General features: G+C 59.9%; 58 protein-coding genes. 24 read left to right on the forward strand and 34 right to left on the reverse strand.

Features of this window, described 5'->3' with window-relative positions; all coding sequences use genetic code 11:
* Positions 1-96: 96 nt before the first annotated feature.
* From AC1Q6D_RS18875 to AC1Q6D_RS18900, 6 genes are all read right to left on the reverse strand, one after another.
* The gene (locus tag AC1Q6D_RS18875; protein ID WP_103402565.1) at positions 97-750 is read right to left on the reverse strand and encodes an HAD family hydrolase; all 654 of its coding nucleotides are present in this window, start codon (positions 748-750) and stop codon (positions 97-99) included.
* A 114-nt stretch (positions 751-864) separates the two neighbouring features.
* On the reverse strand, positions 865-1854 hold the full coding sequence (locus AC1Q6D_RS18880) for an ABC transporter ATP-binding protein (protein ID WP_047531715.1): 990 nt from the start codon (positions 1852-1854) through the stop codon (positions 865-867).
* The gene (locus AC1Q6D_RS18885) at positions 1851-2651 is read right to left on the reverse strand and encodes an ABC transporter permease (protein WP_047531714.1); all 801 of its coding nucleotides are present in this window, start codon (positions 2649-2651) and stop codon (positions 1851-1853) included. The genes AC1Q6D_RS18880 and AC1Q6D_RS18885 overlap by 4 nt, the downstream gene beginning before the upstream one ends.
* Positions 2638-3474 carry an ABC transporter permease gene (locus AC1Q6D_RS18890; RefSeq protein ID WP_161793951.1) on the reverse strand — a complete coding sequence of 279 codons (837 nt, stop codon included), beginning with the start codon at positions 3472-3474 and terminating at the stop codon, positions 2638-2640. The genes AC1Q6D_RS18885 and AC1Q6D_RS18890 overlap by 14 nt, the downstream gene beginning before the upstream one ends.
* 5 nt (positions 3475-3479) lie before the next feature.
* Positions 3480-4286, reverse strand: coding sequence for an alkaline phosphatase family protein (locus AC1Q6D_RS18895; RefSeq protein ID WP_103402566.1), 807 nt, complete (start codon positions 4284-4286; stop codon positions 3480-3482).
* Positions 4287-4396: 110 nt separating this feature from the next.
* Positions 4397-5461: an ABC transporter substrate-binding protein gene (locus AC1Q6D_RS18900; protein ID WP_103402567.1), complete on the reverse strand. Its 1065-nt coding sequence runs from the start codon at positions 5459-5461 to the stop codon at positions 4397-4399.
* Positions 5462-5833: 372 nt separating this feature from the next.
* On the opposite strand from AC1Q6D_RS18900, the gene AC1Q6D_RS18905 reads away from it, so the two are divergent.
* Positions 5834-6547: a UTRA domain-containing protein gene (locus AC1Q6D_RS18905; RefSeq protein ID WP_103402568.1), complete on the forward strand. Its 714-nt coding sequence runs from the start codon at positions 5834-5836 to the stop codon at positions 6545-6547.
* Between the two features lie 51 nt (positions 6548-6598).
* On the opposite strand, the gene AC1Q6D_RS18910 is transcribed toward AC1Q6D_RS18905, so the two are convergent.
* From AC1Q6D_RS18910 to minC, 7 genes are all read right to left on the reverse strand, one after another.
* Positions 6599-8752 (reverse strand): mechanosensitive ion channel family protein, encoded by a 2154-nt coding sequence (locus AC1Q6D_RS18910; RefSeq protein ID WP_103402569.1) that lies wholly within the window; start codon positions 8750-8752, stop codon positions 6599-6601.
* Positions 8753-8829: 77 nt separating this feature from the next.
* Positions 8830-9006, reverse strand: a complete 177-nt coding sequence (locus tag AC1Q6D_RS18915; protein ID WP_167361786.1) for a hypothetical protein — start codon at positions 9004-9006, stop codon at positions 8830-8832.
* Between the two features lie 193 nt (positions 9007-9199).
* Positions 9200-10489 carry a M18 family aminopeptidase gene (locus AC1Q6D_RS18920; RefSeq protein WP_047531698.1) on the reverse strand — a complete coding sequence of 430 codons (1290 nt, stop codon included), beginning with the start codon at positions 10487-10489 and terminating at the stop codon, positions 9200-9202.
* 147 nt (positions 10490-10636) lie between these two features.
* Complete coding sequence (locus tag AC1Q6D_RS18925; protein ID WP_047531695.1) at positions 10637-11272, reverse strand: RluA family pseudouridine synthase; 636 nt, start codon at positions 11270-11272, stop codon at positions 10637-10639.
* A gap of 192 nt (positions 11273-11464) precedes the next feature.
* Entirely contained in the window at positions 11465-11719 is a 255-nt protein-coding gene (minE, locus tag AC1Q6D_RS18930) for a cell division topological specificity factor MinE (protein ID WP_007974947.1), read from the reverse strand.
* Positions 11720-11722: 3 nt separating this feature from the next.
* Positions 11723-12535, reverse strand: coding sequence for a septum site-determining protein MinD (minD, locus tag AC1Q6D_RS18935; protein WP_047531687.1), 813 nt, complete (start codon positions 12533-12535; stop codon positions 11723-11725).
* 200 nt (positions 12536-12735) lie between these two features.
* Positions 12736-13473 (reverse strand): septum site-determining protein MinC, encoded by a 738-nt coding sequence (gene minC / locus AC1Q6D_RS18940; RefSeq protein WP_103402738.1) that lies wholly within the window; start codon positions 13471-13473, stop codon positions 12736-12738.
* A 118-nt stretch (positions 13474-13591) separates the two neighbouring features.
* Between minC and AC1Q6D_RS18945 the strand changes: the two genes are divergently transcribed.
* Both AC1Q6D_RS18945 and AC1Q6D_RS18950 read left to right on the forward strand, forming a co-directional pair.
* A complete protein-coding gene (locus tag AC1Q6D_RS18945; RefSeq protein ID WP_103402570.1) occupies positions 13592-14524 on the forward strand; it encodes a lipid A biosynthesis lauroyl acyltransferase in 933 nt (310 codons plus the stop codon).
* Between the two features lie 145 nt (positions 14525-14669).
* Positions 14670-15821: a patatin-like phospholipase family protein gene (locus AC1Q6D_RS18950; protein ID WP_103402571.1), complete on the forward strand. Its 1152-nt coding sequence runs from the start codon at positions 14670-14672 to the stop codon at positions 15819-15821.
* Between the two features lie 98 nt (positions 15822-15919).
* Here AC1Q6D_RS18950 and AC1Q6D_RS18955 read toward each other — a convergent pair whose 3' ends face one another.
* From AC1Q6D_RS18955 to puuE, 8 genes are all read right to left on the reverse strand, one after another.
* Positions 15920-16705 carry an outer membrane protein OmpK gene (locus AC1Q6D_RS18955; RefSeq protein ID WP_103402572.1) on the reverse strand — a complete coding sequence of 262 codons (786 nt, stop codon included), beginning with the start codon at positions 16703-16705 and terminating at the stop codon, positions 15920-15922.
* Positions 16706-17081: 376 nt separating this feature from the next.
* Positions 17082-17867: an outer membrane protein OmpK gene (locus tag AC1Q6D_RS18960; protein ID WP_103402573.1), complete on the reverse strand. Its 786-nt coding sequence runs from the start codon at positions 17865-17867 to the stop codon at positions 17082-17084.
* 167 nt (positions 17868-18034) lie between these two features.
* A complete protein-coding gene (locus AC1Q6D_RS18965; RefSeq protein ID WP_103402574.1) occupies positions 18035-19387 on the reverse strand; it encodes a nucleobase:cation symporter-2 family protein in 1353 nt (450 codons plus the stop codon).
* Between the two features lie 169 nt (positions 19388-19556).
* On the reverse strand, positions 19557-20858 hold the full coding sequence (locus AC1Q6D_RS18970; RefSeq protein ID WP_103402575.1) for a urate hydroxylase PuuD: 1302 nt from the start codon (positions 20856-20858) through the stop codon (positions 19557-19559).
* 50 nt (positions 20859-20908) lie between these two features.
* Positions 20909-21412, reverse strand: a complete 504-nt coding sequence (locus tag AC1Q6D_RS18975; RefSeq protein ID WP_085716886.1) for an ureidoglycolate lyase — start codon at positions 21410-21412, stop codon at positions 20909-20911.
* Between the two features lie 117 nt (positions 21413-21529).
* The gene (gene alc, locus AC1Q6D_RS18980; protein WP_047531665.1) at positions 21530-22525 is read right to left on the reverse strand and encodes an allantoicase; all 996 of its coding nucleotides are present in this window, start codon (positions 22523-22525) and stop codon (positions 21530-21532) included.
* 90 nt (positions 22526-22615) lie between these two features.
* On the reverse strand, positions 22616-23131 hold the full coding sequence (gene uraD, locus AC1Q6D_RS18985; RefSeq protein WP_103402576.1) for a 2-oxo-4-hydroxy-4-carboxy-5-ureidoimidazoline decarboxylase: 516 nt from the start codon (positions 23129-23131) through the stop codon (positions 22616-22618).
* Positions 23128-24054: an allantoinase PuuE gene (puuE, locus tag AC1Q6D_RS18990; RefSeq protein WP_103402577.1), complete on the reverse strand. Its 927-nt coding sequence runs from the start codon at positions 24052-24054 to the stop codon at positions 23128-23130. Before puuE ends, uraD begins: the two co-directional genes overlap by 4 nt.
* Positions 24055-24488: 434 nt before the next feature.
* Here puuE and uraH point away from each other — a divergent pair, with 434 nt between their 5' ends.
* Positions 24489-24842: a hydroxyisourate hydrolase gene (gene uraH / locus AC1Q6D_RS18995; protein ID WP_103402578.1), complete on the forward strand. Its 354-nt coding sequence runs from the start codon at positions 24489-24491 to the stop codon at positions 24840-24842.
* A 186-nt stretch (positions 24843-25028) separates the two neighbouring features.
* On the opposite strand, the gene AC1Q6D_RS19000 is transcribed toward uraH, so the two are convergent.
* The 3 genes from AC1Q6D_RS19000 to AC1Q6D_RS19010 form a co-directional block, all read right to left on the reverse strand.
* Positions 25029-25655, reverse strand: coding sequence for a LysE family translocator (locus AC1Q6D_RS19000; protein WP_047531655.1), 627 nt, complete (start codon positions 25653-25655; stop codon positions 25029-25031).
* 72 nt (positions 25656-25727) lie between these two features.
* Positions 25728-27077: an NCS2 family permease gene (locus tag AC1Q6D_RS19005; protein ID WP_047531652.1), complete on the reverse strand. Its 1350-nt coding sequence runs from the start codon at positions 27075-27077 to the stop codon at positions 25728-25730.
* Positions 27078-27374: 297 nt separating this feature from the next.
* Positions 27375-27821, reverse strand: a complete 447-nt coding sequence (locus AC1Q6D_RS19010; RefSeq protein WP_103402579.1) for a MarR family winged helix-turn-helix transcriptional regulator — start codon at positions 27819-27821, stop codon at positions 27375-27377.
* Between the two features lie 82 nt (positions 27822-27903).
* Between AC1Q6D_RS19010 and AC1Q6D_RS19015 the strand changes: the two genes are divergently transcribed.
* Entirely contained in the window at positions 27904-29070 is a 1167-nt protein-coding gene (locus AC1Q6D_RS19015; RefSeq protein ID WP_103402580.1) for an aminotransferase-like domain-containing protein, read from the forward strand.
* A gap of 76 nt (positions 29071-29146) precedes the next feature.
* Here the strand turns inward: AC1Q6D_RS19015 and AC1Q6D_RS19020 are convergent, their stop codons facing one another.
* From AC1Q6D_RS19020 to AC1Q6D_RS19040, 5 genes are all read right to left on the reverse strand, one after another.
* Entirely contained in the window at positions 29147-29518 is a 372-nt protein-coding gene (locus tag AC1Q6D_RS19020) for a glutathione S-transferase N-terminal domain-containing protein (RefSeq protein WP_103402581.1), read from the reverse strand.
* A gap of 103 nt (positions 29519-29621) precedes the next feature.
* Positions 29622-30167, reverse strand: coding sequence for a GTP cyclohydrolase I FolE (gene folE / locus AC1Q6D_RS19025; RefSeq protein WP_024076633.1), 546 nt, complete (start codon positions 30165-30167; stop codon positions 29622-29624).
* A 77-nt stretch (positions 30168-30244) separates the two neighbouring features.
* On the reverse strand, positions 30245-30802 hold the full coding sequence (locus tag AC1Q6D_RS19030) for a Smr/MutS family protein (protein ID WP_103402582.1): 558 nt from the start codon (positions 30800-30802) through the stop codon (positions 30245-30247).
* A gap of 87 nt (positions 30803-30889) precedes the next feature.
* Positions 30890-31210, reverse strand: coding sequence for a hypothetical protein (locus tag AC1Q6D_RS19035; protein ID WP_103402583.1), 321 nt, complete (start codon positions 31208-31210; stop codon positions 30890-30892).
* A gap of 131 nt (positions 31211-31341) precedes the next feature.
* A complete protein-coding gene (locus tag AC1Q6D_RS19040; protein WP_047531636.1) occupies positions 31342-31932 on the reverse strand; it encodes a cysteine hydrolase family protein in 591 nt (196 codons plus the stop codon).
* A gap of 239 nt (positions 31933-32171) precedes the next feature.
* On the opposite strand from AC1Q6D_RS19040, the gene prmB reads away from it, so the two are divergent.
* Positions 32172-33080, forward strand: a complete 909-nt coding sequence (prmB, locus tag AC1Q6D_RS19045; RefSeq protein ID WP_103402584.1) for a 50S ribosomal protein L3 N(5)-glutamine methyltransferase — start codon at positions 32172-32174, stop codon at positions 33078-33080.
* Between the two features lie 71 nt (positions 33081-33151).
* Here prmB and AC1Q6D_RS19050 read toward each other — a convergent pair whose 3' ends face one another.
* Both AC1Q6D_RS19050 and AC1Q6D_RS19055 read right to left on the reverse strand, forming a co-directional pair.
* Positions 33152-33943 carry a hypothetical protein gene (locus tag AC1Q6D_RS19050; protein WP_103402585.1) on the reverse strand — a complete coding sequence of 264 codons (792 nt, stop codon included), beginning with the start codon at positions 33941-33943 and terminating at the stop codon, positions 33152-33154.
* Positions 33944-34082: 139 nt separating this feature from the next.
* Entirely contained in the window at positions 34083-35036 is a 954-nt protein-coding gene (locus AC1Q6D_RS19055; protein ID WP_103402586.1) for an alpha/beta hydrolase, read from the reverse strand.
* 129 nt (positions 35037-35165) lie between these two features.
* Between AC1Q6D_RS19055 and aroC the strand changes: the two genes are divergently transcribed.
* From aroC to mtnC, 5 genes are read left to right on the forward strand one after another with little or no spacing between them, the layout of a single operon-like run.
* A complete protein-coding gene (gene aroC / locus AC1Q6D_RS19060) occupies positions 35166-36257 on the forward strand; it encodes a chorismate synthase (protein WP_103402587.1) in 1092 nt (363 codons plus the stop codon).
* 28 nt (positions 36258-36285) lie between these two features.
* Positions 36286-37437, forward strand: a complete 1152-nt coding sequence (locus AC1Q6D_RS19065; RefSeq protein ID WP_161793938.1) for an MFS transporter — start codon at positions 36286-36288, stop codon at positions 37435-37437.
* Positions 37434-38060: a methylthioribulose 1-phosphate dehydratase gene (locus AC1Q6D_RS19070; protein WP_103402588.1), complete on the forward strand. Its 627-nt coding sequence runs from the start codon at positions 37434-37436 to the stop codon at positions 38058-38060. Before AC1Q6D_RS19065 ends, AC1Q6D_RS19070 begins: the two co-directional genes overlap by 4 nt.
* A 19-nt stretch (positions 38061-38079) precedes the next feature.
* On the forward strand, positions 38080-38625 hold the full coding sequence (locus AC1Q6D_RS19075) for a 1,2-dihydroxy-3-keto-5-methylthiopentene dioxygenase (protein ID WP_103402589.1): 546 nt from the start codon (positions 38080-38082) through the stop codon (positions 38623-38625).
* Positions 38626-38629: 4 nt separating this feature from the next.
* Entirely contained in the window at positions 38630-39313 is a 684-nt protein-coding gene (gene mtnC / locus AC1Q6D_RS19080) for an acireductone synthase (RefSeq protein WP_103402590.1), read from the forward strand.
* A gap of 124 nt (positions 39314-39437) precedes the next feature.
* On the opposite strand, the gene AC1Q6D_RS19085 is transcribed toward mtnC, so the two are convergent.
* Positions 39438-39716, reverse strand: a complete 279-nt coding sequence (locus AC1Q6D_RS19085) for a DUF3509 domain-containing protein (protein ID WP_103402591.1) — start codon at positions 39714-39716, stop codon at positions 39438-39440.
* Positions 39717-40060: 344 nt separating this feature from the next.
* Here AC1Q6D_RS19085 and AC1Q6D_RS19090 point away from each other — a divergent pair, with 344 nt between their 5' ends.
* The 10 genes from AC1Q6D_RS19090 to AC1Q6D_RS19135 all read left to right on the forward strand — a co-directional run bounded on the left by AC1Q6D_RS19090 (position 40061) and on the right by AC1Q6D_RS19135 (position 49010).
* Complete coding sequence (locus AC1Q6D_RS19090; protein ID WP_103402592.1) at positions 40061-41899, forward strand: long-chain-acyl-CoA synthetase; 1839 nt, start codon at positions 40061-40063, stop codon at positions 41897-41899.
* Between the two features lie 96 nt (positions 41900-41995).
* Positions 41996-42514, forward strand: a complete 519-nt coding sequence (locus AC1Q6D_RS19095; protein ID WP_103402593.1) for an ankyrin repeat domain-containing protein — start codon at positions 41996-41998, stop codon at positions 42512-42514.
* A gap of 96 nt (positions 42515-42610) precedes the next feature.
* On the forward strand, positions 42611-43141 hold the full coding sequence (locus AC1Q6D_RS19100) for a hypothetical protein (protein ID WP_090463937.1): 531 nt from the start codon (positions 42611-42613) through the stop codon (positions 43139-43141).
* A gap of 82 nt (positions 43142-43223) precedes the next feature.
* Positions 43224-43415, forward strand: a complete 192-nt coding sequence (locus AC1Q6D_RS19105; protein ID WP_047531608.1) for a PLDc N-terminal domain-containing protein — start codon at positions 43224-43226, stop codon at positions 43413-43415.
* Between the two features lie 264 nt (positions 43416-43679).
* The gene (speE, locus tag AC1Q6D_RS19110; protein ID WP_047531607.1) at positions 43680-44555 is read left to right on the forward strand and encodes a polyamine aminopropyltransferase; all 876 of its coding nucleotides are present in this window, start codon (positions 43680-43682) and stop codon (positions 44553-44555) included.
* Positions 44556-44716: 161 nt separating this feature from the next.
* A complete protein-coding gene (locus AC1Q6D_RS19115) occupies positions 44717-44950 on the forward strand; it encodes a hypothetical protein (protein WP_103402739.1) in 234 nt (77 codons plus the stop codon).
* A 211-nt stretch (positions 44951-45161) separates the two neighbouring features.
* Positions 45162-45503 (forward strand): ribonuclease E inhibitor RraB, encoded by a 342-nt coding sequence (locus AC1Q6D_RS19120; RefSeq protein WP_060541568.1) that lies wholly within the window; start codon positions 45162-45164, stop codon positions 45501-45503.
* Between the two features lie 328 nt (positions 45504-45831).
* Complete coding sequence (locus AC1Q6D_RS19125) at positions 45832-47241, forward strand: circularly permuted type 2 ATP-grasp protein (protein ID WP_103402594.1); 1410 nt, start codon at positions 45832-45834, stop codon at positions 47239-47241.
* 12 nt (positions 47242-47253) lie between these two features.
* Positions 47254-48204: an alpha-E domain-containing protein gene (locus AC1Q6D_RS19130; protein ID WP_047531601.1), complete on the forward strand. Its 951-nt coding sequence runs from the start codon at positions 47254-47256 to the stop codon at positions 48202-48204.
* On the forward strand, positions 48201-49010 hold the full coding sequence (locus tag AC1Q6D_RS19135; protein WP_103402595.1) for a transglutaminase family protein: 810 nt from the start codon (positions 48201-48203) through the stop codon (positions 49008-49010). The genes AC1Q6D_RS19130 and AC1Q6D_RS19135 overlap by 4 nt, the downstream gene beginning before the upstream one ends.
* Before the next feature lie 58 nt (positions 49011-49068).
* Here the strand turns inward: AC1Q6D_RS19135 and AC1Q6D_RS19140 are convergent, their stop codons facing one another.
* Positions 49069-49890 (reverse strand): c-type cytochrome, encoded by an 822-nt coding sequence (locus tag AC1Q6D_RS19140; RefSeq protein WP_047531597.1) that lies wholly within the window; start codon positions 49888-49890, stop codon positions 49069-49071.
* Positions 49891-50485: 595 nt separating this feature from the next.
* Between AC1Q6D_RS19140 and AC1Q6D_RS19145 the strand changes: the two genes are divergently transcribed.
* The 3 genes from AC1Q6D_RS19145 to AC1Q6D_RS19155 all read left to right on the forward strand — a co-directional run bounded on the left by AC1Q6D_RS19145 (position 50486) and on the right by AC1Q6D_RS19155 (position 54684).
* Complete coding sequence (locus AC1Q6D_RS19145) at positions 50486-51691, forward strand: acetyl-CoA C-acetyltransferase (protein WP_103402596.1); 1206 nt, start codon at positions 50486-50488, stop codon at positions 51689-51691.
* 24 nt (positions 51692-51715) lie between these two features.
* Positions 51716-53860, forward strand: coding sequence for a 3-hydroxyacyl-CoA dehydrogenase NAD-binding domain-containing protein (locus AC1Q6D_RS19150; RefSeq protein ID WP_103402597.1), 2145 nt, complete (start codon positions 51716-51718; stop codon positions 53858-53860).
* 95 nt (positions 53861-53955) lie between these two features.
* Entirely contained in the window at positions 53956-54684 is a 729-nt protein-coding gene (locus AC1Q6D_RS19155; RefSeq protein WP_103402598.1) for an amidotransferase, read from the forward strand.
* A 54-nt stretch (positions 54685-54738) separates the two neighbouring features.
* On the opposite strand, the gene AC1Q6D_RS19160 is transcribed toward AC1Q6D_RS19155, so the two are convergent.
* Positions 54739-55710 carry a magnesium and cobalt transport protein CorA gene (locus AC1Q6D_RS19160; protein ID WP_103402599.1) on the reverse strand — a complete coding sequence of 324 codons (972 nt, stop codon included), beginning with the start codon at positions 55708-55710 and terminating at the stop codon, positions 54739-54741.
* Between the last annotated feature and the right edge of the window lie 90 nt (positions 55711-55800).

Genomic DNA, 55800 nt, shown 5'->3' on the forward strand with positions numbered 1-55800 from the left:
CCCCCCCCCCCCCCCCCCCCCCCCCCCCCCCCCCCCCCCCCCCCCCCCCCCCCCCCCCCCCCCCCCCCCCCCCCCGCTCCCACAGGGGAGTCGTTGTCATTTCCAGAGATGGATCGGCCAGCCTGCTTTTTCGGCGTGCTCAAGGAGCACCGGATCGGGATTGACCGCATGCGGAAAATCCACCTTCAACAACAACGGCAAATCGTTGCGTGAGTCGGAATAGAAACTCGCGCCTTCGAGATTTTCCTCCTCAGCATCCAGCCATTCCAGCAGTCGGGTGATCTTGCCTTCTCGGTAGGTCAGGGTGCCCACGGTTTTGCCGGAGTAAACCCCGTGCGCCACATCCAGTTCGATGGCGAGTATTTCGTCGATGCCCAGGCGTTCGGCAATCGGTCGCACAAGGTGGGTGCCCGAGGCGGAAATCACCAGGATGCGATCGCCGAGCTTGCGGTGCTCGGCGATGACCCGGGTGGCGCCGCTGAAGATGATCGGTTCGATGACGTCTTCGACCCATGGACCGACCAGGTGCTCGATCTCCTCCGGCGTGCGGCCGATCAACGGTTCCAGGCTGAAGGCCATGTAGTCTTCCATCGCCAGGCGGCCGCGGCCGTAGGCGTCCATCAATTCCTTGTCTCGACGCAGGAAGGATTCACCGTCGACCCAGCCGAGGCGGACCATTTGTTCACTCCACAGCGTCGCGCAGTCACCGTGGATCAGGGTTTCGTCCAGATCAAAAATTGCCAGGGCCATCGGGTTCTCTCTGGGAACAGCTCAAGCTTAAAGCTACAAGCTGCAAGAAGTGGATTTTGGGGGTGGGCTTCAGTCTACAACTTGAAACTAGCAGCTTGAAGCTTGTCGCTGCCTTCAAGCTACCTCACACAGCGCCGTCGGATCGATGGAAAGCGCCAGGCGCTGACCATCGGGATGCAAATCGGACGCCGAACGGTTGAGCACATCCACCACCAACTCCACACCCCGGGCTTCGATCCTGTAGCGGATCACGTTGCCCAGCAAGCTGTGGCTGCGTACCTGTGCGTCCAGCTCGCCATTGAGGCTAAGCTCGATGGCCTCCGGGCGAATCGCGATGCGATGGCTGATTGGCCGCTGCAGCAGCTTCGAGGCCGCATCGGCGTCCAGCAGGTTGTAGTTGCCGATGAACCCGGCCGCGAATACATCCACCGGTGCGGTGTACAGGGTTTCGGCGTCGCCACTCTGTACGATTTTTCCCTGATTCATCAGGAAAATCCGGTCGGACATGGTCAGGGCTTCTTCCTGATCGTGTGTGACGAATATTGTGGTCAGGCCCAATTCACGCTGGATCTGACGGATCTGTTCGCGCAAGTGCTTGCGAATTCGCGCATCGAGGGCCGACAGCGGTTCATCCAGCAGCAACAGGCGTGGTCGCGTGACCAGCGAGCGGGCGAGGGCCACGCGCTGACATTGGCCACCCGACAGTTGATGCGGATAGCGCGAGGCAAAGTCGTTCAGCTCGACCAGTTTCAGCACTTCGGCGACGCGTTTCTGGCTATCGTCGGCGTTGACCTTTTGCATGCGCAGACCGAAGGCAACGTTCTGCTCGACGGTCATGTTGGGGAACAGGGCGTAGCTTTGGAACACCATGCCGATTCCACGCTTTTGCGGGCTCAATGGCACGATATCGACACCATCGAGCAGGATCTTGCCACCATCTACCGACGTCAGGCCAGCGATGCAGCGTAACAGGGTCGACTTGCCGCAACCGGAGGGGCCGAGCAGGGTGACGAACTCGCCTTTCTGGATTTCGCAGTTGATGTCGCTGAACACCGTGGTGCCCGCGTAGTTTTTCTGAAGGTGTTGGACGCTGACATAGCTCATTCGCTTTTGTCCTTGTTCAAGATATTGGCCGCCCAGGTCAGAACCAGTACGAAGAAGAAGTAGGAGATCACCAGCGCACTGGTGAAGTGGCCGCTGCTGTTACGCATGTTGTTGAGGTACACCTGCAGGGTTTCGTAGCGGGTACCGACGAGGATGTTGGCGAACACGAACTCACCGAACAGGAACGAGAACGACAGCAGCAACGCCACCATCAAGCCCTTGCGCAGGTTTGGCAGCACCACCAGGAACGCTGCTTGAAAGGTGCTGGCGCCGAGCAGTTGGGCGGCGTCCATCAGGTCGCGCAGGTTGATCGCTTGCAGGTTGTTGGTAATCGCCCGGTACATGAACGGCAACGCCACGGTGAAGTAGCAACCGATCAGAATCCAGGGCGTGCCGACCATCGCAAACGGCCCGGACCCGTAGAGCTGCAGCAGTCCGACCGATGACACCACCGGCGGCACCGCGAAGGGCAGCAGGATCAGGATGTTCATCAGCGCGTCGAGTTTCGGGAAGTGGTAATGCACCACGAACAGCAGCGGCAGAATCAGCACCACCGACAGGATCAGTGCGCCGACGCAGACCAGCAGCGACTGACCGAAGGCGTGCAGGAAACGTGGATCGCTCCACAACTGCACATACCATTTAAGGGTGAAACCGCTGGGCAAGATGGTCGCCGACCAACTGCTGGCGATCGAATAGACAAGCGTGCCGAGCAGCGGCAGCAGCAGGATGGCAAACAACAGGTAAACCACCACCCGATGGTAAATGCCGACGGGGCCCAATTCAGCGCGAGACATGGTAGCTCCTCTTCAACAGCAGCTGATGCACGATGGTCACCAGGGTCATCAAGGCCACCAACACCACGGCCAGGGCACTGGCCAGGTTCGGATCGAGGGAAATGTCCCCCGAGACCATCGCCGCGATACGGATCGGCAACACGTTGAAGTTGCCGGTGGTCAGGGCGTACACCGTGGCATAGGCGCCGAGGGCGTTGGCCAGCAGGATGACGAAGGTGCCGAGCAGTGCCGGGGTCAGCACTGGCAAGCCGATGTGGCGCCAGAACTGCCAGCCGTTCGCCCCGAGCAGCTCAGCGGACTCACGCCAGTCTTCGCGCAGGGCATCGAAGGCGGGGTAGAGCAGCAGCACGCCAAGGGGAATCTGGAAGTAGGTGTAGAGGATGATCAGCCCGGTTTTGGAATACAGGTTGAAATCCTGAATGATTCCCGCCTGCTTGAGCATGATGGTGAAGCTGCCGTTGAAGCCCAGCAGGATGATGAACGCGAAGGCCAATGGCACGCCGGCGAAGTTGCTGGTCATGTTGGCGAAGGCGTTGACGAAGTTGCGCAGTTTCGAATCGACCCTGCGCAGCGAATAAGCGCCGAGGACCGCGATGATGATGCCGAATACGCTGGACCAGAAACTGATCTCGAGGCTGTACTGAATCGCCTGCAGGTAAAACTTCGAGCTGAAGATCCGGGTGAAGTTGGCCAGGCCCCATCCGGACTCTTCCGATTCCAGGCTGTTGATCATCACCCACGCCAGCGGGGCGATTTCGAACACGATAAAGAACAGTGCGAAGGGCACCAGGCACAAGGCTGCCAGCCATTTGCCGCGAGTCATGGCGTTCACTTGAGCAACTCCCGGCACACAGGTTTGTCATGGGGCACGCCCAGCAGCTCGCAGACCGTGCCGCAAATGTCCGTCTGTTTCGGCGCCGCGTCGGCATTGAAGCTGAAGGCATCGCCAAGCACGAACAGCGGCACTTCGCGTTCTTCTGGCAACAGGCCGTTATGGGAACGGTCGTTGTTCATGCCGTGGTCCGCCGTCACCAGGACCTGATAACCGGCGTCGAGCCAGCCTTGCAGGTAGTCGGCGATGATGATGTCGGCCGAACGGGCGCTGTTGCGGTATTGCGGGGTGTCGAGACCGTGCTTGTGCCCGGCATCGTCGATGTTCATGGGGTGGATCAACAGAAAATTCGGTGCGTGGCGCAGGCGCAGGTTTTCCGCGTCGGCGAACAGGTGCGAGTCGGGGTAGTGATCGTTCCAGTAGAAGTGGCCGTGCTGGATCGGCAGGTCCGGATCATCGGTATGACGATCCCGGGCAGGTACGAACGGGGTACGGTTATAGAGTTCGCTGACCCAGTGATAGGCCGCCGCAGCGGTTTTCAGGCCGGCATCCCTGGCGTAGTGGTAGATGCTGCGCTGGCTGGACAGGCGCGAGACGTTGTTGTGAACGATGCCGCTGTCGATCGGCGTGACACCGGTCAGGATGCATTCGTAGAGCGGTCGGGACAGTGCCGGCAGCTCGCACTCCAGTTTGTAGAGCGCTGCGCGTCCTGCGCCGACATAGGCCTGCAGGTGCCCCATGGCATGCCGGGCAACCTCGTAGCTCAGGCCGTCGAGCACGACAAGGATGACGTTGTGCTTCATAGGGGCGATGACTCCGTGAAACGGGATATCGGAACTCACTCGGTCCACTGTGGGAGCAGGCTCGCTCCCACAGGGATTTCCATTGGCCCGTCGGTTGGCGGGCTACAGCATCACTTCATTTCGACAATGACTTCTTCGTTCCACTTCTGCGGCAGTGCCTTGGAAGCCTTCTCCCACGCATCCGCGTCCTTGATCGGCGTGACGTTTTTATACTGCTCGTTAGGCAGCAGCTTGGCCTGCACGTCTTCCGGCAGTTTCACGTGTTCGGCACGGATCGGACGGGCGTTGCCGCGCGCCAGGTTGGTTTGGCCGGCGTCGCTGAAGATGTATTCGCGGGTCAGCTTGGCGGCGTTCGGGTTCTTGGCGTATTTGTTGATGATGGTGGTGTAGCCGGAAATCACCGAGCCATCGGACGGGATCAGCACCACGTAGTCATCCGGATTGGCCATCTTCGCTTTGTAGCTCAGGCCGTTGAAGTCCCAGACCACGCCGACTTCGATTTCGCCTTTTTCCATGGTCGCGATGGTCGGGTTAGCCATCGACAGGCGACCCTGTTTGGCGATATCGGCAAACATCAGCAGGGCAGGTTGCAGGTTTTTCTCGTCACCACCATTGGCCAGTGCCGCAGACAGTACGCCGTTGGCGGCCTGGGCAGCGGTGCTCACGTCACCAATGGAAACCTTGTATTTGCCATCCTTGAGGTCGGACCACTTGGTCGGTACATCGGAGCCGTGCAGCAGCTTCTTGTTGACGATAAAGGCGATGGAACCGGTGTAGGCCAGTGCCCAGTTGCCGTCCTTGTCCTTGGCCCAGGCCGGAACCTGGTCCCAGGTCGTCGGTTTGTAAGGTTGTACCACGCCTTGCTTGACCGCGATCGGGCCGAAGGCGGCACCGACGTCGCCGATGTCGGCGCTGGCGTTGTCTTTTTCAGCGGCGAACTTGGCGATTTCCTGCGCCGAGCTCATGTCGGTATCGATGTGCTTGAGGCCATAAGTCTTGGCCAGGTCGTCCCAGGTGCCTTTCCAGTTGGCCCAGTCATCGGGCATGCCGACGCTATTCACTGCGCCTTCTGCTTTCGCAGCGGCTTCAAGGGTTTTCAAATCATCAGCCGCCATGGCGGCGGTGCACATGGCAATGGTCGAGCCTAACAGTGATGCCAGGAAAAGCTGTTTCATTCCGAAGCTCCTATGGGCGTTTTCAACGCTGCGATTGCGATTGTTTTGGTCTAGGTCAGCAATACCTGAGCCAATTTAAGCGGGCTCGATGACACTTTGATGTCGTTCGTCGCCCTGCAAGTCTTTTATTCGCACGGTATTGGAGGGTGCCCGGTAAGCGTAGACCATGGGCAAAGGCCCGCTACACAGGGGACTTGGCCGGTGAATTGCAGGTTTCCAATCGATCGTTGGTTCACGTTTGAGATGACCGTTCGGTAGGTTGTCATCTCTCAGTCATCTGCACTGCCTACGCTTGCAGGGCGTTGATTGAACCGATTTGTCGTGCGGTTCCGCCCCGAAACAGTGCTGGTCTAGTCCAGATAGGTAACATTGATGCGCGACGAGGCAACAAAAGCGGTGACAGCCATTGGCCAGGTGCTTCAGGAGCAGCTCGACCACGGGCTATTGGCTCCCGGCAGCAAATTGCCGGCCGAGCGAAAACTCAGTGAGTTGTTCGGCACCACGCGGATCACCGTGCGTGAGGCCTTGTTGCAACTGGAAGCCCAGGGGCAGATCTACCGCGAAGAGCGACGGGGCTGGTTCGTCTCGCCGCCCCGTCTGGCCTACAACCTGATGCAGCGCAGTCACTTTCACGCGATGGTCAGCGCCCAGGGACGGGTGCCGTCTACCGAGGTGATTTCGGCGCGATTGCAGCCGGCATCAGCGGCGGTCTGCGCCTGGTTGCAACTGCCGGCATTGTCGAGCGTGATTCAGATTTGTCGCTCGCGGCGTATTGATGGGCGGCTGGTGTTGTACGTGGAGCACTACCTCAACCCGCAGTATTTTCCGGGGATTCTGGCGTTCGATCTGAATCAGTCGATCACCGAGCTGTACGCGCGGCAATACGATTTGCACTATGGCCGGGTGCGCTTCGAGATTGTGCCGACCGCGTTGTCGGCCGATGCGGCGGCGGCTTTGCGCGTTTCGGTGGGCAGCCCGGGCTTGCGCATCGCCCGGGTCAATTATGATCAGCATGAACGCTTGATCGACTGCGACCTGGAGTTCTGGCGACATGATGCGATTCATGTCGGGGTGGATGTGGTCTGAGGGTGGCCTCGAGCTGCAAGGTTAAAGCGACAAGTCCTCGACCGGCCGCGTTCATTCCTTTTGCGGTCCACCGCCGGCCGTGATGACCTGCACGCTCATCCGCGGGGTGGCCAGATCCATTCCGGCTTCATCCAGATGCCGTTTCAGCAACAGGTTGAACGCCCGGGACACTTCCCATTGTTTGATCGGCGCGGTCTTGAAGCGGGCGCGCAGAATCGCGTTGCCGGACTCGAAGCTTTCCACACCCTGAATCTCCAGCGGCGACCAGATGTCGCGCCGTTGCAGCGGATCGGTGCGCATTTTCTGGCCGACCTCGCGCATCAGTTTGATCGCGTTGTCGATATCCATGCTCGCAGGCACCGCGACCCGGAAGATCGCGTAGCCGAATTCCCGTGAATAGTTTTTGATGCTTTTGATTTCGCTGAACGGAATGGTGTGGACGATGCCGTCGATATCCCGCAGGCGCACGGTACGAATGGTCAGGCCTTCGACGGTCCCCATGTGGCCGCCGACGTCGACGTAGTCATCGATGGCCAGGGAGTCTTCAATGATGATGAACAGCCCGGTGATCAGGTCGGCCACCAGCGACTGGGCACCGAAACCGATCGCCAGGCCGATCACGCCGGCACCGGCCAGCAGCGGCGTGACATTCATGCCCATGTTCGCCAGGGCGACGATCAGCGCGATGATGAAGATTGCCACGAACAGCACGTTTCGAATCAGCGGCATCATCGTCTGCGCACGGGCGTTGGCCAGGCCTTTGCGCGAGCGGGTGAGGGCGTGATGCACGGCGGTATCGCTGAGAATCCAGATCAGCCAGGCAAAGATCAGCGTGCCACCGAGGCTGAACAGTTTGACGCTGACCTCATGGCCTTCGCCTTCGGTGAAGCGGATCAGCGACATGCCCCAGACCCGCAGGCCGAGTTCTATGAACGCCAGCCACACCAGCAGGTGGGCGAGGGTATAGAAAAAGCTGTTCAGGCGTTCCGAGTACAGTGCGTGGCGCTTCACGCCGCGTTGCGGCTTGAGGGCATGGCGGCGCACCAGACCGTTGATCACCATGCACAGCACCAGCAGCACGGTGCAGATCAGCGACTGACGCAGTGCGGTGCTGGTGTCTCCGGCCGAGACAAAGGTGGCGAACAGGGAAATCCCTACCAGCACCAGTGCCGGCACGTACCAGAAGGTGCCAAGAATTTCGATGGTATCGCTAAGGGCGCGGCGGGTCAGGCGCCGGGACAGCGGCTGATTGCGGATCAAGTGGGCAATCGGCCGACGGAATCGCAAGATGAACAAACCGGTGGACAGCGCAGCCAATACGTTGGCCGCCGTCGCGGCGGTGTGCGCCAAATGTCTGCCAAGGCTGTCAATCAGGCGTGGGTCGTTCAGCGCTTCACCGAACGCGGCGAAGCTGCCGATCAGCCACAACGGCCGGAAGGCCTGATGCCGAAGGATGTACAAGGCGCGGTGGCGGTGCGGACCTTCGAGCAAGGAAAAGGCGATCACGCAGATCGCGGAAAAACAGGTGCCGACTACCAGCGCATAGGCCAGCACCATGGCCAGGCTTTTGCCCAACGACGAGGGTAGCGCGTAGCTCATGTACACCGTGATGACCAAGGCAATCAGCCAGGGGCCGAGTTTTCGCAACGCGAAACGCAGCATGTCCAGGGCCTTGGGGTGTTGCGGCAGTTCTTCGGTGAGGCCGAAGCGCATGCGCACCCGATGGCTGATCCAGATCAGCGCTGCCGCCAGCAGGCTCCAGACCATCAGGATCATGGCGAAGGCGAAGGCGATGGGTAGCCATTCACTGGCCGGTAGCGCCAGTGCCATCAGTTCGTTGGTGGCCAGGTCGAACTCGTTGGACCAACGGGTGATCGGGCTGTCGGCTTCGGAAAACTGTTTTCCGAGACTGGCCAGGGTCCCGCCAATCAGGCCCAGCACGCCCTCTTCGGTGATGGGTTGGGCCTTTTTCGTGGCGTCGCGCAGCTTCTTCAGATCCGCCAGTAGCTGGGCTCGCTGCTGATCGTTCTCCAGTGATTTGATCACTTCGTCCAGGGATTGCCCCAAGGGTTCCTGTGCCTCGGGCTGGGTTTTTGCCGGGCTGAGCAGGCTTGGCAGACCGACCGCCTGGGCAGGCGCCATCGGCAGCAGCGTCATGAGGCAGAGCAGGAACAGGCACGGTAGGGCGAGCAGGCGAGCGAACACTAGGCGGTCAACCTCGGGGTGAGCGGGTCGATCGAGTGTACGAGCCTGCGAAAACCAATGCGAGTCGAGGGGAGGATTTATTCGTTGAGTTTGGCGAGGATCTTGAACACCACGGTGGCGAGGATGGTGAGCATACCGATCCACATGGCGAACACGCCGAGATTCTTGTCGCGAAAATTGAAGCCGACGGCCAGCAGAATCATCCCGGTCAGAATCGGGATCAGCATGGCGTGAAACGAGGAGAGTGAGATCATGGCGACTGCCTTGTCGAAAGCGATGGTTAAAGTTTAGGTGGCTTTTGGTGGGGCGGGATGATGTGTATCAGAAATGAACCACTGCAATCATGAACTTTGCATTGAGTGAGCTGGCGTCATCGCGGGCAAGCCCGCTCCCACAGGTGAATGCGAATCCTGTGGGAGCGGGCTTGCCCGCGACGTTTTCCAGGGGTTACGGCAGTTCGCGGCTGGCGTAGAAAGCGCTCAACACTTTGACCAGGTGTGCCAGGTCATGGCTGCCGCACAGTTCGCGAATCGAGTGCATGGCGAAGGTCGGCAGGCCGATGTCCACGGTGCGTACCCCCAGGTGGCTGGCGGTGATCGGGCCGATGGTCGAGCCGCAGCCCATGTCGCTGCGCACCACGAAGCTTTGCACCGGCACTTCTTCGGCCATGCACAGGTGGCGGAAGAACCCGGCGGTTTCGCTGTTGGTGGCGTAGCGCTGGTTGCTGTTGACCTTGATCACCGGGCCGGCGTTGAGTTTCGGGCCGTGGTTGGCGTCATGCTTGTCGGCGTAGTTCGGGTGCACGCCGTGAGCGTTGTCCGCCGAGACCAGCAGGGATTTCTGGATGGTCCGTACGAATTCATCACCTTCGGGCAGCAGGCGGCGCAGCGTCTGCTCCAGCATCGGGCCATCGGCGCCGCACGCCGAGCAGGAACCGACTTCTTCGTGGTCGTTGCAGACCAATACGCAGGTTTCTTCAGTGTCGGCGTTGAGCAGCGCTTGCAGGCCGGCGTAGCACGACAGCAGGTTGTCCAGGCGCGCGCCGGCGATGAAGTCGCCGTGCAGGCCGATGACGGCGGCGCTTTGGGTGTCGTAGAAACTCAACTCGTAATCGAGCACGACGTCGGCGTTCAGACCGTGTTCGCGGGCGAGCTGGTCGGTGAGCACGGCGCGGAAGTCCACGCGTTCGTCACCGGCAAACTGCGCAAGCACAGGCGGCAGCTCGGTCTGAGCGTTGATCGCCCAGCCCATGTTGGCTTCACGATTGAGGTGAATGGCCAGGTTCGGGATGATCGCAATCGGTGCTTTGAAGTCGATCAACTGGCTCTCGACCTTGCCGTCGCGACGGAAGGTCACGCGGCCAGCCAGGGACAGGTCACGGTCGAACCAGGGGGCCAGCAGTGCGCCGCCATAGACTTCGACACCCAGCTGCCAGAAACCCTGGCGCTGCAGTTCCGGCTGCGGCTTGACCCGCAGGCACGGGCTGTCCGTGTGGGCGCCCACCAGGCGAATACCGCCGTGCAGTGGCGAGTGGCGGCCCATCTTGATCGCGACGATCGAAGAGTCGTTACGGGTGACGTAGTAGCGGCCATTGGTCTCGGTATTCCATGGCTCGCGCTCGTCGAGGCGCTGATAGCCCGCCGCTTCCAGACGCTGAACAAGGCTGGCGGTGGCGTGGAACGGGGTGGGGGAGGCCTTGAGGAAGTCGATCAGGCCTTGGTTCAACTCTTCGCGCATGTACTAACTCCAGACAGCAATGGCGCCAGTTTAACGTATTGGCCTGGTAAATGGCGTCGCACTGATGGTGCGGCTGGTCACCGAAATTGAATCTGGACGAGATCCCTGTGGTAGCGAGCGTGCTCCCACAGGTTTTGCGCCCGTGGTTCAGAACGGTGCCGGGCACTCGAAACGCAGGCGTTCACCGGTTTGGGGATGGGTGAAGCTGAGCATGCTCGCATGCAGGCACAGTCGCGGCCAGGCGGCCAGTGCCTGCTCGTGGGCGTAGAGCCCGTCGCCCAGCAACGGATGGCCGATGGACAGCATGTGCACGCGCAGTTGGTGAGAGCGACCGGTGATGGGTGTCAGCTCGACGCGGCACCAGTCGCCGCAACGCTCCAGCACACGCCAGAACGTCAGGGCGTGTTTGCCGAATTCATGGTCAACCACGTGGCGTGGCTTGGTCGGTGGGTCGTAGCGCAGCGGCAAATCTATGCTGCCGCTGTCCAGTTCCGGCTGACCCCAGCACAGTGCGGTGTAGGCTTTTTCGGTTTCGCGGTCGTGAAACTGCCGGGACAGCTCGCGATGCGTGTCCGGGTCACGGGCCAGCAGAATGATGCCGGACGTTTCCCAATCCAGTCGGTGGACGATTCGCGCTTCCGGGTAGCCATTTTCTTGCAGACGGGTGATCAGACAGTCCTTGTTGTCATCGGCCCGGCCGGGGACGGAAAGCAACAGGGTCGGCTTGTTCACCACCAGCACGGCGGCGTCCTGGTGAAGGATGTGGATATTGGACAACGGCATTAAAACAGCCTCGTTACAAACGCCAACGGCGGCTCGATCATTCATACGCTCCTCTCTGTAGGAGCCGGCTTGCTGGCGATGCAGGCAACGCGGTCTGACTGTCACAACGCGTTGATGCTATCGCTGGCAAGCCAGCTCCCACAGGGAAGACGTTTCGAATGATCGAGCCGCCGTGGCTCCTGCCGGATCGACTCAGCGATCTGGCAGGGTGATGTTGAGTTCCAGAATCGAGCAGCTGCCCTGGCTTTCCAGTGCGACGTGCACGTCATCGGACCCGATATTGACGTACTTGCGGATAACCTCGACCAGTTCCTTCTGCAAGGCCGGCAGGTAGTCCGGGGTGCTGCGTTGGCCGCGTTCGTGCGCCACGATGATCTGTAGACGCTCTTTCGCTACCGACGCGGTGCTTTGCTTTTTGTTGGCACGAAAGAAGTCAAAAAGGTTCATTGCTTAGTTGCCTCCAAACAGGCGCTCGAAGAATCCCTTCTTCTGTACATCGAGGAATCGATGATTCACGGACTTGCCCAGCAGGCGATCAACGGTATCGCTGTAGGCCTGGCCGGCATCGCTCTGGTCGTCGAGAATCACCGGCACGCCCTGGTTGGATGCCTTGAGCACCGCCTGGGATTCCGGGATCACGCCGAGCAGGGTCACCGAGAGGATTTCCTTGACGTCTTCCACGCCGAGCATTTCGCCTTTGCTCACACGCTCCGGGTTGTAACGGGTAATCAGCAGGTGTTCCTTGATCGGATCCTGACCTTGTTCGGCACGACGGGACTTGCTGGCCAGCAGGCCGAGCATGCGGTCGGAGTCACGAACCGAGGACACTTCCGGGTTGGTCACGACAATCGCTTCGTCAGCGAAGTACATGGCCAGGTGGGCGCCTTTTTCGATGCCGGCCGGGGAGTCGCAGACGACGAACTCAAACTGTTCCTTGAGCTCCATCAGGACTTTTTCCACGCCTTCAACGGTCAGCGCGTCTTTATCGCGGGTCTGGCTGGCGGCCAGGACGTAGAGGTTTTCCAGGCGCTTGTCTTTGATCAGGGCCTGTTGCAGGTTGGCTTCGCCGTTGACGACGTTGACGAAGTCATACACCACGCGGCGCTCGCAACCCATGATCAAGTCGAGGTTACGCAGGCCGACGTCGAAGTCGACGATAACTGTTTTGTGACCGCGCAAAGCGAGGCCTGTACCGATAGCGGCGCTGGTGGTGGTCTTACCCACACCACCCTTGCCGGATGTAACCACGAGAATCTTGGCCAAGGTGTTTCACCCCTAAGGAAAAAGGACTTTTAGCCCCTGAAAAACATCTCTTGAAAACTACTGCAGTCGGACAGCCTTGGCTGGAACCCGGTCCCTGGCGGCGTTTACCTCCGGTAAACACTGCTTTCGACCTTTTTCCTACTTCGTTTGAGCCGTTTTCGCTACGTTTTAGAGATGCTTGGAAAATGCGGCAGTATCCGTTAAAGCCGAATGATGTTCAACACGTCGCCCGACAGGCTGACCTGTACGCCCGAACCCCATAGAGGGTCGCGACGCAAGTCCTCGGAAACCTTGTAATGACCGGCGATGGAGACCAGTTCAGCGCTCATTTGCTGACAGAAAATCCTGGCTTTCGTGTCGCCTTTGACCCCGGCCAACACACGGCCACGCATGGGGCCGTATACATGGATGTTGCCATCGGCGAGAAGTTCCGCGCCGGGGCTGACCGACGAGATCACCACCAGGTCACTGCCCTGAGCATAGATCTGCTGACCACCGCGCACTGGCGAGGTGATGATTTTCGTCGGCTTGATGGTCGGCTCCGGTGGTTTTTCCGGTTTTTTCACCACCGCGCCTTCGTTCAGGTCCAGCGGTCGCTCACGGGCGCCGGAGGGCGGCAACACGGGCAGATCGACGGCAATGGCGGCCGCAATGTCTTCGATGCGGTTGGCGCGGATCGCCAGGGTGCGCAGACCATGCTGGCGGCAGACGCGCATCAGCCCCGGCAAGTCGACGGAGCCTTCGTTGGCCGGCAGTTTGTCCAGGGCCAGTACCAACGGCGCGTTGCTGAAGAAGTTCGGCGCCTGGGCGACCTTGGCAGCCAGTTGCCGGTCAAGGCTTTCGAGGTCGTTACGGGCCAGTTCCAGCACCGTAATGGCGAGCATGCTGCCCTTCAGCTGGAACACGGGATCTTGGTCTAGCGGTTCGGTTTGGCTCATGGTCGGCATACAACGACTTGTCACTAAAAGTGCCGAGACTTATAACGAGAACGCCCGCAGGCCGCAAGCCGGGTCGAACGATGTAGAATGCGCGGCCATCGTCTTTTCGGAACCTTTAATGGATCGCCCGCGTTTTCGAACAACCTTTCTTTCTCCGCGCTTCTGGCCGCTGTGGTGCGGCCTGGGGCTGTTGTGGCTGATTGTGCAGTTGCCGTATCCGGCATTGTTGTGGATCGGTCGTGTGCTGGGCGCGCTCATGTATCGGGTGGCCGGCGACCGACGGCGCATCGCCAAGCGCAATCTTGAGCTGTGTTTCCCTGAAAAGAGCGCTGCCGAGCGCAAACGCCTGCTCAAGGAAAATTTTGCCTCCACCGGCATCGCCTTTTTCGAAATGGCCATGAGCTGGTGGTGGTCACGCAAGCGTCTGGCGAAGCTGGCCCATGTCGAAGGGCTGGAGCATTTGAAGCAGGTCCAGCGCGACGGCAAGGGCGTGATCCTGATGGCGCTGCATTTCACCACGCTGGAAATCGGCGCCGCTTTGCTGGGCCAGCAACACACCATCGACGGCATGTACCGCGAACACAAAAACCCGTTGTTCGACTTCATCCAGCGCCGTGGCCGTGAACGGCATAACCTTGATTCGCTGGCGGTTGAGCGTGAGGACGTGCGCGGCATGCTCAAGTTGCTGCGGGCAGGCCGGGCCATCTGGTATGCGCCGGATCAAGACTACGGCGCCAAGCAAAGTATCTTCGTGCCATTGTTTGGTATCCAGGCGGCCACTGTCACCGCCACCAGCAAGTTCGCACGGCTGGGCAAGGCATTGGTGGTGCCGTTCACCCAGGAGCGCCTGGCGGACGGCAGCGGATATCGCCTGGTGATTCACGCGCCGCTCGAAGGCTTTCCCGGTGAAACCGAAGAGGCCGATTGCCTGCGAATCAACCAGTGGATCGAAGGTGTCTTGCGCGAACGCCCGGAGCAATACCTCTGGGCCCATCGCCGCTTCAAGAGCCGTCCACCCGGCGAGCCCAAGCTGTACGCCAAACGCGGTTGAAGCACGATCTCCTGTAGGAGCGAGCCTGCTCGCGAAAAGCCTGAGAGCGCCGTGGGGTGTCAGCCCCCCGGCGTTATCGTTGATGACCTCGGCGAGCAGGCCGCTTCTGCAGTGACATCCCATAAAGCACCATGGAGCGTTGTGCATGAGTCCAAGGGAACCGGTTACAGGGTTGATTCTTTCCGGCGGTGGGGCGCGGGCGGCCTATCAGGTCGGCGTCCTGGCGGCGATTGCCGAGTTGTTGCCGTTGGGCGCGGACAATCCGTTTCCGGTGATCGTCGGCACTTCCGCCGGGGCGATCAACGCGGTCAGCCTGGCCAGCGGCGCGACGGATTTTCGCGCGGCCATCGAACGCCTGACGGCGTTCTGGCAAGGCTTTCGCAGCCATCTGGTGCTGCGCAGTGACTGGCCGGGGGTGATCCACCAGGCCAGCCGCTTCGTCAGTCACAGCTTGCTGGGGCTTGGCGCCCGGGTCCCGGTGGCCCTGGTTAATAGCTCGCCGTTGCGCAGGCTGCTCCACGACAGATTGCAGATGGACGGCATTGCCGAAGCCATCGCGCAAAAGCAGTTGCATGCGGTGGCCGTCACCGCCTTCGGATATGAGTCAGGCCAGGCTGTGACCTTCTATCAAGGGGGCGGCACCATCGACTCCTGGCTGCGCCATCGGCGGATCGGCATTCCCACCCGGTTGTCCGTTGATCATTTGTTGGCCAGTTCGGCCATTCCTCTTCTGTTCGCCCCGGTGAAAATCGGCGAGGAGTATTTCGGCGATGGTGCGGTGCGCCAATCGGCCCCCATCAGTCCGGCGCTGCACCTGGGCGCCAGTCGAGTACTGGTGGTGGGCGTCAGCGGCAACCCGCGCGGGGTCGACCCCGAGCAGCCGCTGCAACGTGCCTACACCGGTCAACAGCCAACCCTGGCGCAGATCGGCGGGCACATGCTCAACAGTACGTTCATTGACAGCCTGGAAAGCGACATCGAACTGCTGCAGCGATTGAATCAGTTCAGTCATTTGTTGCCCGACGGTGCGCCAACCCGGGCGCTGGGCGTGGCGCCGGTGGAGGTGCTGGTGATTTCTCCCAGCCAGCCCATCGACGAGATTGCCGCGCGCCATCGCCAGGAATTGCCTGCGGCGTTGCGCCTGTTCCTGCGCGGGCCGGGTGCGACAAAGACCAGTGGGGCGGGGGTCCTGAGTTATCTGCTGTTCGAGGCGGGGTATTGCAGCGAGCTGATTGATTTGGGGCGGCGGGACGCATTGGCCAAGAAGGAAGAGCTGCGCCGGTTTCTCGGGTTGTAGGAGCGAGCCTGCTCGCGATGGACGTTAACGATGACGCTGGGAGCCTGACACCCCGTGGCGCTCTCTGATCCATCGCGAGCAGGCTCGCTTCTATAGGATCAGAAGTGGAACTTCACCAGGAAGCTGGTCACGCTCTGGTCGGTCTTGAAGTACTGGCTGTCTTCAATGCCGTACTTGTCTTTCCAATAATCGTACTCAACCCCCACATACAACTGCTTCGCGCCGAAATTCAGCGCTTTGCCCAGGTCGTATTTGATCTGCGGATTGAAGTGCAGGTTGGCGTGGTAGGTGCCTTTGGCGTTCTTGTCGTTATCGACCACCCAGTCCATGTAGCCGTCGATCAGTACGTCCGAGTCGCCCACCCCAATGGTGTAGGACCAGACGGGCGTGATCTGCCAGACGTTGTCGCCCGCACGGCTGCCTTCGGTGTGGCGGTTGTAGAAGTTCAACTGGAAGTAGTCGAAACCGGGGATGGCCAGGTCGAAACCGGGACCGATCAGGTAGGACTCGGTATCGTTTTCACCGAACTCGTAAGTCATGGCGAGCAACACGTCTTTGATCGGACCCAACTCGAGTTTCTGATCGAAGATTTTGCCGAACGACAGCCGCGGGCTGATTTCACCGTAGTAGGTGTTCGAGCCGGCATAACTGTCGTCCTTGCCGTTGTAGAAAATCTTGTCGACGAACATGAAGTTGTCGCCGTATTTCCAGCCATCGGCGTGTTCGAAGGTCACTGTCTGCTGAATGCGCGGGTTGACCTGGAAGTCCTTGCCATACAGATAGGTCAGGCTGTTGTTCTGCCATTGCAGCAAATCGCCGGCCATGGCCTGGCCCCCTGCCAGCATCGATCCGGCCAGCATCAGGCTAGTGCACGTACGTTTCATTCGGTTGCTCCCAAAAATGTCAGTGGTTCCACGTTATTTTTTTAAGGTCGACGCTCTGGTGTGGCGCCTTTTTCTGTAGCGATAAAAATCATCCAATCGGTCAGCTTTAGTGCTGTTAGCAAAAGCTGCGCCAAGGCATTCGAAAAGCAAAAAAACTCCCGCTCGGCTGCTCAGGAACAGTCGATTGAGAGGGGATTGGGGATGCCTTGGTACCGTCCAGAGCCGGGATAAGTTGGCTTTCTGGTCAGGAATTAAATCCGGGCTTTTTTTTAAAGCGGATTCAGGCGGCCGCGGAGAATACTGACTCCTCGGCCAGGTCTCAAGTGCCCCGCAACAGCGCACCGACGGCAGGTCTGGGGCACGATTGCGGGCCATCTTAGAAATGCACCTTCACCAGCAGGCTGGTGGTGTTTTCATGGGTGTCGAGTCTGGAGCTGTTCTCGATGCCGTATTTGTCTTTCCAATAACTGTACTCGGCGCCGACATACACCTGTTTTTCGCGCCAACCCAAGGCTTTGCCCAGGTCGTATTTGATCTGCGGGTTGAAGTGCAGGTTGGCGTGGTAGGTGCCATGTGAGTTCTGGTCGTTGTCCACGACCCAGTCGATGTAGCCGTCGATCAACAGGCTCGAATTGCCCAATGGAAGGGTATAGGACCAGCCTGGTGTGATTTGCCAGACCCCATCGCCGGGCCGTGAACCTTCGGTGTGGCGGCGATAGAAGTTCAGGGTCACATAGTTGAAGCCGGGCACCTTGAGATCGAAACCGGGGCCGATCAAATAAGCTTCGGTATCGTCTTCGCCATTCTCGTAGGTCATGGCGAGCAATACGTCCTTGATCGGGCCGAGTTCGAAGCGGCGGTCGAGGATTTTGCCGAACGAGAGGCGCGGGCTGAACTCGCCGTAGTAGGCGTGAACGCCCTTGTTTCGGTCTTTTTCGCCGTTGTAGTAGGTGCTGTCGATGAACAGGAAGTTGTCGCCGTACTTCCAGCGATCGGCGTGCTCGAAGGTCACCGTCTGCTGAATCGGCGGGTTGACCGCGAAATCCTTGCCGTACAGATAGCTCAGGCTGTTGGTTTGCCACAGCAGTAAATCGCCGGCCATGGCCTGGCTGGCGGCCAGAAGGCCACCGCCCAACATCATGGTTTTCTGGGTACGAATCATCTGTTGCTCCTTCTTGTTTTTATTTTTCAGGCGCAGGCAACCCCTGCCCTGTAGGAGCGAGCCTGCTCGCGAAAACCTCAAGGACACCGCGCTCATCCTGGATGCACGCGTTATCGTTGATGACCATCGCGAGCGGGCTCGCTCCTACAGGGGGGGGTGGTTACCTGTCAGTGGGCGTGGCAGTCGTTGATGGCCGCGCGTTCGGCGCCGCCGAGGATGTTGAACAGCAGGTTCAAGGTCAGCGCGCTGAGCGTGGCCATGGCGATACCGCTGTGGGTGATCGGGCTCATCCACACCGGCAGGTGGGCAAAGAACTCAGGACGTACCACCGGGATCAGGCCCATACCGATGCTGACCGCTACCAGCAGCTGGTTGCGACGGTCAGCGATATCGGCTTCCTGAAGAATCTTGATCCCGGTGGCGGCGACCATGCCGAACATCGCAATGGCGGCACCGCCGAGCACCGCTGGCGGAATCGACGCCACCAGGAACGCGGCTTTGGGCAACAGGCTGAGGACGATCAGCAGGCCGCCGGCCACGATGGTCACCGAGCGGCAACGCACGCCGGTCATCTGCACCAGGCCGATGTTCTGGGCGAAGGAGGAGTGGGTGAAGGTGTTGAAGAAACCGGCGACAAACGAAGCACCGGCATCGCACAGCAAGCCGCGACGCAGCATGCGTGGGCAGACTTCCTGGCCGGTGATCTTGCCCAGGGCCAGGAACATCCCGGTGGACTCGACGAAGATGATCACCACCACCAGACACATCGACAGGATCGGCGCGAGTTCGAATTTCGGCATACCGAAATGCAGCGGGGTGACGAATTGCAGCCACGGGGCCTGGGCCATGCCACTGAGGTCGACCATGCCGAGCAGGCCGCAGAGTATGTAGCCCAGGCACATGCCGATCAGCACGGAAATGTTGACCCAGAAACCGCGCATGAAGCGATGTACCAGCAAAATGGTGCCCAGCACCAGCGCGGCGATGATCAGGTAAATCGGCGAGCCGAACTGGCTGGCCGCAGCACCGCCTCCGGCCCAGTTCACGGCCACGGGGAACAGCGACAAACCGATCGAGGTGATGACCGTACCGGTCACCAGCGGCGGAAAGAAGCGTACGACCTTGGACATGAACGGGGCGATGATCATGCCGAAGAACCCGGCGGCGATGGTCGCGCCGAAGATCCCTTGCAAGCCGATACCGGGCATGCCGGCCATGGCGACCATGCTGCCGACGGCGGCGAAACTGGCGCCCATCATCACGGGCATGCGAATGCCCACGGGACCGATGCCGAGCGACTGAACGATGGTGGCAATGCCGGCCACCAGCAGGTCGGCGTTAATCAGAAAGGCGATTTCTTCACGACTCAGACCAGCGGCCTGTCCGATGATCAGCGGCACCGCGATGGCGCCGCCGTACATCAGCAGAACATGTTGCAGACCGACCAGGATCAGTTGCAAAAGGGGCAAACGCTGAATGGCGGGTGCGTCGGGGATGCGCGCTTTGGAGAGCTCGGACATGCAACACCTCGGATCTTTTTTATTCTTGTGATTGAACGGCTGCCGGGTTGCTCACAGCTGTTTCTTTGCATCAGGTAAACCGCGTTGCGGCCAATCGCTGGCAAGCCAGCTCCCACACAGGCAGTGCAAAACCCTGTGGGAGCTGGCTTGCCAGCGATGCTTTTAACGATTAGTTGGTCTGTGCTCCCTGAACGATCCAGGCGCCGATCAGGTCACGTTCCTGCTGGGTCATCTTGGTGATGTTGCCCAGGGGCATGATCTGGCTGGCGACGGCTTGAGCCTGGATACGCGCAGCGTTCTGGCGGATCTGCTCAGGGGTGTCGAACATCACACCGGCCGGGGCCGCGCTGAACAGCGGGCTGGTCGGTTTGGCCGAGTGGCAAACCGCGCAACGTTCCTGAATCACGCTGTGCACCTTGTTGAAGCCAGGACCCGCATTCGACGCTTGCGCCGGTGCGGCGGCCGGTGCTTCTGCAGGTTTGGCTTCAGCGGGTTTCAAACCACCACCCAATGCTGTTTCCGGCAGCGGCTGATATTCGATCTTCGCAGGCGCCTTGGCCACGTCCGGGCTGGTCATCGGCGCAGGGCCGGTGACGTAGGCCAGGCTGATCATGCCGACCGCTGCCACAGGCAAGGTCCAGGCAAACTTGTGGCTGTCGTGACGGGTGTTGAAGTAATGACGCACCAACACCGCCAGCACCGCGATCCCGGCCAGGATCAGCCAGTTGTATTGGCTGCCGTAGGTGCTCGGGAAGTGGTTGCTGATCATGATGAACAGCACCGGCAAGGTGAAGTAGTTGTTGTGACGCGAACGCAGCAAGCCTTTGGCGGGCAGCGCCGGATCAGGCGTGCGGTTCTCGGCAATCGCCGCCACCAGTGCCCGCTGCGCCGGCATGATGATGCGGAACACGTTACCGACCATGATGGTGCCGATGATCGCGCCGATGTGCAGGTACGCACCACGACCGCTGAACACCTTGCTGAAGCCGTAAGCGGCGCCAATGATCAGTACGAACAGGATGAAGCCGAGCAGGGCAGGGCGTTTGCCCAGGGCCGAGTCGCACAGGAAGGAGTAGACGAACCAGCCGATGAACAGCGAGCCGATACCGATGGCCACGCCTTCAGGGCCGCTCAGGGTGCTGCCGGGAGCCAGCAGGTAGAGCGTCGGGTTGGAGTAGAACACCACGCACAGCAGCGCGATCCCCGACATCCAGGTGAAGTAGGCTTCCCATTTGAACCAGTGCAGGTTGTCCGGCATGGTCGGTGGGGCCAGTTTGTATTTTTCCAGGTGGTAGATACCGCCGCCGTGGATCGCCCACAAATCACCGGCCAGACCACTTTTCGGGTTGACCCGATTGAGGTTGTTTTCCAGCCAGACGAAGTAGAACGATGCGCCGATCCAGGCCACACCAGTAATCATATGAACCCAGCGCACGCTCAGGTTCAGCCATTCCAACAGATGTGCTTCCACAGTCTTTACCTCTCGCCTGTCACTCTGTTGTCGAGTGATCAGACCTTCTCTTATTGGTGGGGGGCGAGGATCAAACGCTCATCCTCTTTGAAAAAATGCTCATCGCAGTTATTGCCTGTGCCACTGCGATCAACCACCAGGAAGTCATCCCGCTTTTCGATCGTCAGCACCGGGTGGTGCCAGACGCCGCGATGGTAATTAATGCCCTGCCTGCCGTTGGTGACGAAGGCGCGGACCAAGCCTGATACAGGTACATCGCCAAGTGGCGCGACCACGATCAGAAAGGGGTTGCCGAGCAGCGGAATGAACGCCTGGCTGCCCAGCGGATGACGCTCCAGCATGCTGACGGTCAGCGGCATGTCCTGCGCGTCGGCGCGGAAGATGCTGATGATCGCCTTGTCCTCTGGCGTGGCGGTTTCCACCGTCGCCAGTTTGTGGAAGCGCATGGTCGAACCGTTGTTGATCATGAAGTGATCGCTGCCGTCGGTTTCGATCACGTCACCGAAAGGGGCGAAGGCTTCTTTGGTCAGCGGTTCAATCGTCAGTGTGCGCATGCTGTTCTTATCCGAATTCTGTGTTGTTGGTTCTGTCGTCATCGCTGGCAAGCCAGCTCCCCTATTTGGAATGCATTTCCGTGTGGGAGCCAGCCTGCTGGCGATTGGGTTCAATGCTTATTTAGCGACCTTGCCCAAGACACGCAGGCGGCTCACACCACCGTCCGGGAACACGTTCAGGCGGATGTGGGTGATCGGGCCCAGTGCCTTGATCTGCTCGGCGAAGGTGTGTTCGGCGTGCATTTCCAGCTTCTGGCTTGGCAGCAGTTCGCGCCAGAACAGCGACTGGGTTTCGATCTGGCTGTCGGTACCGCCCTTGACGAAGGCGCCCTGGATCGAGCAGCTGTCCGGGTAGTTGCCCTTGAAGTGCAGGGTATCGACGATGATTTTCTCGATTTCGCCCGGGTGGCCCAGTGCGACGATCACCCAGTCATTGCCCGGTGTACGGCGACGCGCGGTTTCCCAGCCGTCGCCCATGTTGATGCCACGGCCCGGGTTGAGGATGTTGCTCATGCGACCGAAGTGTTCGTCGGAGCAGGCGAGGGCGCGGCCACCGTTGAGGGCTGCAGCCAGGTCGACTTGCTCGTTGTCGCCAACAGCCGACCAGTCACGGAACGGAATGCCGTACACGCGCAGACGGGCTACACCGCCGTCCGGGTAGATGTTGAAACGCAGGTGGCTGAAGGCCTGGTCGTTGTTGATTTCGTGGTAGTGGTGGCTGTTGCCTTGCAGTTCGACGGCGGACAGCACTTCAGTCCACTGGGTGTTTTCGTCTGGCTCGCCTTCGGCCAGGAAGCAGGCTTCCAGGGAGGCCGACGGCGGGAAGTTGCCGGTGAAGAATGAAGTGTCGATGTCGACGCCTTTGATCGAGCCCGGCACGCCCAGGCGGATCACTGCGCTGTCATAGCCTTCGAAGCGCTTGCGGCGCGATTCCCAGCCGTCCATCCACTTGCCGTTGTCATCGAACACGCCCTCCTTCCAGACGGCCGGGGTCGGTTGGAACAGACGATTGGCGTCTGCGAACCAGTCATCGGTGACCGAGATGATTTTGGTGCCCAGGCGGGCGTCGGCCAGGTTGACGAACTTCTCGAAAGGTACGGCGTAAGCTTTCATTCTTCTTGTCTGCCTTTAATAAGTTGGCTTGGGATGCTCTCGGGGCCCTGGGAAACGCAAGCGTTCATGAGGTTTCTCGGGCCAGGATCGCTATAGGGTCAGTAATCGGAACAGGGCGATCTTGTTGATCTCCGCCAGCGCGCACTTGAATTCGGTGTCGACCGGGTTGTGAATGCGCGTTTCGAACGCCGCGAGGATCTGATGCCGGTTGCTGCCTTTTACCGCCATGATGAAGGGAAACTTGAACTTGGCTTTGTAGGCGTCGTTCAGCTCGGTGAAGCGCTGGAACTCTTCGGCCGTGCATTGGTGAATACCGGCGCCAGCCTGTTCATGGGTGCTGGCTTCGGTCAATTGGCCCTGGACGGCGGCTTTGCCGGCCAGGTCCGGGTGAGCGTTGATCAGGGCCAGCTGGCTTTGCTGATCAGCACTCAACAGGATGTCGCTCATGCGCTGGTGCAGGGTTTCGATCTCGTCGATCGAAGCGTCCTGGCCGAGCTCGAAGGCTTTTTCGGCCACCCATGGCGAATGTTCGTAGATATCGGCGAACACGCTGACGAACGCGTCGCGGCTCAGGGTCGATGGCTTGATGGATTGAAAGGTGCTCATTTGGCAGCCCCTTGGTACGGATGGGTTGCTTGCCAGTGGCGTGCAATGTCGACGCGACGGCTGAACCACACCTGTTCATGACTTTTAGCGTATTCGATAAAGCGCTTGAGCGAGGCCAGACGCGCCGGACGGCCAATCAGGCGGCAGTGCAGGCCGATCGACAGCATCTTCGGAGCGTCGGCGCCTTCGGCGTACAGCACGTCGAACGCATCTTTGAGGTATTCGAAGAAATCGTCGCCCTTGTTGAAGCCCTGGACCTGGGTGAAGCGCATGTCGTTGGTGTCCAGGGTGTACGGGATCACCAGGTGCGGCTTGCCGGTCGGGTTGTTCGGTTCCCAGTAGGGCAGGTCGTCGTCGTAGGTGTCGCAGTCGTAGAGGAAACCGCCTTCTTCCATCACCAGGCGACGGGTGTTCGGGCCGGTGCGGCCGGTGTACCAGCCCAGCGGGCGTTCGCCGGTGATTTCGGTGAGGATGCGGATCGCTTCGAGCATGTGCTCGCGTTCCTGGGTTTCATCCATGTACTGGTAGTCGATCCAGCGGTAGCCGTGGCTGCAGATCTCGTGGCCGGCTTCGACCATGGCGCGGATCACGTCCGGGTGGCGCTGGGCGGCCATGGCCACGGCGAAGATGGTCAGCGGAATGTCGAATTCCTTGAACAGTTTCAGAATCCGCCAGACACCGGTACGGCTGCCATACTCGTACAGTGATTCCATGCTCATGTTGCGCGCGCCTTGCAGTGGCTGCGCCGAGACCATTTCAGACAGGAAGGCTTCGGATTCTTTGTCGCCGTGCAGGATGTTGCGCTCGCCGCCTTCTTCGTAATTGAGCACGAAGGACAAGGCGATGCGGGCATTGCCCGGCCAGTGTGGATGAGGAGGGTTACTGCCGTAACCGATCAGGTCGCGTGGGTAGTCAGCGCTCACTGCAGTCTTCCTTCTTATTCGTGGCTGTCAGGGTGGTGTGGCGTGCCTGCAGTGGAAAGACAGGCTGGCGTCACAGCGATGGGCTGATTGTATACAACTTTATATTCACTTTGTAAGCCTGATTTTTTGCATTTTTCATTAACGGTCATCTTTCCGCGCGCTTGATCCCATCCTGCAAGAAACCTGCCTGATTGGTCAGCTAATGGCTGGAGAGATCAACCAGCCTGCGGTTTGCCAGTTAACCGCCGGGAAATCCATGGAGGGCGCTGCTTGCCGTAAAAATGTCGTTTTTGTTGTGTACAATTTTTTTGAAAAGTGTCTTAATCAATCGCTCGCCGCAGCTTTTCGTGCTCCGAAACGGTGCGGTCTCCTTTTCAACTGACTTCGGGAGGCGCGAGGTCTGACTGCTCCACGCAGCCAGGCGCGCAGAATCAATGGGACGTTTGACTACACATGTTTTGGACGCTGCACATGGCTGCCCGGGCAGCTCGATCAAGGTCGAGTTGTACCGTGTTGAAGGTTCGCAGCTGGAATGGGTCGCCAACGCGATAACCAACAGCGACGGCCGTGTCGATGCACCGTTGTTGCAAGGTGATGACTACCGCACCGGGGTCTACCAGATTCAGTTCCATGCGGGCGATTACTACCGCGCCCGTGGCGTTCAACTGCCGGAACCGGCGTTCCTGGATGTGGTGGTGCTGCGTTTTGGCATTTCTGCGGAGCAGGACCACTATCACGTGCCCTTGCTGATTTCGCCCTACAGCTATTCCACCTATCGCGGCAGCTGATCCCCCAAGCAGCTGCCTCAACCTGGAAGCGACTGCGCATATAGCTTCTTTGGTCTTTCGCCCGCTCACACTGCGGGCTTTTTTTCGCCTGGAGGAAAGTGGTGCCTGTGCTGGCGCTTTCGCCGGCGAGCCAGCTCCTACAAGTCATTCGCACGACCTGTGGGAGTTGGCTTGCCCGCGAAGCTCTTAACGGCTGAGTAGGGAAGCAGCCCCCGCGCCACTGAACAACCCGGCACTGATCCGGTTAAACCAGCTCTGTCCCTTGCCACTGCGCAGATACCGCGCCGCGCCATGGGCACCCAGCCCGTAAGCCAACTTGCACAGCAGGTCCAGCACGGTCCACGTGGCAATCATCACCAGCAACTGCGGGAGGAACGGCTGTTCGGCGCTCAAGAACTGCGGCAGGAAAGCGGCGAAGAACAGAATGTCTTTCGGATTGCTCGCACCCAGCATGAAGGCACGCCCGAACAGGGCACGAAAGCGTGGCACCGGGGCCGCTTGGGGCACTTCGGCACCATGGGACGGTTGACGCGATTGCTGCCAGCTCTGCCAGGCGAGGTAGAACAGGTACAGCGCTCCGACGATCTTCAGCGCGCTGAACAATTGCTCCGACGCCAACAGCAGCGCGCCCAGACCCAGCGCCGAAGCGCTCAGCAGGCCAATCGAGGCCATCACGCCACCGAGAAAGGCCGGGTAGGAACGCACCAGGCCGTAATTCAAACTGTTGCTGATCATCAGCAAAGACAGTGGCCCCGGTATCAGGATCACCACCAGCGCAGCGCCGCTGAACAGCAGCCAGGTTTCCAGACTCATCACTTTCCTCCATTTGCACAAAAGCCTCACCCGACGGGGTGAGGCTGGTTTGAAGCGCGTACCGCGTAAGGTCTACAAGAAGATGAACTTGGCGATGAAGATCGCGCAGAGCACCCACAGACTCGCGGAAATTTCCTTGTACTTGCCAGTGCCGGCCTTCAGGACCACGTAGGTGATGAAGCCCAGCGCGATACCGTCAGCGACCGAAAAGGTCAGGGGCATCATGATGGCGGTGACGATCGCCGGAATGCTGTCGGTCGCTTCGTCCCACTCAATGTGCTTCATGCCACCCATCATCAGCATGGCCACGTAAATCAGTGCGCCTGCGGTGGCGTAGGCGGGAATCATGCCGGCCAGCGGGGCGAAGAACATGGCTGCAATAAATAGCACACCTACGGTCACTGCGGTAAGACCAGTCCGACCACCAGCCGCTACACCCGCGGCACTTTCCACGTAGCTGGTGACAGGAGGAACACCGACGATCGCGCCGAATACGCTGGAGGCGCTGTCGGCTTTCATGGCGCGGGAGAGGTTTTCGATGCGGCCATCGGCATTGACCAGGTTGGCGCGCTGCGCTACGCCCATCAGGGTGCCGGCGGTGTCAAACATGTGCACGAAGAGGAAGGCCAGCACCACACTGATCATGCTGACGTTGAACACGCCGGCGAGGTTCATTGCCATCCAGGTCGGGGCCAGGCTCGGCGGTGCCGACATGATCCCTTCGTAATGCACCAGTCCCAGGCCCCAACCGGCCAAGGTCACGGTGATGATGCTGATGAGGATCGCGCCGAACACTTTGTGGTAGCTGAGCACGGCGATCATCAGAAAGCAGATGGCGGCCAGCAGCGGGCCAGGCTCGCGCAGGGAACCGAGCTTGATCAGCGTGGCTGGACTGTCGACGATGATGCCGGCGGTTTTCAAGCCGATCAGCCCCAGGAACAGACCCACGCCCGCACCCATGGCGAAGCGCAGGCTCACCGGGATGCTGTTGAGCAGCCATTCGCGCACGCGCGAGAAGGTCAGGATCATGAACAGCACACCGGACACGAACACCGCACCGAGGGCGGTTTCCCAGTTGTAGCCCATGGTGCCGACCACGGTGTAGGTGAAGAAGGCGTTCAGGCCCATGCCCGGCGCCAGGCCGACGGGCCAGTTGGCGTACAGGCCCATCAGCAGGCAACCCAGTGCGGCGGCGATGCAGGTGGCGACGAACGCCGCGCCGTGATCGATCCCGGCGTCGGCCATGATGTTGGGGTTGACGAAGATGATGTAAGCCATCGTGATGAAGGTAGTCAGACCGGCAATCAACTCGGTCTTCACCGTGGTGCCATGCAAGCTGAGTTTAAAGATGCGCTCCAGCCAGCCATTGCGTAAAGGCGGCGAGAGATCCAGCGTCGATGCTTCGGATTTGCGGCTTTCCACAGCGAATACTCCTCAAGAGTTTTATTGTTATTTCCAGGGCCGGACCCGAGAGGGGGGCAGCGGCCCTTTGAGGCACTTGCGAATTTGTTGACTGCTTGGTCAGGAACTCGCACGAGGTGGATTATGCTTTTGTGTACAAATAAAGCAAATATTGTTTTTTATTTTGTGGACGAAAAGTTTGGCAATAGGGATATATGGCCTTCGCGGGCCTCATCGCCAGCAGGCTGGCTCCCACAGGTTTTGTGCTCACCACAAATCACGGTGGGAGCCAGCCTGCTGGCGATAAGGGCAGAACAGTCAATCAACAACAGCCTGACTTTTCCCAAGAGCCATATTCACCGCCAACCACCCATTCACCGCCGCTTCCCCGGCCTCGGCAAACACCCGTTCCAGCAATTTCACCTGCTCGCGGCGCAGTGATTGTTCGAAACGCGCCCCATCGTCGGTCAATTCCAGCAGGCGTTTACGCTTGTCGGTCTCGGACGCGACGCTGTTCACCAGATGCATTTCCAGCAGTTGGCGCAATGGCATGTTCAGCGCCTGCTTGCTCACGCCCAGCAAGGCCAGCAACTGCGTCACACTCAAGTTCGGGTAGCGTGCGATGAAAAACACGATGCGTTGGTGCACACGGCTCAAGCCTCGACGCGCAAGCATTTCGTCGGCCTTGGCGGTGAAGGCCTGATAACCGAAGAAAAACGCTTCCATGGCTTGTTGCTGGGATGTCGGGTTTTTAAGGTCAAGCATATTGACGTATCCGCTCGGGCTGACGTAATTTTGGTCAACAAGTTTGACTCATTTTCCTCTGGCCTCGCTACCGGTGATCCCCATGGCTTTTTCCGAACGTGTTTCGCGCCTTAAAAGTTCTCTGATCCGTGAAATCCTCGCCGCCGCCCAGCGCCCGCAAGTGATGTCGTTCGCCGGCGGGTTACCGGCCGAAGCCATGTTGCCCAAGGTCGAATGGGATCAGATGCCGCTGAGCATGGGCCAATACGGCATGAGCGAAGGCGAACCGGCGTTGCGCGAGATGTTGGCCGCCGAGGCCCGGGCGCTGGGCGTGCCCTGCGAGGCGAGCCAAGTGTTGGTGGTCAGTGGCTCGCAGCAGACCCTCGACCTGGCGGCCAAGCTCTACATCGACAAGGGCACCGAGATCCTGCTCGAAGCGCCGACCTATCTCGCAGCGCTGCAAATCTTCCAACTGTTCGGTGCCGAGTGCCTGACCGTGCCGCTGCAAGCCGATGGTCCGGACCTGGCGCAATTGCGCACCCGTCTGGAAAAACACCGTCCGGCGTTCATCTACCTGATCCCGACGTTCCAGAATCCATCGGCTGTGCGCTATAGCGAAGCCAAGCGCAATGCCGTGGCGGCGTTGCTCGACGAGTTCGGCGTGACCCTGATCGAAGACGAGCCTTACCGCGAACTGACCTTCGACGGAGGCAGTGCCACGCCGATTGTCAGTCGCTTGAAGAAATCCAGTTGGATCTACACCGGCACCGTGTCGAAAACCTTGCTGCCCGGTTTGCGCGTCGGTTACCTGATTGCCAGTGCGGATCTGTTTCCGCATTTGTTGAAACTCAAGCAATCGGCGGATCTGCACACCAACCGCGTCGGCCAGTGGCAAGCCCAACAGTGGATTGGCAGCGAAAAATTCCGTGAGCATTTGAGTGAATTGCGCGACTTTTACCGGGAGCGTCGCGATGCGTTTCAGGCGGCCCTGGAAACCCATTTTGCCGACCTGGCGGACTGGAATGTGCCCCAGGGCGGGCTGTTTTTCTGGCTCACTCTCAAGCAGCCATTGGACACCCGAACCTTGCTCCATACGGCGTTGGCCAATGATGTGGCGTTCATGCCGGGCGAGCCGTTCTTCCCGGATCCCGACAACAACCCCGGGCATCTTCGGTTGAATTTCAGCCACATCGACCCGGCGCGGCTGGATGAAGGGCTCAAGCGGTTGGCGGCGGTGGTGCGTCAGGCGCAGGCGGCGCAAGCCGCCTGAAAACCAATAAACCGGCGCAAGGGCCGGTTTATGTTTGCCTGAAGATGTGTGGGGCCGTCAGCCCCGGTGAGATTTTTCAGGCCGCAGCGAAGCGCTTGTCCAGATAGTCAATGATCACCTTGGATTCATACATCCAGGTGGTCTGGCCATTCTCTTCGATGCGCAGGCACGGCACCTTGATCTTGCCGCCTTGCTCCAGCAGGGTCTGGCGATCCTGTTCGTTGTTCTTCGCATCGCGCAACGCCACCGGCACATTCAGGCGGCGCAGGGTACGACGGGTTTTCACACAGAACGGGCAGGCGTGGAATTGATACAGGGTCAGGTCCTTGGCGGCGCTGTTGACCAGGGCCTGAGCCTCGACCGGGCGCTGCTTCTTGCCGGGGCGAGTGAGAAAGTCGATGAAGATGATCAGTTGGCCAAGGCCGACACGAAGCGCTTTTACGAACACGTTGAAAGCCTCACGGAGCGAAAAATGAAAGGCGCGCAGCTTACCTGATTTTCGCGGACGAAAAAAAACCGGCGATGAATGCCGGTTTTTTTCGTGCTGCGAATTACTTGATGAGGCTGAGGAATTCGCTGCGAGTCGCGGCGTTCTCGCGGAACTCACCGAGCATCACCGAGGTGATCATCGACGAATTTTGCTTTTCCACGCCGCGCATCATCATGCACATGTGCTTGGCCTCAATCACCACCGCAACGCCCAGGGCACCGGTGACTTGCTGGACCGCGTCGGCGATCTGGCGGCTGAGGTTTTCCTGGATCTGCAGGCGGCGGGCGTACATATCGACGATCCGCGCGACTTTCGACAACCCCAGGACCTTGCCGCTCGGGATGTAGGCGACATGGGCCTTGCCGATGAACGGCAGCAGGTGGTGCTCGCACAACGAGTACAGCTCGATGTCCTTGACCAGCACCATTTCGCTGTTGTCGGAGCTGAACAAGGCACCGTTGGTGACTTCTTCGAGCGTCTGTTCATAACCGCGGCAAAGGTACTGCATGGCTTTGGCGGCACGTTTCGGCGTGTCGAGCAGGCCTTCGCGGGAGACGTCCTCGCCCAGTTGGCCAAGGATCTCGGTGTAATTCTGTTCCAGGGACATGAAACTACCTGTGGGATTTTACGCAAAGGGCAAGGGTACGGTGGCGGACACGACGCTGCAAGCATGACGCATCAGCTTTACTCGTCTCGACCTTCCATCATGGTTCGTTTGAGCATCACATACACGGCACCGGCGCCGCCATGTCTGGGTTGGCACGAGGTGAAGCCAAGTACCTGCGTATGCTGGCGCAACCACGTGTTGACGTGGCTTTTGATCATTGGCCGCTTACCGTCCAGGCGCACGGCCTTGCCGTGGGTGACGCGCACGCAGCGGATTTCGAATTTGGTCGCTTCGGCCAGAAAGGCCCAGAGGGTTTCCCGGGCCTTTTCCACGCTCATGCCGTGCAGGTCGAGGCTGCCTTCGAACGGAATCTGGCCGATCTTGAGCTTGCGCATCTGGCTTTCCTGCACACCGTCGCGCGCCCACATCAACTCGTCTTCCGGGCCGACATCGATGACGAACTGATCGGAGAGTCCGTCGACGGTGGTGGCGTCGGTGCGCACGGTGGCGGCCTGACGCAGCTTGGCGATCTGCGCGCGGTCAGCCTTGGGTTTGCCGGTTTCGGCGCGATCGTGCTTGATCGGCTTGACGCCTTGGATCGCACTTTTGAACAGGAAAAAATCGTCGTCTTGCATGTCAGCCTCCGCGAAGGGCGGCCAGTTTACCCAACTCCAGGCGAATGGGCGCGCGACAAAACACGCGCGTTCGATGTGAGCGCGGGTTCAGTCGTGTTTTTTCATCAAATGCGGGGACATGGCCAGCTCTCGCGACTGGCGCGAGCGACGACGGCTACGACGCCAGAGCCACACGCCGAGGTACAGCACGCACAAGCCAATCGCCAGAATCACCGCCGCACCGGCGCGATTGGTGTTCATCTCGCCCAGGGCGGGTGCGTGGCCGAGCAGGCTGGCGATACCGGCCATGGCGAGTAACACACCGGACATTGCCAGCAGCGCGGCAATCGTCGCGCCGATTCGAAAACGCCAGTTGCTTTGGCCTTTGGGCCGCAAGCGGCGAGCGTCAAAACCATCGGATAACTTCATTCCGACCTTCCTCAATGGGTATCGGCCCTTCGACCGGGAGTTGACCGGGTTGTTCCTGAGGCTAAGACAATTACGGCTAACGAGAGGCTTTTGCGGATGAGCGGCGGTATAGACCGCTCATTGAGCGTCGATCAGATCAGTTCGCGGGTCAGGGCGAGGGTGGCGAAGTTGTCTGCCATGATCGCCATTTCGGTCTGCTGGACGTGCTCGGCGCTCAGGACGCCGCCCTTGTAGGGCAAGTCGCGGGTGGCGCAGGCGTCTTCCACCAGGGTGCAACGGAAGCCCAGGTTCTTCGCGGCGCGTACGGTGGTGCTGACGCTGGAGTGGCTCATGAAACCGCAGACAATCAGGTCGAGGGCGCCCAGATCCTGCAGGCGTTTTTCAAGTGGGGTGCCGTGGAACGCGCTCGGCAGCAATTTGCCGATGATGGTTTCGTCGCCCTGTGGCTCCAGCCCCGGGATGAACTCGCCGCGTTCGCCTTGCGGGTCGAACAGGCCACCCACGGTGCCGAGGTGGCGCACATGCACGATCGGGCGGCCGGCGGCGCGGGCAGCGCCCAACAATTGCTTGATGTTCGCGACGGCAGCGTCCATGCCACTCAGGGCCAATGGACCGTTGAGGTATTCTTTCTGGGCATCGATGATCACAAGCGTCGCATGGCTCAGATTGGCTGCTGCATAACCGCGGCCGCTGAGTTGAAACATCGTTTTTGGAACAGACATTCTGGGGCTCCTTGGAGTGGGGCTTTTGCGACATTGTCCTCTGGCTGAGCGCTTCTGTGAATGGCTACCATTACAAGCGCCGTCGTTACTGGCGTGCAGCGTTGTCAAGTGGTCCGTTTTGTTCAAGACCGAGCGTAAAAAAGAGATTAGTCCTACAACAGCCCCAGTGTTTTTCCTGCGTCGTCGCGGCAGCGTTTGACTGATAGAATCGCCCGTCGATTTTTCTGGAGTTTGCCGTCGTGATCACTTCCCGCCTTCGTACCCTGCGTGACCATATTCGTTGGGCCGTCAGCCGCTTCCATGGGGAGGATCTGTTTTTCGGCCATGGCACCGACAACGCCTGGGACGAAGCCCGTCAACTGGTGTTGGGTGCACTGCACTTGCCGTGGGAAATTGCCGACAGCTATCTCGATTGCAATCTGGAAGAAGACGAACTTGTCCACCTGCAACACTTGCTCAAGCGTCGTATCGAAAAGCGCGTCCCGACCGCGTACCTGCTGGGCGAAGCCTGGTTCTGCGGCCTGTCGTTCATCGTCGATGAGCGCGTGCTGATCCCGCGTTCGCCAATTGGCGAGCTGATCGAAAGTCGCTTTACGCCATGGCTGGCCGACGAGCCTGCGCGAATTCTCGACCTGTGCACCGGCTCCGGCTGCATCGGCATCGCCTGCGCTTACGAGTTCCAGAATGCCGAAGTGGTGCTGGCCGATCTGTCGTTCGAAGCGCTGGAAGTGGCCAACCAGAACATCGAGCGTCACGGCGTCGATGAGCGGGTCTACACCGTGCAAGGTGATGGTTTCGATGGTTTGCCGGGGCAGCGTTTCGACCTGATCGTGTCAAACCCGCCTTACGTCGATGCCGAGGATTTCGCCGACATGCCGGACGAATACCAGCACGAACCGGAGCTGGGCCTGGCCTGCGGTGAGGATGGTTTGAACCTGGTACGGCGCATGCTCGCCGAAGCGGCCGATCACCTGACCGAGAAGGGGTTGTTGATCGTCGAGGTGGGCAACAGCCAGGTACACGTCGAGGCGTTGTACCCTGAAGTCGATTTCGCCTGGCTGGAGTTCGAGCGCGGCGGGCATGGCGTGTTCATGCTGTCGGCAGAACAGTGCCGGGATCATCAGGCATTGTTCGCGTCCCGCGTCTGACCGCAATCTTTATGGCGAGGGAGCAAGCGCCCTCGCCATAAAAGCGTCTCACCGCAGACCGATTTCGGCGGTTACCGGTGTGTCGCAATCCAGATCAACAACCCCGCCTGAAACACCGCAAACGCCACGAGGCAGGTGATGGTGAATCGCAAGCCGGCGTCTTCACGCTTGTACTTGCTGACCTTTTCTTCGTGTTTCTTGAGTTTGACTTCCTGCTCGGCCAGGTTCTGCTCGGCTTGCTGCAGCATCTGCGCTGCCTCGAGAATTTCCACGATCTGCAGTTTTTCCGTGTTCCAGTCACCCGACAGGTCGCCGACCTGGACTTCCTTGACGCTGCCCTTCAAATGCTGGGCGTCGGCGTAAACCACATCGAAACCGTGCACCCGCAAAAAGTGGTCGCGACGCAGGCGGGTGTCTTCGTTCAGCGCATCCTTGTTGTTCAGGTCGGTGCCGTCGACGGTGTAGCCGGGCCATCGTTTCTTCGCCCAGGTGATGCCCTGGGCCGCCATGAAGCGACCGATACCACGGTTCATCGGTTCGATTTGCAGGCCGCTGTCCGGCCCGAAATGCACGCGCTTTTCGCTGTGGTCGACCCACACGTCCAGATGATTCTGTTCCTTGCGCACGCGTTGGCCGGGCAGGGTGATGCTCATGCGCATCAGGCTGCGCTGCTTGTCGTTGCGCTCGGCATAACCGAACTCGACAAAGCGCAGGGGGCGCCCGCCGGTGTTGCGGTCGGTCTGCAGCGGCGCCAGACGGAGCATCTTGTGGTGCTCGACGTGAACGTCCGCCCAAGGCAGCTCGACCGCTGGCGGTGCGTCTTTTTCAGCGGTAGTGTCGGGTGAAGTCTGGGTATCGGTCATAACGGCGAGATCCTGTCCAAGCTCTGCTTGCCGCCAGCCAGTGCGCTGGCGACAAAGGCTTATCGGCCGTTTTTTTCAAGACTGGAGGGCGACGAAGCGTTCTCGAGCGGTTTTCACGCCACAATGTCGTTTAAAGCGCTTAACGGGTGCGAATTGCGTCAATAAACCCGAGGATTCGAGTGCCCAGTTCGGCCGCCAGGGGCAATTGCGGATCTCTATAGGAAGCCAATTGCCGTTTTACGTCGTTGGGCACGATGCGCATGACGTGGTTCATGCCTTCGATGAGTGCCAGTTCGGCGTCCGGTTTGGCAGCCTTGAGCATTTTGGCGTCATTGACGCCGACCTGAATATCGTTGCTGCCCTGGATGATCAACGCCGGCATTTTCAACTTCGCGAACGCCGCCGCAGGGTCCTGGCGGAACAGCGAAATCAGGTACGGCTGCACGCTCGGGCGGAATATCGCCTGCAAGGGCGGTGGCACGTTATCGTCGGTTTTCCCGGCCTTGAGGCTGTCGAGCAGTTCGTTACTGCGCAGCATCAATGGCGGCGGCAGGTGATTGCTCAGTTGTTGGCGCACCACTTGATCGATCGGCCGGGCGCTGCCGGACAAGGAAATCACTGCGGCCGCATCGACACTCGGCGCCGCGAGACTGGCGATCAAGGCGCCTTCGCTGTGCCCCAGCAAAATCAGCTTGCCGAAACGCGGATCGTCCTTGAGCTTGCGCCCCCAGGCTTGGGCGTCGGAAACATAGGCGTCCAGCGTCAGGTTGCGCTCGTCAGGGGTCGCCGCCAGGCTCGCCGCAACGCCGCGTTTGTCGTAACGCACGCTGGCGATGTTGTGTTTGGCCAGCACCCAGGCCAGCCGTTTCAGGCTGTCATTGCGCCCGCCGTCGGGGTTATTGCCGTCTCGATCGGTTGGGCCGGAGCCGGAAATGATCAGGACAACTGGCACAGGCGTGTCGGACTTGGGCAGCAGCAGCGAGCCGAAAAGCTCTCCGCTCCCGGTATCCAACGTGATCGGCCGTTGCAGGACGGTGGCCTGGACGAAACCGGTAAACAGGGTAAGGCTCAAGGCTAGAACTCGCAGCATCATCACGCCATCATGAACGAAGATGCCGGTTGGACTCGCCGACACCCATAAGGTTCGAGGATGAACTACTTGGGTAGCCTGCGTATACTGGCGCGCATTACGTATTCAGGTTCATTTCACGGAGCGTCCTGCATGTCCGGCAATACCTACGGCAAGCTGTTCACTGTCACCACCGCTGGCGAAAGCCATGGTCCGGCGTTGGTCGCCATTGTCGATGGCTGCCCGCCGGGCCTGGAGATCTCCCTGGAAGATCTGCAGCGCGATCTCGACCGGCGCAAGCCTGGCACCAGCCGCCACACTACCCAGCGCCAGGAAGCCGACGAAGTCGAAATCCTTTCCGGCGTATTCGAAGGTCGCACCACCGGGTGCGCCATCGGCCTGTTGATCCGCAATACCGATCAGAAATCCAAGGACTACTCGGCGATCAAGGACCTGTTCCGCCCGGCCCACGCCGACTACACCTACCACCACAAGTACGGCGAGCGCGATTATCGCGGCGGTGGCCGCAGCTCGGCCCGTGAAACCGCCATGCGCGTTGCCGCTGGCGCGATTGCGAAAAAATACCTGGCGACCCAGGGCATCGTCATTCGCGGCTACATGAGCCAGCTCGGCCCCATCGAAATTCCGTTCAAGACCTGGGACTCAGTAGAAGAAAACGCCTTCTTCAGCCCGGACCCGGACAAAGTGCCGGAACTGGAAGCCTATATGGACCAGTTGCGCCGCGACCAGGATTCGGTCGGCGCCAAGATCACGGTGGTCGCCGAAGGCGTGATGCCGGGCCTCGGCGAGCCGATTTTCGATCGCCTCGACGCGGAACTGGCCCATGCGCTGATGAGCATCAATGCGGTCAAGGGCGTGGAAATCGGCGCCGGTTTCGCCAGCGTCGCCCAGCGTGGCACCGAGCATCGCGATGAAATGACTCCGCAAGGTTTCCTCAGCAACAACGCTGGCGGCATTCTCGGTGGCATCTCTTCCGGTCAGCCGATCGTCGCGCACCTGGCCCTGAAGCCAACGTCCAGCATCACCACGCCCGGCCGTTCAATCGACATTCATGGCAACCCGGTGGACGTCATCACCAAGGGTCGTCACGACCCGTGCGTCGGCATTCGCGCCACGCCGATCGCCGAAGCGATGATGGCCATCGTGTTGATGGACCACCTGCTGCGCCACCGTGGGCAAAACGCCGATGTGCGCGTGAGCACCCCGGTGCTGGGTCAGCTTTAATGGCTGACCTGATAGCCGCTGCAGTCTGATGGCTGTGGCGGCGCTGCCGTACTGGCGGCTTTCCAGTTTCTATCTGTTCTATTTCGCCTTGCTCGGTTCGACGGCGCCGTTTCTGGCGCTGTACTTCGATCACCTGGGATTTTCCGCCGCGCGCATCGGTGAGCTGGTGGCGATCCCGATGTTGATGCGATGCGTGGCGCCGAACATCTGGGGCTGGCTGGGTGACTACACCGGCCGGCGGCTGGCCATCGTGCGTTTCGGCGCGGTCTGCACGCTGCTGACCTTTTCACTGATTTTTGTCAGCAAGACCTACGCCTGGCTGGCGATGGTCATGGCCTTGCATGCGTTCTTCTGGCACGCCGTGTTGCCGCAATTCGAAGTCATCACCCTCGCACACCTGCAGGGCCAGACCTCTCGCTACAGTCAGATTCGCCTGTGGGGCTCCATCGGTTTCATCATCACCGTGGTCGCGCTGGGCCGGTTGTTCGAATGGCTGAGTCTCGACATCTACCCGGCGGCGCTGGTGCTGATCATGGCCGGGATCGTGCTCAGCAGCCTTTGGGTGCCGAACGCGCAACCGGCGCCGGGCCACCGGGTGGCGGGGGAGGGATTTCTCAAGCAACTGCGCAGCCCCGGCGTGCTGGCTTTTTACGCGTGCGTGGCGCTGATGCAGATGAGCCATGGCCCGTACTACACGTTTCTGACCTTGCACCTTGAGCGATTGGGCTACAGCCGAGGGGTCATCGGCATGCTCTGGGCCGTCGGCGTGGTGGCTGAGGTGCTGATGTTCATGGCCATGAGCAAAATCCTCGCGCGATTTTCGTTGCGCCGGGTGCTGCTGGCGAGTTTTCTGCTGGCGGCGTTGCGATGGTTGTTGCTGGGTTCGTTGGCTGAGTTCCTCTGGGTGTTGTTGTTTGCCCAGGTGTTGCACGCGGCGACATTCGGCAGCTTTCACGCCGCTGCCATTTCATTCGTGCAACGTAGCTTCGGCGCGCGTCAGCAAGGCCAGGGCCAGGCGTTGTACGCGGCACTGGCCGGGACCGGCGGCGCACTGGGCGCGTTGTACGCCGGTTACAGCTGGAACGCCCTGGGCGCCGCATTGACCTTTAGTATTGCCAGCCTCGCAGCCCTCGCGGCTGCCGTTATCATTGCCACATGTATGCAAGAGGACAGGCCATGAGCCTTACCCGTGAACACCTCGCCCAGGAAATCATCGACGCCGGGCGTTTCCTGTATGGCCGCGGCTGGTCGCCGGCCACCAGCAGCAATTATTCGACCCGACTGTCGCCGACCGAAGCGCTGCTGACGGTGTCGGGCAAGCACAAGGGTCAATTGGGCCTGGACGATGTGCTGGCCACGGATCTGTCGGGCAACAGCCTGGAACCGGGCAAGAAACCGTCCGCCGAAACCCTGCTGCACACTCAGCTCTACAGCTGGCGTCCGGAGATCGGCGCGGTGTTGCACACCCACTCGGTGAACGCCACGGTGCTGTCGCGCCTGACGCCGGAAGACTTCATCGATTTCGAAGATTACGAACTGCAAAAAGCCTTCACCGGCGTATCGACCCACGAGTCGCGGGTACGGGTGCCGATTTTTGACAACGATCAGGACATTGCGCGCCTCGCCGCCAAGGTACAGCCTTGGCTCGACGCCCATCCCGATTGCGTTGGCTACCTGATTCGCGGCCATGGCCTCTACACCTGGGGCGCACGCATGAGCGACGCCCTGCGGCAGATCGAGGCCTTTGAATTCTTGTTCGAGTGCGAGTTGAAAACCCGCTCGCTCTCTCACCGTAAAGCCTGAACCGTCAAGGAGTTGCCCGATGAGCAACCTGTCCGTCTACCACGTCTCAAGCCCTGACATTCCGAACAAGGTGCTGACCCATTTCGAAGACATCGCCTCGACCCTGGCCGAGCAGGGCGTACGGTTTGATCGCTGGCAAGCGGCGACGAAAATCCAGCCGGGCGCCAGTCAGGAAGAAGTGATCGCCGCCTATCAAGAGCAGATCGACAAGCTGATGACCGAGCGCGGCTACATCACTGTCGATGTGATCAGCCTGAACAGCGATCACCCGCAAAAAGCCGAATTGCGCGCCAAGTTCCTTGATGAGCACCAGCATGGCGAAGACGAAGTGCGTTTCTTCGTCGCCGGCCGTGGCTTGTTCACCCTGCACATCGACGATTACGTCTACGCCGTGCTCTGCGAGAAAAACGACCTGATCTCGGTGCCTGCCGGTACCAGGCACTGGTTTGACATGGGGGAGCATCCGCACTTCGTCGCGATTCGTCTGTTCAACAACCCGGAAGGCTGGGTGGCCAACTTCACCGGCGAAGACATCGCTGGCCGCTTCCCGCGTCTTGAGGACTGAAACGATGCCGATCAAAGCGATTCTCACCGACATCGAAGGCACCACCAGCGCGGTGAGTTTTGTGTTCGACGTGCTGTTTCCCTACGCCGCGAAACACCTGCCGGACTTTGTCCGTCAGAACGCCGGGCGCAATGACGTCGCTGAACAACTGGCCAGCGTGCGCCGCGACAGCAATGCGCCGGATGCCGACGTCGAGCGGGTGATCGAGATTCTGTTGGGCTGGATTGCCGAAGACCGCAAGGCCACGCCGCTCAAGGCGTTGCAAGGGATGGTCTGGGAGCAGGGCTACCAGGCTGGGCAACTCAAAGGCCACGTCTACCCCGACGCCGTCGAAGCGCTGAAGCACTGGCATCAGCAGGGGTATCAACTGTTTGTCTATTCCTCGGGCTCGATCCAGGCCCAGCGCCTGATTTTCGGCTGCTCGGAAGCGGGGGATTTGACGCCACTGTTCAGCGGCTATTTCGACACCACGTCAGGACCCAAGCGCGAAGCACAGTCCTATACCAACATCACACAGGCCATTGGCCTGGAAGCCTCGCAGATTCTGTTTCTGTCGGACATCGTCGAAGAGCTGGACGCGGCGCGCAGGGCAGGGATGGCCACGTGCGGGCTGGCCCGTGAGGGCGGGGAATTGGCGGGGCATGTCACGGTGGACAGTTTTGCGCGGATCGATCCCTCGACGTTCTAAGCCACACATAACCAAGGAGCCAGCCTGCTGCCGATGGACCCGAGTGCGCCGGGTTTAACCAGGACACGCGCGTTATCGTTGACGACTATCGCGAGCAGGCTCGCTCCTACAGTTGTTTCAGGCGTTACAGCGAATGATAGGTCGGCAGGGCAAACCGCTGCTGGCTTTGGAGCATGGAGATTTGTGGCAGTTCGCTGGCTTGTTCGGCGAGGTCGCGACGGATCGCGCTGATGACCCACGACAGTTGATCGCCGTTGTGCAATTGCTGGTAGGAAATCGAGCGCTTGAACACTTTGTCTTCGCCACCGCGCAGGGTCAGCAGAATCCCGCCGTCAGGTCGTGGCTGGGTGGTGACTTCGAAGTTGGAAAACAAGGACGAAAATTTTTCTTGAATCAGGCTCATGTCTTTCGGCTCCGTTAGCGCTGGAATGGCAAGCATGAGGGGGTAGTTGCAGCGATTGTGCCAGCACGCGAATTTAATGAATTTCTATATAAATCAATAAATTACGTTTTTTGCTGATTTAATTTTCCGTGCAATTTGCATGAAGGGCCATCGTGCATCCTGCATTTTGCGTGGTCGTCGGCGATTCGATGGAACCATTGCGCGCGCAGATGCTCATGATTTCCAACATCGCTGTGGCGGATACAAAACATTTCAAAAACCGCGTGTACAGCTCAAGAACCGTTGACGTATTTTCGGGCTCAATCAACGCCGCCCGACAATAAAAAGATCGAACGGGAGCAACCATGAGCCGCACACCACGCGACACCATCACCTGGGGCATGATGCTCCGCAAGCTGCCGTCCATTGCCAAAGCCATTCCGCGGGTGGTGAAGGGAATGAAAGTGGCTAACGTCAAGGACCCGACCCAAGCGTGTGGCCTGGGCTGGAGTTTCGAACAAGCGACCTTGCGCAATCCCCAAGGGCCGGCCTTGCTGTACGGCGAGGTCACGCTGACTTATGCACAGGTCAACGAGTGGGCCAATCGCATCGCCCATCACTTGATTGCCCAAGGCATCGGCAAGGGCGATGTGGTGGCGGTGTTCATCGAAAATCGTCCGGAGCTGCTGGTGACGATATTGGCGGTGGCCAAGGTCGGAGCGATCAGTGCGCTGCTCAATACCTCACAAACCCGCGATACCCTGGTGCATAGCCTGAATCTGGTGGCGCCGGTGGCCATCGTCGTCGGCGAAGAGCTGGTGGCGGCGTTTCTGGCGGTACGCGAACGGGTATCGATGGCGCAGGCCCGCACCTGGTTTGTCGCTGATCGGGACACCTACAGCCATCCGGGCGTTTCCCCCGAGGGTTTCGTCAACCTGATGACCGCCAGCCTCGACAACGCCTGTGACAACCCCGTCAGCAGCCAGCAGGTGTTTTTCGACGACCCCTGTTTCTATATCTACACCTCGGGCACGACCGGGTTACCCAAGGCCGGGGTGTTCAAGCACGGGCGCTGGATGCGCAGCTCGGCGAGCTTCGGCATGATCGCGCTGGATATGCGCCCGGACGATGTCGTCTATTGCACCTTGCCGCTCTATCACGCCACCGGACTTTGCGTGTGCTGGGGTTCGGCCATCAGCGGTGCCTCGGGATTTGCCATCCGGCGCAAGTTCAGCGCCAGTCAGTTCTGGAACGATGTGCGCAAATGCCGCGCGACCACCCTCGGTTACGTCGGCGAATTGTGCCGTTATCTGGTCGATCAACCGCCCACTGCCGACGACCGCCAGCACGGCGTCACCAAAATGATCGGCAACGGCCTGCGCCCCGGCGCATGGGGTGAATTCAAGACACGTTTCGGCGTGTGTCACATCTGCGAGCTGTACGCCGCCAGTGACGGCAATATCGGTTTCACCAACATTCTGAATTTCGACAACACTGTCGGTTTTTCCCTGATGTCCTGGGAGTTGGCGGTTTACGACCACGACAGCGGCGCGCCGATTCGCGAAGCCAACGGCTTCATGCGCAAGGTGGGCAAGGGCGAGCAGGGGTTGTTGCTGGCGAAAATCGACGACAAGGCGCCACTGGACGGTTACACCGATCCGCAAAAGACCGAAAAAGTCGTGCTCCACGACGTGTTCGTCAAGGGTGACCGCTACTTCAACACCGGCGATCTGTTGCGCAACATCGGTTTTGGCCATGCGCAGTTCGTTGATCGGCTGGGTGACACCTATCGCTGGAAGGGCGAAAACGTTTCGACCACCGAGGTCGAGAACATCCTCCTGCGACACCCGCATATTTCCGAAGCCGTGGCCTATGGTGTGGAAGTGCGCAACACCAACGGCCGCGCCGGCATGGCCGCCATCACGCCGGCCGAATCCCTGGCGACCCTGGATTTCAGCGAGCTGCTGGCCTTCGCCCGGCAACAGATGCCGGCCTACGCCGTGCCATTGTTCCTGCGGGTGAAAGTGAAAATGGAGACCACCGGGACCTTCAAATATCAGAAAACCCGGCTCAAGGATGAAGCGTTCGACCCGGCCCGGAGCGGCGCTGACCCGATCTACGCCTGGCTGCCGGGAACCGAAACGTACGTGCAGGTGACGGAGCAAATGCTGAAGGATATCCACGGCGGTCGATATCGATATTGAATGTGCCTATGGCCCCGCTTCAGAAAAAAGAAGTGACAGTAGCGGGGCTGCTCGGGAAACTGTCGGCTTTGCGAATAACTGAAAGTGGAGCGTTCAATGTCAGACAAAAGCCGCCAGATGACTCCCGAAGAAGCTGCCGAATTTGCCGAACAGGTATTCAACAAGGCACGGGAGGGCGATGCGGCCATGATGGCTGCGCTGCTGACCAAGGGCTTGCCGCCGAACCTGCGCAATCACAAGGGCGACACCTTGCTGATGCTGGCCGCTTACCATGGTCATGTGGACACGGTAAAAGTCTTGCTCGAACACAAGGCCGATCCGGAGATCCGCAACGACAACGGCCAGAGCCCGATTGCCGGCGCCGCCTTCAAGGGCGACCTGGCGGTGGTCACGGCGCTGGTTGAAGGCGGGGCACAAGTCGAAGGCTCGTCGTTCGATGACCGTACGGCGCTGATGATGGCGGCGATGTTCAACCGCGTCGCCATTGTCGACTACCTGATCAGCAAAGGTGCCGATCCGAAAGCCAGGGACGCCAATGGCATCACCGCGCTGGAAGCCGCCAGGACCATGGGGGCTGTGGACACCGTTGCGCAGTTGGAAAAACTGCTGGGCTGACGCTGTACTTCTGTGGCGAGGGAGCAACCTGCGCAGCACTCACTGAATGCGTTATCCTTCGCGCCCTCAAAATTCCCTCGCTACAGGATCTGCCCCATGAAAGCCGCACTCGTCGAACTCATCAGCAAAATCAGCTCCGGGTGCATGGGCGATGACGAAATCCTCAAGGTCGCTGACGAGGCGGCCCAGGCTTACGCGGACCCCGAGGGTTTCCTGGCGGCCAATCCGGACATCAACTACGACGACACCTTCCCGATCCCGCTGGGCGAGTGGGTGGTCGTCGGCAGTCTGCCGGAGACCGTGATGTTCCAGGCCGACACCTACATGGACCTGTTCGCGCAGATCGTTGCTTCGTTCGGGCCGGGCGTCGACTTCAATATCAAACCCAAGCAACTGGCCAAGACCGAAGCCCTGACCGCGCTCAATCGCATTCAGGTGCAAATGAGCAGCCTGAACAAGGAAAACGGTGGCTATGTGCTGATGAACTTCAGCCAGTTGCTCGACGATGAACTGCAAGTCGTTCTGGTCTACGGCAACGACGTGCCGCGGGTGCTGGAACTGTGCGCCGAAGTCGGCATTGCCGCTGCGCCGTCCCTGGAAGCCTTGAAAGTGGCCGTTCACGTTTAAAACCGCAAGCTGTCAATAAAAACGGAACCCTGGCCTCGGGCAGCTATCCTAAGAGGGCCAATCACTCTTCAGGAGCGTCACCATGGGTTCCACGTTCAACAGCCTGGTAGGCCTGATCATCCTTGCCCTGGACATCTGGGCAATCATCAACGTACTCAAAAGTGGCGCCGAAACCGGGATGAAAGTCCTCTGGGTGCTGTTGATCCTGTTGCTGCCGGTTTTGGGCCTGATCATTTGGGCGATCGCGGGGCCACGGGGTAACGTCAGAATCTGAAGTCATTCTCCCAAGCGACATAAAATCTGTGGGAGCGAGCCAGCTCGCGATGACGGCGGCACATTCGGAATTGATGTGGCGGACAAATCGCTATCGCGAGCAGGCTCGCTCCCACAGGGCATTGTGGCGAGACATCAAGTGAGGTTCGACCTGTCATCTTCCTCGACGTAGAATGCGCGCCTTTCCCGGTCAATCGAGCCGATCGATTGGCCATCATGGGCGGGTAACCGTCCGTTGCCACCCGCATTCATCGGAGCACTTCCCATGAGCATCACCCCGACCAACGACTACCTGGAAACCCTCTACGAAGGCTATGGCCAGCGTTTTCGCATGGAAAAACTGCTGCACGAAGTGCGCACCGAACACCAGCACCTGGTGATTTTCGAAAACCCGCGCATGGGCCGGGTCATGGCGCTGGACGGCGTGATCCAGACCACCGAAGCCGACGAATTCATCTACCACGAAATGCTGACCCACGTGCCGATCCTCGCCCATGGCACCGCCAAGCGCGTATTGATCATCGGTGGCGGCGACGGCGGCATGTTGCGTGAGGTGGCCAAGCACCGCAGCGTCGAGCACATCACCATGGTCGAGATCGACGGTACCGTGGTCGAAATGTGCAAGGAATTCCTGCCGAATCACTCCAAGGGCGCGTTCGACGATCCACGCCTGAACCTGGTGATCGACGACGGCATGCGCTTCGTCGCCACCACCACTGAAAAGTTCGACGTGATCATTTCCGACTCCACTGACCCGATCGGGCCAGGCGAAGTGCTGTTCTCGGAGAACTTCTATCAGGCCTGCCACCGCTGCCTGAACGAAGGCGGCATCCTGGTCACGCAGAACGGCACGCCGTTCATGCAGATCGAAGAAGTCAAAACCACCGCCGGTCGTCTGCGCAGCCTGTTCCCTGACTGGCACTTCTATCAGGCCGCCGTGCCGACTTATATCGGCGGCGCGATGACCTTCGCCTGGGGCGCGACCAATACCGCTTATCGCAAATTGTCCCGCGAAACCCTGCAACAACGGTTCGCCGGCAGCGGCATCATCACCCGCTACTACAATCCGGAGATCCACATCGGTGCCTTTGCCTTGCCGCAGTACGTTTTGCAGGCTGTGAACAAGCCAAGCAACGACTGATAGCGCGTCAATCAAAAAGGGCTGTCCGCGGTGGTGTTCAATCACGCCGCTGACGGCCCTTTTTTCATGAGGTGCCGGAGGAAAATCAGCGGAACGATTAGCCAGCTAATCAGGTCGAGATAGAAGTAAGCCCATCCATGGGTTTTATCGAGGAGGCACTGATGCAAAAGTGGAAAATCACTTTCGTGGATGATCACGGTGAAACTGTCGACGAAGTCTTTGAGTGCGACGAGTGCCCGGATAACGAACACGCCGCCAAACTCATCAAGGCCCGGTTGCTTCCCGTCGCCGCCGAACTGGATCTGAACGATCTGGAAGGGCGAACCGCCGATGCGACTGTCAAAAGTCTCAAGGCCCAGAACAGCATTCAAATCCTCGGCATCACGCCAATCTGAACATCTCCTGTCACATTCTCAACCAGGCCTTGGCAGCGGCTCTATCTTGGGGCTAATCTGCAGGCGAGATCAGCGAATGGATCGCTAAGGTCTGGTCTTGTCAGCTACATGCTTGTTTCCCGTCGGCACATCGGATGCCGTCGTTCGCACCGTTCGGTGGCGGGCGCTGGGAGTACGGAAAGTCTATCCATCAGTTTGAGGAGGACGTTTCATGAGCACAGCCTATCAAGAAGATATCAGCAGCAGCGTTCTGCGCCGCATGAAAGAGGGCGGTTTCGACTTTTCACGGTTCCATCCCATCGAGTTCTACGCCATTTTCCCGGACGAGGAGCGGGCACGCAGGGCGGCAGGTCATTACCGTGGTGAATCCCTGAATGCGCAAATCAGTGTGCGCGATGACGGCGCATGGGCCCTTGAACTGAGCAAAGTCATGTACGCCACTTACGATGACATCGGCGACTTCGAGCAGGGTTTCGAAGCCGTGGTCGAGCCATTGGGCGGCATCATTGAAGGCTGGGGTGTCAAACAGGAGGTACGAGGGCGACTCGCATAAACTTATGAACAGTAGCAAGCATCAGTAACGGCTGACCTTTGGGTTGGCCGTTTTCGTTTTTGTCGCCGGCAAACCGAACATGACCTCGAAGAGCCCTCCATGACTGAATGACCCTCCTTCGCCGGCAAGCCGCCTCCCACAGACTATGCTGGTGACAGGCGACTGCAACGCCTTGCAATGAAGCGGGGGCGATCAGGTTGGGGCATTTACCGCACAGGATTGGTGCGGTGTCTGCGTAACGATTATCCAACCGATTGATATCAAAGCGTTTCTGCCGATGGCACGGGCCTTGCGAAGGCCTGTATGTCCGGGTGACAAGGAGTACGGCATGATCCGCACCTATTTTGATGAGATGTACGATGCCGGCGGCCAGGTCCGCCCGCATTATCGGGAGTTTGCCCGTTGGCTGTCCGAAACGCCTGACGAGCTTTTGGCACAACGGCGACGCGAGGCCGATCTGTTGTTTCATCGCGCCGGGATTACTTTCACGCTCTACGGTGATGAGCAGGGGACAGAGCGCCTGATTCCCTTCGACACCATTCCGCGCAGCATTCCCGCCAGTGAATGGCGCATTGTCGAGCGCGGCTGCATCCAGCGGGTCAAGGCGTTGAACATGTTCCTCGCCGACCTCTATCACGAGCAACGCATCATCAAGGCCGGCATCATTCCGGCCGAGCAGGTGCTGGCCAACGAGCAATACCAGTTGGCGATGCAGGGGCTGGATCTGCACCGCGATATCTATTCGCACATCTCCGGTGTCGATCTGGTGCGCGACGGCGACGGCACGTACTACGTGCTCGAAGACAATCTGCGTACGCCGAGCGGTGTCAGCTACATGCTCGAAGACCGCAAGATGATGATGCGACTGTTCCCCGAATTGTTCGCGGCGCAACGCATCGCCCCCATCGACCACTACCCGAACCTGTTGCTCGATACCCTGAAAAGCTCCAGCCCGATCGACAACCCGAGCGTCGTGGTGTTGACGCCGGGGCGCTTCAACAGTGCATTTTTCGAGCATGCGTTCCTGGCGCGGGAAATGGGTGTGGAGCTGGTGGAAGGCGCGGACCTGTTCGTGCGTGACGACAAGGTGTTCATGCGCACCACCGACGGGCCAAAAGCCGTCGATGTGATCTACCGGCGCCTCGACGACGCCTTCCTCGACCCGCTGGCGTTCAATCCGGACTCGATGCTCGGCGTGCCGGGGCTGCTGTCGTCTTACCGATCCGGCAATGTCGTGTTGGCCAATGCCATCGGCACCGGGGTGGCGGACGACAAGTCGGTGTACCCGTTCGTGACCGACATGATCCGTTTCTACCTGGATGAAGAACCGATCCTGAAGAACGTACCGACGTGGCAGTGCCGTAACCCCTCGGAACTTTCCCACGTCCTGGCCCATCTGCCGGAACTGGTGGTCAAGGAAACCCAGGGCTCCGGCGGTTACGGAATGCTGGTGGGGCCGGCGGCGACGGCGGCGGAAATCGAAGCCTTCCGTGCGCGGATCATTGCCAAGCCCCATGCCTATATCGCGCAACCGACGCTGTCGTTGTCGACCTGCCCGACCTTTGTCGAAAGCGGCATCGCGCCACGTCACATCGACCTGCGCCCGTTTGTCTTGTCTGGTCGCGAAACCCGGGTCGTGCCCGGCGGTTTGACCCGTGTCGCCCTGCGCGAAGGCTCCCTGGTGGTGAACTCCTCCCAGGGCGGCGGAACCAAGGACACCTGGGTGGTCGAGGATTGAAGGAAGCCTGTCATGTTAAGTAGAACTGCCTCGGATCTGTATTGGATGTCGCGTTACCTGGAGCGGGCGGAAAACCTCGCACGGATGCTCGACATCAGTTATTCGCTGTCGCTGATGCCACAGGATGGACGCGGTGACGGCCTGCACGAACTGGCCATGCCGCTGCTGATCACCGGCACCCTGGACGATTACCTCGAACGCCACGGCGAGTTGCATGCCGAACGCTTGCTGCATTTTTTCGCCTTGGATGCGGCCAACCCGGCGAGCATCTACAGCTGTCTCGGTGCCGCGCGGGCCAGTGCCCACGCGGTGCGTGGCCGAATCACCGCGGACATGTGGGAGAACATCAACGCGACCTGGCTGGAAATTCGCGGCATTGCAGAGCAGGGCCTCAGTCGCTACGGCATGAGCCGTTTTTGCGAGTGGATCAAGGAACGTTCCCACCTGTTCCGGGGCGCGTCCTACGGCACCATCATGCGTAACGATGCGTTCCGTTTCATTCGCCTGGGGACCTTCATCGAGCGCGCCGACAACACGTTGCGCCTGCTCGATGCCCGCTACGAAATGGCGGGTGATCAGGCTGAAGCGGTCAGCGATGGCACGGCCCACGCGTACTACCAGTGGAGTGCCTTGCTGCGGGCCTTGTCGTCCTTCGAGGCCTACACCGAAATTTATCGCGACGCACCCGGCGCCCGGCATGTGGCCGAGTTGCTGTTGCTGCGGGCGGATGTGCCGCGCTCCCTGCGGGCGTGCACCGAAGAAATCGACCAGATCCTTGCCCAGTTGCCGGGAGCCAACGGCCGTCCCGCGCAACGCCTGGCGGCGGAAATGGACGCGCGACTGCGCTACACCGGCATCAACGAAATCCTCGACGAAGGCCTGCACGCCTGGCTCACCGAGTTCATCCCGCTGGTGCGCCAGTTGGGTAACGCGATTCACAGTTCTTATCTGGAGGCGGCATGAGACTTTCGATTAGCCACGAGACCACCTATCACTACGAAGATCAGGTGCGCGCGAGCATCCAGTACCTGCGACTGACCCCCCATGACAGCGAGCGCCAGCACGTGCTCAGTTGGCAGCTCGACCTGCCGCGGCCGGTGCGCGCGCAACTCGATCCGTTCGGCAACATCCTGCACGTGCTGACCATGGACGAACCGCACGAAGCGATCATCATCGGCGCCCGTGGTCAGGTCGACATCGACGAATTGCGCGAAGCCGAGCACGAGAGCCAATCGGCGCTGCCATTCCTGCGCTTCACCCGCCTGACCGAAGCCGACGCAGCCCTGCGCGCGTTTGCCGAAAAGGAATGCAAGCAACGCCGCGATCGCACGGCGCTGATCGACTTGATGCATGGCCTGAACCAGCACATGACCTACACGCCGGGCGCCACCGAAGTGGACACCAGCGCGGCCCAGGCCTTCGCAGGTCGTTCCGGTGTGTGCCAGGACCACACCCACGCGTTCCTCGCCTGTGCCCGCAGCCTGGGGATTCCGGCGCGGTATGTCTCGGGTTATCTGTACAGCGAAAACAGCGAACACCTGGCCAGCCATGCCTGGGCCGAAGCCTGGCTGGATGACGCCTGGTACAGTTTCGACGTGACCAATGAACTGGCCCGGCCCGAACGTCATTTGAAACTGGCCGTGGGCCTCGATTATCTGGATGCCTGCCCGGTGCGCGGGATGCGCCGCGGCGGCGGGTGTGAACAGATGCATGCCAAGGTGCTTGTTTCACCGACGCCCGCGCCGGTGATCTCCGTCCAGCAGCAGTAATCGGGGCGGCCGGACCCCTGTGTGAGCGAGCAAGCTTGCTCACACAGGCATGATCATGTCAGGGCTTCACCTTGCGCCCCGCCATATGCTTCAAATACCCCACCAGCATCCCCAGATCCTCATCCGGCAACACCTCGGTCGAGAATCCGGGCATCTTCGCCTGCGGCCACTGACGCAAACTCTGCGGATCACGGATATAGCGCTTGAGGAAGTCCGCGCCGAAGTACTCGGTCGGGTTGTAGGGAATATTCAGATCCGGCCCGAATTGCGCATCCCCGGCACCATTGAGGCGGTGACAGGCCAGGCAGTTTTTCTGGAACAGCGCAAAGCCCTTGTTGACCGGATCGTCCGCCTTTAACGCAGGATCGGGCAGCAGGGCAGGGAAGCGTTCGGCCACCGGTGCCATGCGCTTGATGCTCGCGACTTCGAACGGCCACTGCTCCGGGCTGATATTGCCCGCTTGCGGGTTGGTCCAGACCAGATAGAACGGCCCGGCGCCGGGCTTGCCTTCGGACAGTGGCGGCCAGGGTTTGGCCGGATCCTCGATCGCCAGCCAGGCACGCGCGCCTTGGGTATTGAGCAGCGGCGCAGCGGCCATCTCGGCAGCAAAACCGTCCAGGGCCACGGCTTGCAAGTGGTCGTCCGGTTTGATGCCGGTCAACAGCACTGACAGAGGCACGGCGCGATAGCTCATGTCACGCTTGTAGGAAACGTCATTGGTAACGGTGATGGTCTGGGCTTGAGGATGATTGAGCAACTCCTCGGTCTGCCAGGTGCGGTTGTTCGCGCCCAGCTGCAGGTTCAGCTGTGCGGCATACAGAGGCGTGCTGAGCAGCAAGGCCCCGAATAAAGTGAGCGCTTTCAAAGGATCGCCGTCCATGTCGTGGAAGTGCTGCAAAGGTTGGCACAGCCACGCTGGCCCGGGTAGCGAGCCAGTCACATTTTTAATGTGGCGATCTAAAACACGGGTACCGTATTTTTATGAACGACTAGCCGATCACCTTGGTCAGGTTCGGCAAAATCAACAAAAGTGTGGTCGCGAAGAGAATGAGCCCGGCTTGACGAACTTTCGATTGTTTGAACATGGCTTGACCGCCTTTTTTGTTATTTCCTGATGCCTGCCTGCATATCTCCATGACGGCAGAGCAATTCACGTCCTGTAGTACGAGCGCCTCGGCAAAACCCGACGACAACTTCGTATAACCTCACCTTAGAGCCCGCGTCACGCTTGATTTAGATCCATTTCGTATGGAGCGCTCACCAAATACGATTAAAAAAGCATGAGGCCTATTGCCAGCTTCTTGGGCGGCCTTTTGCTAGACACCTGCGTGTCCGCAAGCCGCGGATTCTGTAGCGGACTACCGTCCGTCTGAGCGCGTCCGTCAACGCCGGTGAGCGCTGCGGTCATTGAATCCCCGGTGGCTCGGAATAAGGTGGAAGCCTCTTCAAAGATCACCACCCGGTTCGAGGACGTCATGACCCAAGCATTGATTTTCGACGCGATACGTACGCCCCGTGGCAAAGGCAAGGCCGATGGCGCCTTGCACAGTGTCAAACCGGTGAACCTGGTGGCCGGGTTGTTCACGGCGCTGCAACAGCGGACCGCGCTCGATACCAGTCAGGTCGATGACGTGGTGCTTGGCTGCGTGACACCCGTCGGTGATCAAGGCGCCGATATCGCCAAGACCGCTGCTCAAGTGGCTGATTGGGACGTCAGCGTGGCGGGGGTGCAGATCAATCGTTTTTGCGCGTCGGGGCTGGAGGCGGTGAACCTCGGGGCCATGAAAATACGTTCCGGTTTTGAAGACCTGGTGGTGGTCGGTGGCGTCGAGTCCATGTCACGCGTGCCCATGGGCAGTGACGGTGGAGCCTGGGCGCTGGACCCGCAGACCAATCTGCACAGCCACTTCACCCCGCAAGGCGTGGGCGCCGATCTGATCGCGACACTGGAAGGCTTCAGCCGTCAGGACGTCGATGCCTATGCACTGCATTCCCAGCAAAAAGCCGCACGGGCGCGGGCCGATGGTTCGTTCAACAAATCGCTGGTGCCGGTGCAGGACCAGAACGGCATCATCCTGCTCGATCACGATGAGTTCATTCGCGCCGACTCGACGCTGGAGGGCCTGGGCAAGCTCAAGCCAAGTTTCGAGATGATGGGGCAGATGGGTTTCGATGCCACCGCGTTGCGGGTCTACAGCCATGTGGAGCGGATCAATCACGTACATACCCCCGGCAACAGTTCCGGGATCGTCGATGGCGCGGCGTTGATGCTGATCGGCTCGGAGGCCAAGGGCCGGGCGCTGGGCTTGCAGCCACGGGCGCGAATCGTCGCCACGGCGGTCACCAGCACCGACCCGACCATCATGCTCACCGGCCCGGCGCCGGCCACCCGCAAGGCACTGGCCAAGGCGGGGCTGCGGGTGGAGGACATCGATCTGTTCGAGGTCAACGAAGCGTTTGCCTCAGTGGTGTTGAAGTTCATCAAGGACATGGCCGTCGACCCGGACAAGGTCAACGTCAACGGCGGTTCCATCGCCATGGGCCATCCGTTGGGCGCCACCGGTTGCGCGATTCTCGGCACCTTGCTCGATGAGCTGGAAAGCCGGCGCCTGCGCTATGGCCTCGCGACGCTGTGTGTCGGCGGCGGCATGGGCATTGCCACCATCATCGAACGCCTCTGAACCCCGAATTCAAGGACAAGTGACATGACCCAAGCCATACGTTACGAAAAAGGCCAGGACCAGATCGTCGTCCTGACCATCGACATACCGGGCCAGAGCGCCAACACCATGAACGCGATGTACCGTGAAGCCATGGCTGACTGCGTCGCCCGGCTGGTGGCCGACAAGGACGCCATCGCCGGAGTGATCATTACCTCGGCCAAGAAAACCTTCTTTGCCGGCGGCGACCTCAATGAACTGATCAAGGTCGGCAAACCTGAGGCCAAAGCTTTTTATGAGAGGGTGCTGACCCTCAAGGGCCAACTGCGCACCCTGGAAACCTTCGGCAAACCGGTGGTTGCCGCGATCAACGGCGCTGCCTTGGGCGGCGGCTGGGAAATCTGCCTGGCCTGCCATCATCGCGTGGCGCTGGATCATCCGTCGGTACAACTCGGCCTGCCGGAAGTGACCCTGGGCCTGCTGCCGGGCGGGGGCGGTGTGGTACGAATGGTGCGCATGCTCGGCCTGGAAAAAGCCCTGCCGTATCTGCTCGAAGGCAAGAAAATACGGCCGCAGCAGGCATTGCAGGCCGGTTTGATCGACGAATTGGCAACGGATCACGAAGAGATGATGGCCAAGGCGCGGGCCTGGATTGTCGCCAACCCGACGGCGGTACAACGCTGGGATGTGAAGGGTTATCAGATTCCCGGTGGCACGCCGTCGAATCCGAAAGTCGCGCAGATGCTGGCCATCGCGCCCTCGATCCTGCGCAGTAAAACCCAGGGCTGCCTGCCGGCGCCGGAGAAAATTCTCTGTGCCGCCGTGGAAGGCGCCCAAGTGGATTTCGATACTGCTCACCTGATCGAAACCCGTTACTTCACCGAGCTGACCACCGGCCAGGTCTCGAAGAACCTGATCGGCACCTTCTGGTTCCAGCTCAATGAAATCAACGCCGGTGGCTCGCGGCCCCAGGGCTTCGCCCCCTACGTCACGCAGAAAGTCGGCGTGCTCGGTGCCGGGATGATGGGCGCGGGCATTGCCTTTGTCAGCGCCTCTGCCGGCATCAACGTGGTGCTCAAGGACATCAGCCTCGCGGCAGCAGAGAAGGGCAAGGCGCATTCGGCGGCGCTGCTGGACAAGAAAGTCGCACGCGGGCAAATGAGCGCCGAGCAGCGCGAAAGCATTCTGGCGCGCATTCAGACCACTGAAGACGATGCCGATCTGGCCGGTTGCGACCTGATCATTGAAGCGGTGTTTGAAGATCGCGAACTGAAGGCCAAAGTCTCCCTGGCGGCGCAAAAGGTCGTCGGCCCGGACGCGGTGATCGCTTCCAACACGTCGACCCTGCCGATCAGCGGCCTGGCCACGGCGGTGCCGGACCAGAGCAAGTTCATCGGCCTGCATTTCTTCAGTCCCGTGGACAAAATGGCCCTGGTGGAAATCATCAAGGGGGCCAATACCAGCGATGAAACCCTGGCTCGCGGGTTTGACTTCGTCCTGCAAATCAAGAAAACGCCGATTGTGGTCAACGACAGTCGTGGCTTCTTCACGTCGCGGGTGTTCGGCACGTTCACCAATGAAGGCATTGCCATGCTCGGTGAAGGGGTCAGCGCGCCGCTGATCGAGACCGAAGCGCGCAAGGCCGGTATGCCCATCGGACCCCTGGCAATTTCTGACGAGGTTTCCCTCAGCCTCATGAGCCATATCCGCCAGCAAACCGCCAAAGACTTGCAAGCCGAAGGAAAACCGCTGGTCGAGCACCCGGCCTTCGCTGTGATTGACCTGCTGCTCAACGAGTACAAGCGCCCGGGCAAGGCGGCCGGGGGTGGCTTCTACGAGTATCCCGTCGGTGGCCAGAAGTACCTGTGGCCAGAGCTGAAAACCCGTTTTGAAAAGGCCGACGGGCAGATTTCACCGAAGGATGTGCGCGATCGGCTGCTGTTCGTGCAGGCCATCGAAACCGTGCGCTGTATGGAGGAGGGGGTGCTGACGTCGACGGCGGATGCCAACGTCGGCTCGATCTTCGGCATCGGTTTCGCGGCATGGACCGGCGGTGCGCTGCAGTTCATCAACCAATACGGAGTCAAGGACTTCGTCGCCCGCGCCCAGTACCTGGCCGGACAATATGGTGAACGCTTCGCTCCACCGGCACTGCTGCTGGAGAAAGCCGCCAAGGGGGAGGCATTTTAAGGGGGGATTGACGCGTTCCGGGGCTTGCCTTGCCACTGTGTTTCAAGGCAGGCTCTGGGGTGTGCATTATTCCCATCACGTGTCAGGTATTTTTTATGTCGTTACGCATCTGCATTCTGGAAACCGACATCCTGCGTCCGGAATTGGTTGACCAATATCAGGGCTACGGGCAGATGTTCAAGCACCTGTTTTCGCAGCAACCCATCGCCGCCGAGTTCACCGTTTATAACGTGATGCAGGGCGAGTACCCCAGTGATGACCTGACATTCGACGCCTACCTGGTGACCGGCAGCAAGGCCGACTCCTTCGGCACCGACCCGTGGATCCAGACCCTCAAGACTTACCTGCTGACCCGCTACAAACGTGGCGACAAGCTGTTGGGCGTGTGTTTCGGTCATCAGTTGCTGGCCCTGTTGCTGGGCGGCAAGAGCGAGCGCGCAACCCAGGGCTGGGGCGTCGGCACCCATCAATACAAGCTCGCGGCCAAGGCGCCGTGGATGAGCCCGCTCAAAGAAGAGCTGACGTTGTTGATCAGTCACCAGGATCAGGTCACGGCATTGCCGGAAAACGCCACGGTGATCGCCTCCAGCGATTTCTGCCCGTTTGCCGCGTACCACATCAACGATCAAGTGCTGTGCTTCCAGGGCCACCCGGAGTTCATCCACGACTATTCGCGGGCGCTGCTGGAAATTCGTCAACAAGCGCTGGGCGAAGAGATTTTCTCGAAAGGTATCCAGAGCCTGGAGCATGAACACCATGGCACCACGGTGGCCGAGTGGATGATGCGATTTGTGGCGCACAAGCCAGAAAACCAGGCTGTATAAGTCGGTGGCATCACACCTGTGGCAAGGGAGCACGCTCCCTTGCCACACTGTTTGTCAGAGCCAACCCGACCTCTTGAAACTCGCCCACAAACCCACGCACCCCACCGAAATAAACCCCAGCACCGCGAAATACCCGTAGTGCCAGCTCAACTCCGGCATGTTCTGGAAGTTCATCCCGTAAATCCCCGCCACCGCCGTCGGAAACGCCAGAATCGCCGCCCATGCAGCGAACTTGCGCTGTACCACGCTCTGGCGCGATGCCTCCAGCAGCACCCCGACCTCAATGGTCTGGCTGGCAATATCGGCCAGGGTCGTCAGGTCTTCCATCTGTCGGGTGACATGAATCTGCACATCGCGGAAGTACGGGCGCATGTTCTTGTCGATGAACGGAAAATTCAGCTTTTGCAGTTCCTCGCCTATCTCCACCATCGGCGCCGCGTAACGGCGCAGCCGCACGACGTCCCGGCGCAGACTGTGCAGGTTCTGGATGTCGCGCTCATTCAGTGAGCTGCACATGACGTTGCGTTCCAGTTCATCGATTTGCGCATGAATGGCTTCGCCCATCGGCTGGTAGTTTTCAATCACGAAGTCGAGGATGGCATAGAGCACGAAATCTTCGCCGTGCTCCAGCAACAGTGGACGCGCCTCACACCGTTGCCGGACATGGGCGTAGGACGCCGAGTGCCCGTTGCGCGCAGTGATGATGTAGCCCCTGCCGGCAAAGATATGGGTCTCGATGAACTTGAGTTTGCCGTCCTCCATGATGGGGGAATAAATGACGATGAACAGGGCATCGCCGAAGGTTTCCAGTTTCGGCCGGCTGTGTTTCTCCAGGGCATCTTCAATCGCCAGTTCATGCAGGTTGAACTGGCGTTGCAGATTGTACAGTTCCTCTTCGTTCGGCTCTTCAAGGCCGATCCAGACGAAGTGACCCGGCTTGGCAGCCCAGGCCGCACCCTCGTCGAGGGTGATATTGGTGACTTTCTTACCGGCGCTGTAAACCGCAGCAGCAACAACTCTACCCATGATGTTGGTTCACTTCTAATTGGCAGCAATCTATTGGCAAATGGCCATGGCAGACAGTGTTCAGCTTAACCCTGACTACTGCTTGAGAGT

The organism is Pseudomonas sp. MT92 (genome assembly GCF_058792515.1).

Coding starts and splice junctions, on each gene's coding strand:
- AC1Q6D_RS18890 (WP_161793951.1), bottom strand. CDS start 3,474: ATGACTCGCGGCAAATGGCTGGCAGCCTTGTGCCTGGTGCCCTTCGCA.
- AC1Q6D_RS19145 (WP_103402596.1), top strand. CDS start 50,486: ATGACCCAAGCATTGATTTTCGACGCGATACGTACGCCCCGTGGCAAA.
- AC1Q6D_RS19030 (WP_103402582.1), bottom strand. CDS start 30,802: ATGCAAGACGACGATTTTTTCCTGTTCAAAAGTGCGATCCAAGGCGTC.
- AC1Q6D_RS18900 (WP_103402567.1), bottom strand. CDS start 5,461: ATGAAACAGCTTTTCCTGGCATCACTGTTAGGCTCGACCATTGCCATG.
- AC1Q6D_RS18955 (WP_103402572.1), bottom strand. CDS start 16,705: ATGAAACGTACGTGCACTAGCCTGATGCTGGCCGGATCGATGCTGGCA.
- uraD (WP_103402576.1), bottom strand. CDS start 23,131: ATGAGCACCTTTCAATCCATCAAGCCATCGACCCTGAGCCGCGACGCG.
- AC1Q6D_RS19055 (WP_103402586.1), bottom strand. CDS start 35,036: ATGATGCTGCGAGTTCTAGCCTTGAGCCTTACCCTGTTTACCGGTTTC.
- AC1Q6D_RS19105 (WP_047531608.1), top strand. CDS start 43,224: ATGGGTTCCACGTTCAACAGCCTGGTAGGCCTGATCATCCTTGCCCTG.
- alc (WP_047531665.1), bottom strand. CDS start 22,525: ATGAAAGCTTACGCCGTACCTTTCGAGAAGTTCGTCAACCTGGCCGAC.
- AC1Q6D_RS18920 (WP_047531698.1), bottom strand. CDS start 10,489: ATGCGCGAAGAGTTGAACCAAGGCCTGATCGACTTCCTCAAGGCCTCC.
- AC1Q6D_RS19090 (WP_103402592.1), top strand. CDS start 40,061: ATGAGCCGCACACCACGCGACACCATCACCTGGGGCATGATGCTCCGC.
- AC1Q6D_RS19155 (WP_103402598.1), top strand. CDS start 53,956: ATGTCGTTACGCATCTGCATTCTGGAAACCGACATCCTGCGTCCGGAA.
- AC1Q6D_RS19150 (WP_103402597.1), top strand. CDS start 51,716: ATGACCCAAGCCATACGTTACGAAAAAGGCCAGGACCAGATCGTCGTC.
- AC1Q6D_RS19040 (WP_047531636.1), bottom strand. CDS start 31,932: ATGTCTGTTCCAAAAACGATGTTTCAACTCAGCGGCCGCGGTTATGCA.
- AC1Q6D_RS19050 (WP_103402585.1), bottom strand. CDS start 33,943: ATGACCGATACCCAGACTTCACCCGACACTACCGCTGAAAAAGACGCA.
- AC1Q6D_RS19100 (WP_090463937.1), top strand. CDS start 42,611: ATGAAAGCCGCACTCGTCGAACTCATCAGCAAAATCAGCTCCGGGTGC.
- AC1Q6D_RS19085 (WP_103402591.1), bottom strand. CDS start 39,716: ATGAGCCTGATTCAAGAAAAATTTTCGTCCTTGTTTTCCAACTTCGAA.
- speE (WP_047531607.1), top strand. CDS start 43,680: ATGAGCATCACCCCGACCAACGACTACCTGGAAACCCTCTACGAAGGC.
- uraH (WP_103402578.1), top strand. CDS start 24,489: ATGGGACGTTTGACTACACATGTTTTGGACGCTGCACATGGCTGCCCG.
- folE (WP_024076633.1), bottom strand. CDS start 30,167: ATGTCCCTGGAACAGAATTACACCGAGATCCTTGGCCAACTGGGCGAG.
- AC1Q6D_RS19010 (WP_103402579.1), bottom strand. CDS start 27,821: ATGCTTGACCTTAAAAACCCGACATCCCAGCAACAAGCCATGGAAGCG.
- AC1Q6D_RS18975 (WP_085716886.1), bottom strand. CDS start 21,412: ATGCGCACACTGACGATTGAACCGCTGACCAAAGAAGCCTTCGCCCCT.
- AC1Q6D_RS18925 (WP_047531695.1), bottom strand. CDS start 11,272: ATGCCGTTGTCCAATATCCACATCCTTCACCAGGACGCCGCCGTGCTG.
- AC1Q6D_RS19120 (WP_060541568.1), top strand. CDS start 45,162: ATGAGCACAGCCTATCAAGAAGATATCAGCAGCAGCGTTCTGCGCCGC.
- AC1Q6D_RS19000 (WP_047531655.1), bottom strand. CDS start 25,655: ATGAGTCTGGAAACCTGGCTGCTGTTCAGCGGCGCTGCGCTGGTGGTG.
- aroC (WP_103402587.1), top strand. CDS start 35,166: ATGTCCGGCAATACCTACGGCAAGCTGTTCACTGTCACCACCGCTGGC.
- minC (WP_103402738.1), bottom strand. CDS start 13,473: ATGAGCCAAACCGAACCGCTAGACCAAGATCCCGTGTTCCAGCTGAAG.
- AC1Q6D_RS18945 (WP_103402570.1), top strand. CDS start 13,592: ATGGATCGCCCGCGTTTTCGAACAACCTTTCTTTCTCCGCGCTTCTGG.
- AC1Q6D_RS19135 (WP_103402595.1), top strand. CDS start 48,201: ATGAGACTTTCGATTAGCCACGAGACCACCTATCACTACGAAGATCAG.
- AC1Q6D_RS19095 (WP_103402593.1), top strand. CDS start 41,996: ATGTCAGACAAAAGCCGCCAGATGACTCCCGAAGAAGCTGCCGAATTT.
- AC1Q6D_RS19115 (WP_103402739.1), top strand. CDS start 44,717: ATGCAAAAGTGGAAAATCACTTTCGTGGATGATCACGGTGAAACTGTC.
- AC1Q6D_RS18915 (WP_167361786.1), bottom strand. CDS start 9,006: ATGATCTCACTCTCCTCGTTTCACGCCATGCTGATCCCGATTCTGACC.
- AC1Q6D_RS18960 (WP_103402573.1), bottom strand. CDS start 17,867: ATGATTCGTACCCAGAAAACCATGATGTTGGGCGGTGGCCTTCTGGCC.
- AC1Q6D_RS18880 (WP_047531715.1), bottom strand. CDS start 1,854: ATGAGCTATGTCAGCGTCCAACACCTTCAGAAAAACTACGCGGGCACC.
- AC1Q6D_RS18965 (WP_103402574.1), bottom strand. CDS start 19,387: ATGTCCGAGCTCTCCAAAGCGCGCATCCCCGACGCACCCGCCATTCAG.
- AC1Q6D_RS18905 (WP_103402568.1), top strand. CDS start 5,834: ATGCGCGACGAGGCAACAAAAGCGGTGACAGCCATTGGCCAGGTGCTT.
- AC1Q6D_RS19130 (WP_047531601.1), top strand. CDS start 47,254: ATGTTAAGTAGAACTGCCTCGGATCTGTATTGGATGTCGCGTTACCTG.
- AC1Q6D_RS19070 (WP_103402588.1), top strand. CDS start 37,434: ATGAGCCTTACCCGTGAACACCTCGCCCAGGAAATCATCGACGCCGGG.
- AC1Q6D_RS19140 (WP_047531597.1), bottom strand. CDS start 49,890: ATGGACGGCGATCCTTTGAAAGCGCTCACTTTATTCGGGGCCTTGCTG.
- AC1Q6D_RS18950 (WP_103402571.1), top strand. CDS start 14,670: ATGAGTCCAAGGGAACCGGTTACAGGGTTGATTCTTTCCGGCGGTGGG.
- AC1Q6D_RS19075 (WP_103402589.1), top strand. CDS start 38,080: ATGAGCAACCTGTCCGTCTACCACGTCTCAAGCCCTGACATTCCGAAC.
- minE (WP_007974947.1), bottom strand. CDS start 11,719: ATGAACCTTTTTGACTTCTTTCGTGCCAACAAAAAGCAAAGCACCGCG.
- AC1Q6D_RS19035 (WP_103402583.1), bottom strand. CDS start 31,210: ATGAAGTTATCCGATGGTTTTGACGCTCGCCGCTTGCGGCCCAAAGGC.
- AC1Q6D_RS18885 (WP_047531714.1), bottom strand. CDS start 2,651: ATGTCTCGCGCTGAATTGGGCCCCGTCGGCATTTACCATCGGGTGGTG.
- AC1Q6D_RS19065 (WP_161793938.1), top strand. CDS start 36,286: ATGGCTGTGGCGGCGCTGCCGTACTGGCGGCTTTCCAGTTTCTATCTG.
- AC1Q6D_RS18895 (WP_103402566.1), bottom strand. CDS start 4,286: ATGAAGCACAACGTCATCCTTGTCGTGCTCGACGGCCTGAGCTACGAG.
- AC1Q6D_RS19125 (WP_103402594.1), top strand. CDS start 45,832: ATGATCCGCACCTATTTTGATGAGATGTACGATGCCGGCGGCCAGGTC.
- AC1Q6D_RS18875 (WP_103402565.1), bottom strand. CDS start 750: ATGGCCCTGGCAATTTTTGATCTGGACGAAACCCTGATCCACGGTGAC.
- AC1Q6D_RS19015 (WP_103402580.1), top strand. CDS start 27,904: ATGGCTTTTTCCGAACGTGTTTCGCGCCTTAAAAGTTCTCTGATCCGT.
- AC1Q6D_RS19160 (WP_103402599.1), bottom strand. CDS start 55,710: ATGGGTAGAGTTGTTGCTGCTGCGGTTTACAGCGCCGGTAAGAAAGTC.
- mtnC (WP_103402590.1), top strand. CDS start 38,630: ATGCCGATCAAAGCGATTCTCACCGACATCGAAGGCACCACCAGCGCG.